The following is a 57,671-nucleotide window of genomic DNA, read 5'->3' as shown; positions in this document are numbered from 1 at the left end:
GCTCCTTCGAAAGGCAACAGCCAGATATGGGAGTTCGTCGCCGTCATGGGCGAAAAAAAACGGGCCATGGACGAAATGCTGTTCAATCTGCTGAAGACGGATTTCATCCCTTCCATGACCCTCGGCGATGCCGCAACGCCGGCGGAATCCGAGGCGATGCGGAAAGCAGGCGCGCGAAGCAGCCGCAACAGGGAAGAGATCGTGAAAATCCTCGCTCCATACGGGCAAACCTTCGAAGCCTTCATGCTGGAGGGAACGTTCACTTTTTTCAAGGCGCCGGTCGCTATACTCGTTTTCGTGGATGAAGTTTTTTCGAAAGATCTTCCGCATATCCTGAGCGTTGGTGCCGCGGTCCAGAACGTGCTCCTTGCGGCCACGGAGAAGAAGTTCGGAACTTGCTGGATAGGCGGCGTATGGAGATACACGAAGGAAATCCGGGACCTGCTCGGAATTCCGGGGAACAAGAAGCTGCTTTCGTCGATCGCCCTGGGATACGTGGACCCGTACAATCCCATGAGCAGGTACAAATCGTCGCGTGACGACATCGGCGAGTTCGTCCGATGGATCGGCTTCGACAAGGGTTAGGGAGGCAACGGATTGTCCCTGACGGTGGCTCTCAAGGCGGCCTACGGACTGGTCATGGCTGCCGACAGCCGGGTAACGGAAGGTTATACGCTGGAAGGACCGAAGGTCCAGGACAATTCCGTGAAATTTATCCGCCTTGATCGCGATTGGGGAGTCCAGACGTACGGTAATTCGAACATCGGATCCGCTGGAATCGGCGCCCTCCGGGACCGGATCGAGGCGAACGCGTCGCTGGCGGCGTCGCAGGAGGGGCTTCTGGAGGAATGCAGGGCGGTTTTCAAACGGGAAAGCGAAAAATGGAGCAGGGAGAACCCGGGTAATCACAGGCAAGACAAGGACGTCGGATTCGTTCTCGCAGGATACGGCAAGGGATCGGCCGAGCCCGTCATAGTCAATTTCCAAAGCCCGGGCTTCCTTGATGAGAACATGCGGCATGGCTGCCTGTTGGCGGGTCAATGGCACATCGCGCGGTTTTTTCTCCAAAGGCTCTATATAAGGGATGCCCGGCTGGAAAAGATGAAAGAGCTGGCTGTTTTGCTGCTCAACGCTACGATGAAGTCGGAAAAGACCGTGGGAGGAGCGATCCGTTTGGCGGAAATAACCCCCGAGGAAGGTTTTCGCTGGGCAACGGACGAAGATGTGGAGGCTCTCAGGAAGAACTCCGAACGGCTGGAAGGGGAATTCCACGAACTTCTCCACGCTTCGCTTGACGGCTATCCGGATGCGCCTGCGGAGGATGGACTCCGGAAAGGCCCATCGTGACGAATCGCCATCATGAAATGAAAGATCGTTTGAGCGTGGAAATAGGGCGGTTGCGGGAAGAAATGGTGGAGATCGCCCGGTCGATCCATGAAAATCCCGAAATCGGCTACAAGGAGTACGAGTCTTCGAAGAAGCTCGTCGATCTCCTGGTGCGGAACGGATTCGATGTCACGCGTGGAATCGCGGGTATGGAGACCGCTTTCATCGCATGCTATCCGGAACATTCGGCGGGTCCCACGGTGGCTTTTATCGCGGAATATGACGCGCTTTCCGGTCTTGGACACGGGTGCGCGCACAATCTCATCGGTACGGCAGGCGCGGGAGCGGCCGTCGGATTGAGCAAGGTGTTCGGTGAACTGCGGGGACGGATCGCCGTAGTCGGGTGTCCGGCGGAAGAAGCCGGGGTCGACGGTGCGGGCGGGAAGGTGAAACTGGTGGAAAGCGGATGCTTCGACGGGATCGACGCGGCTATATGTTTTCACCCGATGCCACTTACCACGGTGGGTGGGGAAACAACCGCCCTGATAGGCCTCGAGTTCGAATTCCTTGGGAAGGCGGTCCATGCGGCGGGGAATCCATGGGACGGCATCAACGCCCTGGATGGCGTCCTTCAGACCTTCAACGCCGTCAACGCCTTGAGGCAGCACGTCAGGGACGACATACGGATCCACGGGATCGTGACACATGGAGGAGATGCTCCGAATATCGTCCCGGAACGCGCAGCCGCCCGCTTTTTCATACGTTCCTCCAACAGCGAGGCGTTGAAGGACACCGTTGATAAGGTGAAGAGATGCGCGCAGGGCGCGGCCATGGCAACGGGCGCCACATTGAATATAAATGTCTTCAACAACCTTTACGAATCGATGAGAAGCAACGCCACGATTGCGGAAGCCGTATCCCGGAACCTGGAGAGGGCCGGCCTCCGCATCGAAGGCAGGAAAAAGGGGAGGGGGTCGACCGATTTCGGAAACGTGTCGAGGGTCGTGCCTTCATGCGAGCTTGCCGTGCGCCTTGGGGACAGGATTTTTCCCCACACGCGGGAATTTCTGCATGCATCCAATTCCGAGGAAGGTTTCCGGGTCATGATGCTGGGGGCGGAAATCATGGCGCAGACCGCCATGGATCTTTTCGCTGCCCCGGAATTGCTCGAAAAGGCGAAGAAGGAGTTCCGGACGGAGCCGGGTTGAAGATATTCCTGATCGGATGGTTCGGCGCGGGAAACGCCGGAGACGAAGCCATACTGGTTTCGGAATTGCTCTTCCTCCGATCGCGGATCAGGGAACCCGAGTTTCACATCCTTTCCTTCGATCCGGAAAAAACGCGGAAGATCACCGCAGGCATGCCCGAGGTAAAGAAAATTCTGAGAATGGGGTCGAAAAGCAAAGCCGGGAAATCGGATTTTTCCGGGATCAACCGGGCATTCAACGAGGCGGACCTGGTGATTATCGGAGGAGGGGGAATATTCCAGGACATCTACAACCGCTATCCCATACCGTTTTTCGCGGCCATGGCGTTCCTGTCCAGGATCAAGAAGAAACTTCTTGCGCTTTACTGTGTCGGTATCGGGCCGGTCAGGGCAACGTGGAGCGGAAAGCTCTGCCGGTATGCGGCGAACGCGGCCGATTTCGTTTCCGTCAGGGACGAGGAGTCGGAATCCCTTCTTCGCGCGTTCGGCGTGACGAAGGAGATCCTCGTTTCCGCCGACCCCGTTTTCCTTCTGGAGCCGGCCTGGAACGAAAAGACCCTGCAGGCGGTAAAGAATATCGAAGGGAATGCCGATCAGCGTTTCGTCGGTGTTTGCGTACAGGAACTGCTTCCATGGGATGACTCGAACAAGGCGGTCCTGGCGGAGGTCCTGGACGCCGTCGCGCGGGAATCGAACGCCCGCATCGTGATGCTTCCCATGGGAGCGTACAGGGACGGCTGGACGGGCAGGAGCGGAGACAAGGATACGGTCGATGTCGCCGCGTCGAAAAGGCTTGCCGCGCGGATGGAAAGCCGCGTATCCATCCTGCCGATGGATCTGAGCCCGCCGGAATTGCTCGGCGTGATCAGGAAGATGGACCTGGTGATAAGCATGAGGCTGCACGGCGTGATCATGGGGCTTGCCGCCGCCGTTCCGGTCATTGCAATGACCTACGAGGAAGAGACGAAGATCAGGAACCTCATGTACCGGGTGGGGAGGGAGAAGTACCTTTTCGACGTCCGAAGGCTTGACAGGAATGCGCTTGTCGGGGCCGCGAGCGACCTGCTTTCCGAATCCCCGGGCCGGCGGGATATTCTTTCGGAGAAGCTCGCCTTGATGAAATCACAGGCCGAAAAGTGCAACGAGAGGATGATAGAAACGTTCCTGGAAAAGGGGCTTGCCTGTTGAAGGGCACGCCGTATACAGGGAGCCCTGCCCCCGCCCCGCATCTCCGCCCGCATGCCGCGGCCGGGCTCGTTTTCGCCCTGTCGTTCCTTTTCTATCTTGCGACGCTCGCCCCCACGGTCATATGGGGCGACAGCGCCGAGTTTGCGATTCATGCGAAAAGGTTGCATCTCGATATTTCCGCCGATTCCCATCCCCTGTTCGTCATTCTCGGGCGGTTGTTCTCTTTTCTTCCGTTCGAGCCGGCGTACAGCCTGAACCTGCTCACGGCCGTCACGGCGTCGCTTGCCGTTTCCATGGTGTATCTCGTCGTTTTCGAATTGACGGGGTCGGTTGCGGCTTCGATCGCCGGGGCTTCGTCCCTTGCCGTTTCGCACGCATTCTGGCTCCACGCGGTGATAACGGAAGTCTACGATTTGAATGCATTTTTCATAACCGCCATCGTGCTGGTCCTGCTGAAATGGAGGAGGATGCCGGAAAAGCATTCCCTGCTGTACGCCGCGGCGTTCCTTTTCGGGCTCGGGTTGGCCAACCATTTGATCATGGCGCTTTCGATAGTCGGTTTTTTCGTTTTCATCGCGCTTACGGACCGCAGGGTCCTTCTCTCGATCAGGACCGCGGGTTTCACGATCCTTTCCTTCCTCATCGGTAATGCCCTGATGATCCATCTCCTCATCGGAAAATTGATCGCCGGAAGGCAGGCCGCCGCCGTGGCGAATGCCGCGGCCGGAGGGGCGCACAAGAAGGCGATGTTCACGGTATCCTTGAAGGTGTTCCACGACTTTCTCATGTATCTTGCCTACCTTTTCTACCAGTTCCCGCTGGCGGGAATCGCGCTTGGCGCGTTCGGCATCACCGCCGTGTTCAGGAAAAATCGTGACGCCGGACTGCTGTTGTCCCTCCTGATCCTGATCAACATGGCGTTTTTTCTGACCTTCGGACCGGGAGCGGCGCGCACCACCAAGTACACGTTCTACATCCCGGACTACGCGGTGTTTTCCATCTTCATCGGCTGCGGATTTGCCGCGTTGGCGGATTATTTCCGCAGGAAGGGATATCCCGGCAAGCCGGTCTGCGCCGTAATGTTGTTCCTGATCGTTGCGTTGCCGATATTCCTTTACAGCGTGGCGCCATACGCTTCAAAAAAGCTGTCAGTCGATCTTCTGCACGCAAGGAGCATCCCCTACAGGGACAACGAGGAATTTTTCCTTTACCCGGGGAAAAGGGGATACACCGGCGCGGTGCGATACGCGGATGAAGCGCTGAAAACGGCCGGTCCCGGCGCGATCATCATCGCGGATCACACCCTCTTCACGGTGTTGCGGTACTGCCAGGAAATAAGAGGGATGGGAAACGACGTCAAGGTGCTGCCTTCCGGATCGTTCGCGAAAAGAACCCCCGAAACGACGGTGGCCGGTAATTACGGGACCAGGGATATCTACCTTGCATCGATGGAAAAATATTATTACCGGGTAAGGGAACTTCGCGACGAGTACGATTTCGTTCCCGTGGGCGTTCTTTTCAAAGTCGTGAAGAAACCGGGCAAGGCCTGAAGGGAGCTTTGTCCGCTGCGGACTTGCCGTATGGTGATCGACTCCATAATCAAGCTGAAGAAGTTGAGGGAAAACGTCGGGCTCGGAATGCCCCAACTCCAGGAAATCCAGCGGCGAAAGCTCAATGCCCTGATCCGCCATGCCTGCGAAAACGTGCCGTACTACAGGAATCTGTTTCGCGAAGCGGGCATCAAGCCCGATGACGTGCAATCCGTCGAGGACCTCGCGAGAGTTCCCATCACCGAAAAGAAAGTTATGCGGTCGCTTGACAGGAAGGAAGTCCTGGCGGCGAACGTCGATCCGAAGCGTTGCCTGGCGGTCTTCACGAGCGGATCGACCGGCATGCCGACCCATATTTACCTGACCCGGGAAGATTACGAGTGCATCGACCTCGTATACCTTCGCTCATTTCTCGAAAACGGGCTTTCGTTCCTTCACAAGCGGGCCTTCATCCTCGACCCCCACAGTTTCGACACGAGGAGGCGATGGTACCAGTCTCTCGGCCTGGCGAGGTCGGTGAATATTTCCTGCTTCCTCGAACCCGAGGAGCAGATGCGGATGCTTGCGGATGCGCGTCCCGATTTCATACACGGTTATCCGTCCAGCCTCGGGCAAGTAGCACGGCTTGTCGCCGAAAGAGGGCCGAGAAACGGAATACGCCCTGCCGTCGTTTCGACGGCCGCAGAGGTCCTTCATGCGAAGGACAGGAAGAGAATCGCCGCCGCTTTCGGCGTGATGCCGTTCGACCGTTACGCCGCGAGGGAATGCGGAAATATCGCCTGGGAATGCGAAAAGCACAATGGATACCACATAAACGTGGACACGCTGGTGGTTGAATTCGTCAAGGACAACCGGCATGTGATGCCGGGCCAGAGGGGAGATGTCGTGATCACCAACCTTCATTCTTATGCGATGCCGTTCATCCGGTACCGGATCGGGGATCTCGGAGTCCCGTCGGACAAGACCTGCGGGTGCGGCCGGGCGCTTCCGCTTATGGAGATAATCGAAGGAAGGGACGAGGATTTCATCGTGCTCAAGGGGGGGAGGAGAATCTCACCGATGATGGTCACCGGAACTTTGGACCACATACCAGGCATCCGGCAATTCCGGGTGATACAGGAAAACGCCGATTCCGTGGTGGCATGGATTTCTGCGGGGAAAGGCTTCAAGCCCGATACGGCGGTTCGAGTGGAGGAAAAACTCAAGGAAATACTCGGTAACGGAATCGGGATCGTCTGCAGGGAGGTGGACGATATACCGAGAGAGCCTTCGGGGAAAGTCCGCGCCGTGATCTCGAGGCTGTCATGAGCGGAACGGGGACGGGTCTTTTCGGAAAAATGTCGGGGATGCTTCAACATTACCGGACAAGCACGGCGATTCTGAGGAAAGTGCTGAAAAGCCCCATGTCGTTCGATCGAAGCATGGAGATCATAAGGGAGGGAGTCGAAAAGCGCGAGAAGAATTTCCTCTCCATGCTGGAGAAATGCGTTTTCCGCAATCCGCGGAGTCCATACAAGGCATTGCTGGATCATGCGGGGTATTCGTTCGGCGATATCGAGTCTATGGTAGGGGAAAAGGGCCTGGAAGAGACCTTGAAGAAGCTGCACTCCGACGGCGTTTACCTCACGATCCAGGAATACAAGGGGAGGATCCCCGCAGTCAGGGGAAACCGGACGTTCCGATTCAAGGAAACGGATTTCAACAACGCGTCTCTCTCTTCCGGCCTTGATACCCAGACGGGCGGTACGACGGGCCGAAGCACGAAAGTGAAAGTGCCCCTGGAATACATATTGCAGAACACCGTTTACGGCATCCACGCGTCAAGGCTTTACGATATCCCCGGCAGGAAAGCGATCGTCTGGCTGCCCATTCTGCCTGCCCTGGAAGGCTTTTTCTTCAACTTGAGGTTCGGCGTCGCCGGGAATACCCCCGTCAAGTGGTATTCACAGGTGGACGGACGGAACATGAAGCCTTCAATGGAAGACAGGCTGAAGACGGCGACGACGATCCGGATGTCCCGGCTTTACGGAATACGGCTTCCCAAGCCTGAATTCGTGGATATCGGCTCCACGCACACGATAGCGCAGTGGATGGACGGAAACCTGAAAGGCGGTCCGGGCTATGCCGTCGTAACCTACGCAAGCTCCGCTTTCCGCCTGGTGATGGAGGCGAAAAAGCGGGGGTTGAACCTGGGAAAAACCGTCTTCTGGCTCATGGGGGAGCCGCTGACCGAAAAGAAGCGGGATCTCATCGAAAGCTACGGATGCCGCGCGTACACCTTGTACGGTTGCAACGAGCTGATGCTGATCGGACACGCCTGCCTGAATTCGGGAGAGGTGGACGACATACATGTGTGCAGGGACAAGTTGGCCGTGATCCAGCACGCCAGGGACGTGGAGCACTCCAACGTCAAGGTCGACGCATTCCTGTTCACTACCCTGATGGAGATCAGCTCGAAGATCTTCATTAACACGGAAATAGGAGATTACGGGGTCCTTCATCGGAAACCGTGCGGGTGCCCGTTCGAGGAACTCGGTTACGTGGAACATATCCACACGATAAGGAGTTTCGAAAAGCTTACGGCGGAAGGTATGACGTTCACAGGCAGCAACCTGGTGTACCTGGTGGAAGAACTGCTTCCGAAGAAGTTCGGAGGCGATCTGACGAATTACCAGTTCCTGGAAGCGGAGGACGCATCCGGGTTCACACGCCTGTATATCCTTGTCAGCCCGGAAATCGCCGATTTCGACGAAAAGGCCCTGCGGGAAACGATCTTCGAAGGGCTGTTCCACGGCCACGACCCGGAATACGTGGGAGCGAGAGTCATGAAGGATGTCTGGACGAGGACCAACACCATCCAGGTAAGGCGGGTGAACCCGATCGCCACGCGAAGAGGGAAAGTCATGCCGCTGTTCATCTGCAAGGAGAAGGAAATCGCAGGCACAGGCCTGCTGTCGTGATGGTGGCCGGGTGGACACGGCAAATCGCGATTCAGCGTTGCGCGGGTCACGGAGTTGCAGGGAAATTCATTTGACGGTGGAAAAATCATGAACGTTCTGTTGGTTCAACCGGCGGCAACGGACCGGGGGTTCATCCATCTCGGGCTGGGCTTCATCGCCGCGTCCCTCGAGGAACGCGGACACAAGGTCGGTATCGTGGACCTGGGACTCGAAGGGGAGTCGAGGAAGGACATCGCCCGGCTCGTGAGGAAGGCGGCCCCGGATGCCGTCGGCATCACGGCGCTGACGCCCACATACCCCGGGGCGCTTTCCGTCGCGGATATCGTCAAGGAACTGTTTCCGAAGTGCCCGGTGGTGTTCGGCGGGACGCACTCCTCCGTGCTGACGGACGAGGTGCTCGGGAACTCCACGGTGGATTTCGTGATCCGGGGCGAAGGCGAAACCGCCATGCCGGATCTCCTGGAAACACTGGTGTCGGGAGGAGAGATCGGAGATGTGGCAGGTGTCTCTTACCGGCGCGATGGAAAGGTTCGACACAATGCGCCGCGTCCCCTGATCCAGGACCTGGACACCCTGCCGCCGATCCCCTGGCATCTCTTCGACATGGACCGTTACACGGGCATCCTGCACGGGAAAAGGGCGGTGGGCATATCCGCCGCCCGCGGATGCCCGTACAATTGCGTTTTCTGTTACCGGGGGCCTGCCGCGGGAAAAACAATACGCGTCTGGAGCCCCGAAAGGGTCGTCCGCGAGATACGGCGCGCCAGGGAGATGATCGGCGTAAACTCCTTCCATTTCTGGAACGATGTGTTCACCTACGACAAGAGGTGGGTTGAGTCTTTTTGCGGGCTTCTCTCCGTCGAAAACATCAAGATCGAATGGGATTGCCAGACACGCGCGGACCTGATCAACGAGGACGTCCTGGGACGCATGAAGGATGCGGGATGCACCGCCGTCATGCTCGGGGTGGAAAGCGGGAGCAACGAGGTTCTCGAAAACATGGAGAAGGGGTTGACGAAGGACAAGATCCGGGAAGGGTTTCGTCTTCTCCACAAGGTGGGATTCGAAACCACCGCGACGTTCACGCTCGGGCTTCCCTGGGATACGCGGGAGACGATACCGGAAACCATCGAATTCGCGAAGGAGATCAACCCGAATTTTGCCATGTTCTACGTGGCGGTCCCGTTTCCCGGATCCCCGTTGTGGAGTATTTGCCGGGAAAAGGGGATATCGCTGTCGCAGGATTGGGCGAACTACAGGATCCTTCCGTTCGAATTCGACATCCGGAACATGGTTCCCGTGTTCGACACCGCGAAGCTGAGCGTGGAGGAACTGGGGAGGTTCCTGAAGACCGCGCAGATCGAATTCCAGCTGGGAAGGCTCAAAAAAGGGCAGGTCCTGAGAGGCCTGAAGAACATCAAGGATATCTTTTCGCTGCTTTTCATGCGCAGCCGTTCGATCAGGAAGCTGGCGGGAATGTTCTGGAGAGTCTTTGTGGACCTGTTCCTGTTCCTTAAGCAGAAGTTGTTTCCCGGAATCCGAAAGGCATCCTGAAATCGCGGCGGGGAATGTGAAACTTCTCCTCGGGCGCGATGCGGAGTTTTACGCCTGTACCGGAGAGGGGCATGTGCTCAAGGGAAAGGCCTGGGAGACCGCAATGCGCCGCACGATCAAATATTTCGATTCCCACCTGAAATGAAAGGCCGGAGAAGCCCTTGAGAATACTTTTTGCCATAAAAGACCTCGCATCCACCGACATGCTGGGAATCATGTACCTGTCATCGATGGTGAAACAGGACGGCCATGAAGTGGGGATCGTGGACCTGGAGTACGGCAAGTTCAAGGACAGGATAGAGGATTTCAAGCCGGCCATCGTCGGCTACAGCATCGCGACGCACAACCGGCATGCGTACCTGGAGCTGAACCGCCGCATAAAGAAAAATTTCGATGTCCTGTCGGTGTTCGGAGGTCCTCATCCCACGTATTTCCCGGATATCGTCAATGAAGATGGTGTCGACGCGATCTGCGTGGGCGAAGGGGAGCATGCCTTCCGAGAATTCGTGAACGCCCACGAGCGCGGCGACGATATATCGAAGATCGAAAACTGGCATGTGAAACGAAACGGAACGGTCCTGAAAAACCCCGTCCGACGGCTGATAGAAGACCTCGACTCGATCCCGTTTCCGGACAGGGATCTGTTCGACATCCCCGGGAGGGAACGCAGGAACACCCAGAGCTTCATTTCTTCAAGGGGTTGCGCTTTCGCATGCAGTTTCTGTTTCAACGAATCGCTGAACAGGCTCTATCACCACAAGGGAAGGGTGGTTAGGGTAAGAACCGTCGGAAACCTGCTGGACGAGATAAGAGAAGTCATGCAACGTTATCCTGTCGATTTCGTGAACTTCCTGGACAATGTCTTTGTTTGGACGGAAGAGTGGGGAGAGAATTTCGCAGACAGGTATTCCGCGGAAATCGGAGTCCCGTTTTTCTGCTGCGTCCAGCCGAGGCACCTTACCGAGAAGATGATAGTGGACCTGAAGCGCGCAGGCTGCCTGAGCGTCGGCATGGGAGTCGAAGCGGCCGACGACTACATTCTCGACAAGATACTGAACAAGAAAGTGTCGAGGGAGAAGATCCTCAACGTTGCGAGGATGGTCAAGCGGCACGGGATCAGGCTCAACACATACAACATGCTCGGTCTGCCGGCGAGCACGCTCGAGAAGGAAATCGAAACGCTGAAACTCAACATCGATATCCGGCCGGATTTCGCCGGGAGCACGATCTACGATCCGATGCCCGGAACGGCGCTTGCCGAAAAGGCAAGGGAGATGGGACTCCTGGAAAACAGGACCGAAACGACGATGGACGGCACCCACTCCGTTCTTGCTTTCCAGGACAGGGAAGACACGAGAAAGCGGGAAAATCTCGCCAGGCTCTTTCCGCTGGCGGTGGAATTTCCCCTGATGTTGCCGGTCGTGAGATACCTGATGAAGCTTCCCCTAACCGGACTCTACAACTATTTCTATCGCATGCTGGAAGGATACTGCAGCTATTTCAGGCTATTCCCGAGGAAGATGAACTGGCGGGTCTTCCTCAAGAACATCTACTATCACCTGCATCACGACCGGGCTTGAGCGGGCCGGCGAAATAAAATCATAGAAGCATCGGAGACGTTATTGAAGTTCCGCGCCGAAATGCGCATTCGGGGAATAGTTCAGGGAGTAGGTTTTCGACCGTTCGTCTACAACCTAGCGATGGAGCACGGTCTGTTCGGCTACGTCCTCAACAACTCGTCGGGGGTGTTGATCGACGTCGAAGGCGGAAAGCCGCTCGTCGACGAGTTCATCCTGCGTGTCAGGACCCGTCCTCCACCCCTGGCGGTCATTTTCGACATGCAGGTGCGCGAGTTGGAGCCGGCCGGCTACGAAGAATTCACCATCAAGGCGAGCGACGGGGATGAAGAGAAGTTCGTTCCCATATCGCCGGAGATCGCCACCTGTCCGGACTGCCTGGAGGAAATCTTCGATCCTTCCGACCGCAGGCATCGCTATCCGTTCACGAACTGCACGAATTGCGGGCCGAGGTTCACGATAGTGAAGGACATACCCTACGACCGGAAATTCACGACCATGGACCCGTTCGAAATGTGCCCGCAATGCCGCGCCGAATACGAAAATCCCATGGACAGGCGGTTTCACGCGCAGCCGAACGCCTGCCCGGCGTGCGGCCCCCGGCTTTCCCTGTTTCACAGGAACGGCGCCCCGGTCCGGGTTCCCGATGTACTTGCGGAGTCCTGCAGGCTCCTCAAGGAAGGCGCCATCCTGGCGGTGAAGGGATTGGGAGGGTATCACCTGGCTTGCGATGCGCTGAACGAGGAGGCGGTGACCCTGCTTCGGTCGCGGAAATACAGGGAGTACAAGCCGTTCGCCGTAATGGTGAGGGACGTCGATGCCGCAAGGCGGATCTGCGAGGTAGGCGAGGAGGAAGAGAAGCTGTTGACCGGCATTCAGCGTCCCATCGTGCTCCTTCGCAAGAGGCCGGATTGCCCGACCGCGGGTAACGTGTCGCCGAACCAGAAGTTCCACGGGTTGATGCTGCCGTACACTCCGCTTCACCATCTCCTTGTAAGGGAATCGGGCCTCGTATTGGTTATGACCAGCGGAAACCTGAGCTCGGAACCCATTGTGTACAAGGACGACGACAGCATGGAGGTGTTGAAGGGGATCGCCGATTATTATCTGCTTCATGACCGGGAAATCCACATCCGCACGGACGATTCCGTCTGCCGCGTATGGCGCGGCCAGGGCACGATGCTGCGAAGATCCCGCGGATACGTCCCTTTCCCGCTGCTGATGCCCTTTTCCTTCAGGGAAAGGATCCTTTCCTGCGGCGCCGAGCTGAAGAACGCGTTCTCGCTTACCCGTGGAAACTTCGTATTCATGAGCCACCACATCGGCGACCTGGAAAACCTGGAAACCTTCACTTCCTTCGAAGAGGGGATAAGGCACTTCAAGAGGATCTTCAACATCGAGCCGACCGCCGTGGCCTACGATCTTCATCCCGAATACCTTTCGACCAAGTACGCCCATTCCCTCGACGGCATCCGGAAGATCGGTGTGCAGCACCACCATGCACACATCGTAAGCTGCATGGGAGACAACGGAATCGGCGGTGAAATCATCGGAGTTTCATTCGACGGAACGGGTTACGGGACGGACGGAAAGATATGGGGCGGGGAGTTCCTTGTCTGCGACGAAAAGGGTTTCCGAAGGGCGGCGCATTTCGAATATTTCCCCCTGCCTGGAGGCGAGAAGGCCATAAAACAGCCCTGGAGAATCGCCGCTGCGCTGCTCGACGGCATATACGGGGACGGCATGTTCGACCTCGGTATCGATTTCGTGAAGGATATCGACCGGGGGAAGTGGGCCGTCATCAGGAAGATGATCGAGAGGGGGCTGAACTCGCCGTTGACGTCTTCCGCCGGGCGCCTGTTCGATGCGGTCTCGGCGCTGCTGGGCATAAGAAAGGAAATCCATTACGAGGGCCAGGCGGCGATCGAACTGGAAATGGCGGCGCTGGAAGACGCGGGATCCTATCCGTTTCGCCTGCGGGGGGAGGGGGATGGATATGCGATCGTGCTGGAACCGCTTATCCGGGAGATGATCGCCGATCTGCAAAAAGGAACGGCCTGCGGCATACTCTCAGCCAGGTTCCACAATACGATGACGGAGATCGTGTTGCACGTCTGCCGGAAAATCCGGGAAGAGAGCGGTCTGGACAGGGTGGCGTTGAGCGGCGGGGTGTTCCAGAACACACTGCTGCTGGAGCGTGCCCACGACCTTCTTCGGAAAGATGGGTTGAGCGTCTTTATCCATCACAGGGTTCCGCCCAACGACGGCGGAATAGCACTCGGACAATCCATCATCGCCGAAGCCTTGATCGCGGCGGGGCAATGAATTCAGGAACCATAGATTGCAGCATCGGGATCATGGCATACAACGAAGAGGCGAACATCGGCCGTCTCCTGGAAGCGGTTCTCGGCCAGAATCTCTCGGTCTGCCGCCTCGGGGAAATCTACGTGGTTTCCAGCGGGTGCACCGACCGAACGGAGGATATAGTAAGGGATTTCATGAAAAAGGACGAAAGGATCAGGCTTCTTGTCCAGAAGGAAAGGAAAGGGAAGGCTTCGGCCATCAACCTGTTCCTTTCCCACGCAAGAGGGGATGTACTGTTCGTGGAAAGCGGCGATACCGTGCCGGAGCCCGACACCCTTGAGAAACTCGCCAGGCCTTTCCTCGATGACGGTGTGGGAATGACCGGAGGCCGCCCAGTGCCGGTCAATGGAAGGGACGATTTCATCGGTTACGCGGTTCATCTTCTCTGGAACCTCCACCACAGGATCGCGCTCCGGCACCCGAAGCTCGGCGAACTGGTCGCTTTCAGGAACGTGGTCGGGGAAATCCCGGTAAACACCGCGGTGGACGAGGCGAGCATGGAGGCGATCGTCAGGGAGGCGGGATTGAGACTCGAGTATGTCGGAGACGCGCGGGTTTTGAACAAGGGGCCCGAAAACGTCGGCGATTTCCTGAAACAGCGCCGCAGGATCGCCATCGGGCACCTTCACCTTAAGAATAAGCAGGGATATTCCGTATCCACCACCTCGCTGAAAAATACCCTTGCCGCCCTGGCCGCGGAGACGGAATGGGGAGTGAGGACGGTGGCCTGGACCCTCGGCGCCGTGTTGCTCGAGGCTTACGCAAGGGCATCGGGAAGCTTCGACTTCTTCATCAGGAAAAGAAATCCGTTCGTATGGGACATCGCCGAATCCACGAAAAACGTATCGGGTTCCTGACATGAAAAAGATCAAGCTGAAGTTCCTCCGTTATCACTGCCTCGACCGGCACCATTGCTCGGTGCAGTACCGCCAGATGCTCGACGGTTTGATACGCCGATTCGAGGAAGCCAACCCGTGGATCGAAGTCGAATCCACGGTGATGAGGAACTGGTACCAGCTGATGTACACGCTGAACCGGGATCTTCCGGATCCGGAGGGGCCCGATGTCTTTCACACCTGCGGCGGAGGGGAACTCGAGGATCTCGTGGGGAAGGGGCTTGTTCACGATCTTTCGACGGAGCTTGAAGGCGGCTGGAAGGAAACCTTCGCTCCGGCATCCCTTCATCCGTTGAAAGTGGAAGGGAAGACATATGCCGCCCCCGTCGAACAGGGGTGCATCTTCGTCTGGTACGACAGGAACATTTTCGATAGGTTCGGATTCTCCATCCCGCGATCCGTCGACCAATTGATATCCATCTGCCGTGAGCTGAGCGGGGCCGGGCTCGTTCCGTTTGCAGTGGGGAACAAGGAGCGGTGGCCCGGCGCATTTTTCTTTTCCCATCTCTTTCACCGCATCGGCGGGGATGATGTCTTCGTTTCCGATTTCACGAGGTCGCCCCGTTACGCCGAAATCAGGGAATGCTTCCTCGCGGCGGCGGGGAAGGTCCTGGAGTTCGCCGGTGCAGGCGCGTTCCACGAGTCGTGCGGACAGACGAACTACGAGGAGATGCGCCGGCTGTTCTTCCAGGGAAAAGCCGCGATGCAGCTGAACGGAAACCGGCTCCTTTCCTATTTTCACGTTGAAAACCCCGGCGCCCTGGAACGGATGGGAATCTTCCCGTTCCCGCAGGTGAACGGCGGAACGGGCGGGCTATCCACGATCTTCGGCGGGTCGCTCGCGACTTACGCGGTGTCGGAGCGGTCGCGTTACAAAAAGGAAGCGGTGGAATTACTGAAATCCCTCACCGACGCGCAGGCGGCGAGAGACGTGATTTTCGACATGGGTGACATACCCGCCATGAGGCACATTCCCTATGAAAAATATCCCTCGGTGATACACGGAGACATGGCGAAGAGCCTCGGGGCGGCCGAAAAGCTCCAGGTGCACTACTTCAAGTCCCTTCCCCCCAAGCCGGCCGGCGTCTACCTGAACCTGGTGGCGAAACTCCTGACGAAAACGATCACCCCCGTCGAATCCTTCGAAACCCTGGAAAATGCGCTGGCCGCGTCGTCGAATGCCGGGAAAAACGAAATATAAAAGGAAAAGGCGAAACCGATGAAACACGACAAGATTCAGCTCGCCCACGGGGGCGGGGGAAGGTTAAGCCACGAACTCATCGAAAAGGTTTTTCTGCCGATCATCGGGAACCCGATCCTGAACGTGCTGAACGACCAGGGAATCTTCGAAGTGAACGGATCGAAGTTCGCATTCACGACGGATTCGTACGTCATCACGCCGATCTTTTTCCCCGGAGGGGATATAGGCGATCTGGCCGTATACGGCACGGTCAACGACCTCGCCATGGGCGGCGCGATGCCTCTTTACCTGAGCCTCGGGCTGATCATCGAGGAAGGATTCCCCATGGATGACCTGAAGCGGATCCTCGTATCCGTCAACCGGGCAGCAGAGACGGCGGGAGTTAAGATAATCACCGGTGACACGAAGGTGGTGAACAAGGGGAGTGTGGACGGGATCTTTGTCAACACCGCGGGAGTGGGGATCGTGAAAAACTCGCTGAACGTGTCGGGAATGAACCTGGAAGCGGGCGACAAGGTCCTCGTCAGCGGCTACATAGGCGACCACGGCATCGCCATCATGTCCGTGCGTGAGGGTCTTATATTCAAGAAACCGGTGCAAAGCGATACCGCGCCGCTGCACAAGCTCGTGGACGACATCCTGGAGACGAACGCGGAGGTGCACGCCATGAGGGATCCGACCCGCGGAGGCGTGGCGTCGACGCTGAACGAATTCGCCGAAAAATCCGGCGTCGGGATACTGATCGAGGAAGAAACGCTGCCGGTGCGCGATGAAGTCCGGGAAGCCTGCGAAATCCTCGGCCTCGATCCTCTCTATGTGGCGAACGAGGGAAAAATGATCGCCGTCGTAAGGGGAAGCGATGCCGGCTCCGTACTCGATGCAATGCTTAAGAATCCACACGGAACGAATGCGCGGATCATCGGGGAAGTAACCGATTCCCACAAGGGGAAAGTGATCCTGAAAACGAAGCTCGGCACGGCCAGGGTCGTCGACATGTTCACGGGAGAGCAGTTGCCGCGGATCTGCTGAAAAACCCGTTGCTGAATCTCCTTGCAAAAGTCCCGTTCTTTAAACTCGCCCGCCGGCTCGGCCGCCCACGGATGCTTCCGGCCAGTCTTACGGTCAGCCTTACCTACCGGTGCAATTCGCGCTGCATGACATGCAGGGTCTACGAGAGGGAAAGCCGGGAGCTGACGCTCGACGAGTACGGAAAGATCTTCCGGTCCATCGGGCGGGCCCCGCACTGGATCACGTTCAGCGGCGGGGAGCCGTTCCTGCGGGAGGATATCGACTCCGTCTGCATCGAGGCCTACCGCCACTGCAGGCCGAAGATCATAAATATTCCAACGAATGGATTGTTGACGGATCGCATCGTCGGGAAAGTCGGTCGTATCGTGGAAGCCTGCCCGGACGCCGCGGTCATCGTGAACCTTTCCATCGATGCCGTCGGCGAAAGGCATGACGAGATCCGCGGCTCGAAGGGTTCGTACAGGAAAGCAATCGATACGTACCACGGGCTTCGTTCGTTGGGACATGGCGAAAACCTGGTTCTGGGCTTCCACACCGTTATATCGCGATACAACGCGCGCGATATTCCGGAAATTTACTCGGAGCTGAAAAAACTCGGGCCGGACTCCTACATCACGGAAATCGCCGAAGAGAGAACGGAGCTTCTTACCGTCGGCGAAAGAATATCACCCTTGCATGCAGATTACGAAAGGGCCGTGGATTTCATCGCCGAAGACATGAAGAATTGGGAAATGAAGGGGATATCGAAAGTGACCCGGGCCTTCCGGAAGCGCTATTACCACATGGTCAAAAAGATCCTCCTGGAAAACAGGATCCAGATCCCGTGTTACGCGGGAGTGGCCTCGTGCCAGCTGGCGCCGGACGGAGACGTCTGGGCGTGCTGTATCCGATCGGAAGTCATGGGAAACCTGCGGGAATCGGATTACGACTTCCCGAAGATATGGTTTTCCGCTGAAGCGGCCCGGATACGGAAGGAAATCAAGGACCGGGATTGTTTCTGTCCTCTCGCCAACGCGAGTTATACGAACATGCTCTTTTCCTTCCGGACCGTCGCAAAGGTGGGGGTCGAATCCCTTTTCGGCGGATGAGAGCGCTGGTGACCGGCGGGACCGGGTTCATCGGGAGCCATTTGGTCGACCGTCTCGTGAAGGACGGCCATTCCGTGGTCGTCCCCGTGAGAAAGAGCAGTGATCGGAAATACCTTTCTTCCGAAGGGGCGGATATCAGGGAAGCAGATCTTCTTGATGGTGCCGCTACCGGCGCCTTGATGAAGAACGTGGATATCGTTTTCCACCTGGCGGCGATCCGGGGAAGCGGATGGACCCACGACGACACGCAGATTCGCCGCGTTAACGTGGAGTTGACCAGGAACCTTCTCGATCGGTCCGCAAGGGGGAATGTAAGCCGTTTCATCTACATAAGCTCCGTAAGCGTGTTCGGGCACCCCTACGGGGGGCCGGTCGCCGAAGACTCGCCCTGTTTCCCCGCCACGCGATACGGAAAAACGAAATACGATTCGGAAGCGCTCGTCACGGAATTCCACCGCAACCGAAATGTGCCGGGGATCGTCATCCGTCCGGTGATAACGTACGGACCGAGGGATACGTGGGGTATGATCCCCAAGCTCGTGAGGTTGATCGATTCCGGCAGGTACCTGACGGTGGGAAGCGGCGAGAACAGGGTCCATCTTCTTTACATCGACGACCTGATCGAAGGAATCATGCGGTCCGTCGACAGTCCCGCGGCACCAGGCAGTACGTACGTGTTTTCCGGGATGGAGCCCGTCACCGTCAACCGGCTCGTGGATCTGATCTCGTCGGCGCTCGGGAAAAGGGTCCCGCCATTTCATGTCCCGTTGAAAGCGGTCCGGATCGCCGGGCATCTCCTGGAAACCGCGCATCGAGTTCTCGGGCTCGACAGGGAGCCGTTCCTGACGCCGGACAAGATCGACATCATGTGCAGGGACAGGTTTTTCAGCCATGAAAGGGCCAGGGATGAACTCGGATTCGATCCGAGGACCGATTGCGGGACGGGGATAGGCATCACCGTCAAGTGGTTGAACGCGGCATGAACGGAAAAAGGGAGCGCCTTACGGGGCCGGGAGAATCCGCATGAAGCCGATGATAGTCATGCCGACGTACAACGAGGGGGACAATATCGAACGGATGGCCCGCGCCATTCTCCCCATGAAAGAGAACTTCCATCTCCTGATCGTCGACGACAATTCCCCTGACGGCACAGGAGAAATCGCCGACAGGCTGGCGAAGGAAAACGACAGGGTCCACGTGATCCATCGACCGGGAAAGATGGGATTGGGGACCGCCTATATCGACGGGTTCAGGTATGCGCTGGACACGGGTATGGATTATATCCTCGAGATGGATGCCGATTTTTCCCATGATCCGAAATATCTCCCGGCGATGCTCGAGGCGATGAAGGATGCGGACCTGGTGATCGGGAGCCGGTATTGCGATGGAGTCAGGGTGGACGGATGGCGGTTCAGGCGGTTGCTGATGAGCAAGTTCGCAAATATGTTCGCTTCGTACGTCGTCATCATACCGGTGTGGGACTTCACGGCCGGTTTCAAATGCTACCGGCGGGAGGTGCTGGAGAAGATCGATCTGGACAAGATACGGTCCGACGGATACGCGTTCCAGATCGAGATGAAAACCTACGCTTACCGGCTTGGCTTCAGGATCAAGGAACTGCCGGTGATCTTCTACGGAAGGGCATCGGGAGACTCGAAGCTATCGAAGGGGATCGCGTGGGAGGCCTTCTGGACCGTCTTGCGGCTTCGTTCCCCCATAGTGGAAATCGTGAAACACCTGAAGTTCCTTTTCAGGGATTACACCGAATTCGTCAAAAGCGGCGCCGGCCCCCAGAGGGATTGAAAGGGCAGCCCGTCGGGAATAGTCAGTTGCAGACCGTTATCCTGACGCCTGCCGACCCAGTGTGATCCGAAAGATCGTCGATATTGACGGTGATGAGATGTTCGCCGTTTTCCAGTTCGGATAAGTCGAGACGGATGTGGAACTCCTTCGTTCCCGGATCCGCCTTATCCGTCCGGAATAACTTGCCGTCCATGTAATATCTCGCCTCGAAGCCGTTTTCCCTTCCGAAATCGACCGATTCGGCCGCCAACGACGTCCATATATCTAATGTTCCCTTGAGAGGTCGATCTGGAGCCGGGTCGGTCCTCACGGAAAGCATGGGGTCGCGGCACCCGCTTTCTTCATGATCGCGATGGCGAAGTCCGTTATCCTTGTCCTTCGATTCGAAGAGGACAAGGATTTGCCTGTTGTCCACGATGTTTCCCGAGGAATCCCGCCCGTCCCAGAGGATCGAATATTTTCCGAACTCCTGCCTGGTCCAGTCCTGCAGCGTGCGTATCAGCATGTCGGCGCGGTTCCTGTGGACGATCCTGATCCGGATGCAGCCGGCCTTGTTCAGGCGGTAGGAAATGGCGGCCGGTTTTCCAAGGGCCGGGTCGAATGTCGTGGCCTCGTAAGTGGAACGGTTCATAATCGACACCGGGAACGGCTCGTAACCCGGGTCGGGCGTATTGATGTCGATCTTGAATTTTTCCCTGTCCATTTTTCGCATGTCCGTCCGTAATTTGATTTTATAAAAAGAGGGCGAGGTGATTATATCACCCCGCCCTCAGCTGCCTCGAAGAAATTCCCGGCTGCCGACCGTGCGGTCTACACCTTCCTGACGACTACCTTCCGGTTTACGAAGTAATCGGCTCCGTGGGCGTTCACCCCGTACGTTATGGTGAAAACCCTGTCTTCTTCCCGCTCGTTTCTCCGCCTGATGACGATCTTCTTCGATTCGTCTTCGATGCGGATGTCATCGGGATCGTTCTCCGGCTGATTACTTACCACCCCCGCCAGGAACGCCTTGTGCGAAGGTCCCGAGACCTTCACGTTCGGCGATACTTCGATCCACTCGTTGTTAGCCGGCAGTACGTTGCTTCCCATTATTCGGTCGCGGTTTCGGACTCGGAGCTGTTTTCCTCGACCTCAGGATGAAGCTCGATCTCGATGCAGGGCGACTTCGCCGTCCCGCAGCAGTTCTCCACCACCGTCGGATGAAGCTCGATCTCGATGCAGGGCGACTTCGCCGTCCCGCAGCAGTTCTCCGCCACCGTCGGATGAAGCTCGATCTCGATGCAAGGCGACTTTGCGGTTCCACAGCACATTGTGTATTTCCTCCTTGGAGTATTGTTGTTTTTGTCTTTTTAAGCTTATTTCCTGAACTTCTTGCGGCCCCACCCGGCAAGGCCTACCAGGCCGGAACCGAGGAGGAACATCGTTCCCGGTTCGGGAACAGGCACGATCGATTCAACTGACACGACCTTGTCGTTGAAATCGCCATCGGCTCCCGCTCTCGGAAGGTCCTCGAAAGCGAGGATCCACGTGTTGCTGGCAGCCTGCTGATAGGCCAACATCTGCGCATAGCCGCCGTTCAGCTGGTCGATGGAAAAGAAAGTGCCGCCCTGTCCCGAAATGTAGAACCCGAATCCGTTGATCGGAATGCCCGAGAACGCCCCTGCTGCAACTCCGCTGCCGCCGAAGATAACGCCACTGCTTGAGGTAAGCCACTGAACGAGCGCGAAATCCGTCGGGGTTGCGCTTCCCAGGAAGATCGCCCGGGTATTGATCGGCCCGTTAGTGTCCTTCCCGCTCCAAAGCCCGAACTCGTTCGAATTGCCCGCGAACTGGAACCGGAGCAACGGGGCGATGACTCCGGGAGCCGGATTCTGCAGCCCCCAATACCCTGCGTTCTTCTGATCCGAGTACGCGTTGATGGACCCGGGCGAGCCCGTGATCGTGTCGAGAATCGTCTGGAGCGAAGTTTCTGCAGACGAACCGACGGGCTGAGGCCGGGTGTTGGAGTACACGATCGGAGCAGCCAAAGCGCTGGTTGCGACCAACATGACAACCAGGAATACCGGTATTACTAACTTCCTCATCTTTTTTCCCCTCCCTTCTATGGTTTGGTGTGTCCACAATCACAAGTGAACATTTCACGACATATAGTCTTCAAGACGCATGCCATACTCGAGAAATATATATAACATCATGATAATGAAGAGCAATTGATGATGGATGGCAGGGGTGAGGGAGCAGGGGTGTGAAAATATTTCTTGTTCTTTGTCATATAATTCCATAATTTGTACTCAAGGGGTACATATTCCAATTCATGGATGGGTGGTTACGAGTAGGAAGTCCGTATGGAAACGTGTCGATTATCGAAATACGGCCTGTTTATTATTACAGGCAGTTTATAGAGAATAAATTAATGATATCAATTGGTTGTGTGCCAATGAGATGCGCCGGGCAGCACGGTGTCGCTACATTGGGTTACCATGGAGCATTGCGGTGAACTGCGATGACCCGGAAAGGCTTTATACCGCTTCGATGGCGAAGCGGTCGTTACGCGCGGTACGGTTGGCGTCCCGGTCGGGATGCGCGCAAGGCGGCAATAACGGAGGAACAAAAAACCGAGTAAATTAAACACTCTGTGAGACGCCGATTTCGCGCGCTACCAAACTGCCCCTAATGATAGGGAAAATATTTGCATCTCTTGCGTTTTGTGAGGAATATTTTACGCATATCGCCTGCCGATTTCTTGATCGACTTGTTCGTGATCACTTGCAGCGCATTTGGAATACCTCGTAATATTGATAACTTATGCGAAATATCTCCCGTGTGGAATAATAGTTATCCCTCTGGCACAATAACTGCGGGACGATACACCGATAAGAAAAGTAAAGGAACAGTCTCGAAAATCCGATGCTCACTCTTGCAGGAACCGCAGGAATGGTAAATTTGCCAAACGCTCGAAATTACGATGAAGGGCTCGGTACGGTGTACGAAAGATTCATGTTGAACGATTTTTTCGATTCGATAACTTGTTCCACTAATATCAGAAATGTGTTGGAAGTCCCGATCTACGGCATGACGGGTTTGACCGGAATAAACAGCGTTCATTTTGCGGAAAAAGGATGCAACGTCACCTTAGTCGGCACGAACGACACTCATGTCGAAGAAGCGGCCTGCCTTTGGAAGGAGCTGCCATATGCCGATAAGTATAAGATAATAAAGCACGTAGATATGTCGAGGTTGCCCTTCGAAGACGGCAGTTTCGACCTGGTATGGAATTTCGCCGCGTTGTGGCACGTCAGGCAAGCGAAATCGCTTCTTTCGGAAATCGCCAGGGTCGCATCGGGCATGGTTCTTATTTTCATGCCGAACAGGCGACAGGCGGGTTATCTTTTGAGGAAGCATTTTTTCGACAGGGATTTCTTCGGCAGGGTAGATGAAAAATGGGCCGACATGGGATTGATACGTTCCCTGATGGCGTCCCTTGGCCTGGAAATGAAGGCGCAAGGAGTCCTCGATGTCCCGCCATGGCCCGATACCTGCTTTCCGATCGGTCCTTACATCAGAAAAATCTTCGGGAGCGGGGAGGGGCAAGCGGATCGTTGGACGTGGGATATCATGCGGTATTACAATGGACGCGATGAAGGCATGAAGCGAAAAATCGACAAGTTCGCGTTTCTTGAAAGAATGGCGATTCCCTGGTGGGTGAAGAGCGTGTGGGCGCACCACAGATTCGCGATATTTTCAAAATATTAGCCAAAGGAGACGGATAAGTGGAAGAGCACAACCATCATCATCACGACCATGACCACCCGGAAGGACACGGAGGCCACAAGCCCGTAAAGCTCAGTTTCAAGGATTTCAAAATGGAGAGGGCGTTCGCCTTCGATCCGGCGAAAGGCGAAGTCGGGGTCATCACATACACCATCGACGAGCCTGCAAGGATCAGCATTAAGGTGATCAAGGCGAAGACCCGGGAGCTTTATCTGAAAACCATCGTGAACTGGGAAACACGCGAGGCGGGGACGCACACGGAGACATGGGACGGCAGGGACTACGAAGGGAAAATCATCGACCTTTCGGAGGCGATCATAATGATGGAGGGAGAACCCCTCAAGACCTATGCCCCCGGCCGGTATTCCGTGGAGGGCCTGTCGGACGAGGAAATAGTCCACGGACATCCGCATGGCCACTCGCATAACCTTTACAAGGATGGAACGAATGTAGTTCCGGAACTGACGGTCACTTCCGTCAAACAAGGCGATGTGCTGTCGGGGGTGGTGACGATAGAATCCGAACTGGCGGATCTTTCCAAATTGGGTTACGGCGAAGAAGTCGGGTACGGCGTCAGGTATTATCTCGATCACACCCTCGTCGAAGAGGAATTCTACGACAAGAAATGCGAGGGGAAGTTCTCCTACAAAATGGACACCACCGCATACCCGGACGGCGTATATACCCTGTACGTCGGGATGTGCGATCATCATCAGCATGCCACTTCGACCGGGTGCAGGATCAGGATAAAAAATTCGGTCTGAGGAAGGGCCTCATCCCGGGCCGGCGGCAAGGCGAACCGGCACGCGCGGAGAATCGCTTTTGTTTCGAGAGTGTCCGGGCACGGAGGGGAGCGTCCGGCTCCCCGCATCCTTTCATCTTTTTCCGACGATCATTGTCCGTGGAACCTCATTCCATTATATTTAAATATAAGGATTTTTCATCAGACGATGGAGAACCCACTTGGAAAAGATGATATTGTCCAGCTTCCGTGCGGGGATCGTAGCCATGTACATGGACGGCACGATCGCGTACATCAACCCCATCGGGAAGAAAATCCTTGAAGGAAGCCCCCTGAAACCCGGTGAAAGCATCCATGACCGGGCAGGGGAAAATTCCTTCTTTCGTGTGCTAAGCGAATCGATAGCGATGAACTACCTGCCGACGAGGCTCGAAGTCGATTTGCCGGGAAAGGACGGGGAGCGCCAATTCCTGGGCTTCACCCTGTCGGAGCTTAAGGAAGGGAAGAAAAAGATAGGAATTTGCGCCTTCTTCAAGGACCTGACCCACGTAGAGATGGCGGAGGAAAACGAGAACCTTAAGCAGAGGCTGCTCCTTCTGGGACAGATGGCGGCGGGACTCGCCCACGAGATACGAAACCCGATCGCGAGCATCGGCGTCCATTGCGGAATCCTGCGCTCCCATATTTCGGGGGACGAAAAACTCAAGTCCTCCGTGGGAATGATTTCGCAGGAAATAGGAAGGGTGGAATACATAATCCGCGAGTGCCTGAATTTCGTGCGGCCCGCCGAACTCAGTATCCGTACGATCGTGGTCGACAGGATCGTCGAGCAGGTGGTGCAAAGGATCCAGGCGATCCACCCCGGCATGGAATTCCGCATCGACAAGCCGAAGGATAAACGGCCCGCCGTGGAAGCCGACGAGGGATTGCTGGAACAGGCGATTGCCAATATATTGATAAATGCGGCGGAAGCGTGCAACGGAAAGGGAAAGGTAGATATCACGATAAGGACGGCCCGCTATTTCAGCGACCGTGTCGACTTGAACCGCCGGATCGAAACGATCCTTCCCGCATCCAAGGAGATCGAAAAGGAGTTCGTGCGCATCAGCATAAACGACGACGGGCCCGGGATACCTCTCGAGATCCAGGATCGGATCTTCGTGCCTTTTTTTACGACGAAAAAAACAGGGACCGGGATCGGCCTGCCTATGGCGCAGAAAATCGTTCACGTCCACGGAGGAATTCTGGATCTTCGAAGCATTCCGGGAAAGGGAACCGAATTCATCTTAAAGATTCCGGCGAGGCAGAAGAGTGGCGGATAAGATACTGATCGTAGAGGACAACGATTCCCTCAGGGCCGGGATCAAGGTTTCTTTCGAGGAAGCGGGGTATGCCGTTCACGAGGCTTCCTCGGGCATGGAAGCGGTGAGGAAACTGGAGACCGAATCCTATCATGTCGTCGTCAGCGACATAAAGCTCGGGGATCTGACAGGGGTCGACATCCTCAAGAAAGCCAAGGAGGTAAGCTCGGAAACGGAAGTGATCCTCATGACCGCTTATGCGACGGTGGAAACGGCGGTGCAGGCCCTCAGGCTCGGGGCGTTCGATTACATACAGAAGCCGTTCGAGATCGACCACCTGATCCATTGCGTGAAAACCGCCCGCAAGATGGGGAGCATGAAGGGTGAGCTGGACTTTTTCCAGAAGTCCGCCTACCGGAGCGCGATGGAGGACGATGCGCTGGTTGCGGAGAGCCGCGGCATGAAAGAGATCCTGAACGTGATCAGGAAGGTCGCACCGACCACCGCCACCATATTGGTAACAGGCGAAACCGGAACCGGCAAGGAGCTTCTCGCGACGCTCATCCACTTCGGCAGTCCGCGTGCGAAATGCGCGCTCGTGAAAGTGAACTGCGCCGCGCTGCATGAGAACCTGCTGGAAAGCGAGCTGTTCGGCCATGAAAAGGGAGCGTTCACCGGCGCGGAAAGGCTGCGGATCGGCCGATTCGAGCAGGCTGACAAGGGAACCATATTCCTCGACGAGATCGGGGACATGAGCTCCACCACACAGGCGAAGGTGTTGCGGGTGCTTCAGGAGCAGGAATTCGAACGGTTGGGAAGCAGCGGAAAAAGCATAAAGGTGGACGTGAGGGTTGTTGCCGCCACCAACAAGGACATGCGCACGGAAGTAAAAGAAGGCCGTTTCCGCCAGGACCTGTTCTTCAGGCTGAACGTTGTGAACCTTCACGTGCCGCCTTTGCGGGAGCGGGCAGAGGATATCCTGCCCCTCGCGAGATTTTTCCTGAACCGTTACGCGGTCGAATTCAAAAAGAAGGTCACCACGTTTTCCCCCGCGGCGATCGGGAAGTTGCGATCGTATAACTGGCCCGGCAACGTTCGGGAGTTGCAGAACGCGATCGAGCGCGCCGTTCTCTTATGCGAATACGAAATGATCGAGCCGTCCAGCCTGACGATGGAAGGACGGCCGGATGAAGACGTGTTGTCGCCGGGAGATGTGCTGAACCTGGAGAAACTTGAAAGAGCTGCGATAATGAAGGCTCTCCATTCTTCAGGAGGGATTCAGAAGGAGGCAGCAAGGCTTCTCGGGATCAGCGCAAGGGTCCTGAATTACAAGATACAGAGTCTCGGGATAGACTGGAAAACCTACAGGATGCACGTTCCCTGAAAGAGGGTCGCGAAAATCAGTGTGTCGTCGCCAGCGGCTCTCCGTTGCCGCCCGACTGGATCTCTTCGATGAAGGCGCAGCAAATAGAGGGGTCGAAGAGGGTTTCCATGTTGGTTTTGAGGAGTTGAATCGCCTCCTGGCTGCGGAGTCCGCCCCTGTGCGGGCGCTCCGATGTGATCGAATCGTAGAATTCGGCCACGGACAGGATCCTTGAAGCGGGAGAGATTTCCTCCCCCCGCAATCCGTAGGGATAGCCGGACCCGTCGAAAAACTCGTGGTGCTCCAGGATGACCCTGCGGATTTCCTCCAGCCCCGGAATTCCTTCCAGAAGTTTCGCTCCGAGAAAAGGATGTTTCCTGATGATCTGGAGCTCCCGGTCGTTCAATCTCTTTCTCTTCGAAAGGATTATCCCGGGAATTCCGACGATGCCGATGTCGTGGAGGGAAGCGGCGGTTTCAAGGGCGGACAGATCGTCCTGACCGAGCTGGAGCCTCCTGCCGACGCGCATGCAAAGATCGCGGACGCGCCCGCTGTGCCCGAGGAGGAACGGATAGCGTATCTCGAGCGCGCTGGACAGGGATTGGAGGATCGACGTCGAGAACGACTTGACGTTTTCCCGGAACTCGATTCCCTGGTAGAGGACGCGGGCGATCTCGTTCGATATCGGTTCGAAGGCGGCAAGATCGTCCTTCGTGAACGCCTGCTTGTCCATCCTGTTCGTCAGGTGGAGCGCCCCGAGAAGGCGTCCTTCATGAACCAGCGGAATGGACAGGAACGATTCCGTCCGGTAACCGTTCTTCTGTAACCTTTTTGACATCGGCATGTCAGCCTGCCCGGTAACGACGAGAGGAACCTTGTGCGTCAAGACCCACGATGTGACGGGTCCGGGAACTATCGCCGCCCCGGGCGTGACCTGGTTTTCGCCGTTGTTGAATCCGATAGCCGCCCTCAGGGTGAAGTCCCCCTTCGTGTCGGTGACGACGATGGATCCCCGCCCGGCGGACAGGCCCTGCATGGCCGTGAAGAGAAGGATCTCCAGGAATTTGTCCATGTCGACGACGGATCGCGCGGCGTCGAATATCTTCTGGAGAGGGATATCGTTCGGCGACGGTTTTGCCGAAAGAAGGTCGGCTATTTCGTGGAATACGCAAACCTTGCTTCCGCCCTGGCTCTTCGCCACGTAGAGCGCGCGGTCGGCCTTTCGAAGAAGGTCCTCCTTGTCGAACGAGTCCGACGGGAACGTGGCCACCCCCGCGCATGCCGTGAGACGCTCCGAACGTATGTTGTCCATTCCGGGAAGAAGGTGTTTACCGATCCTTTCTATGATCCTGTGAGCGAGGTCACGCCCTCCGTCTGCGCTGCTTTCGAACAGGATGATGGCGAATTCGTCCCCACCGAAGCGGGCGACGGTGTCCACTTCCCTGACCGAATCGTGCAATATGGACGCGATCTCCTGAAGGGCGACGTCTCCCGCCGCATGATGGAACCGATCATTGTAGGATTTGAAGCCGTCGAGATCGAGCATGAGAAGGGCGATCGGCTTTCCGTTCCTTCGCGAACGCAGGATTTCCTTCTCGATCTGGTTGTCGAAATACCGCCGGTTGTAAAGATGGGTCAGCGGATCGAGAAACGAGTAGAATGAAAGCGTCTTTACCGCCTCGCACTGGAGAAGAAGGTTCTCCGCCTGGATCGCGAGAATCCAGAGCAGTTTTATCTGGACAGGCGACAGGGAATGGTTTTTTTTGTTTCCGAAGATCAGCGAGCCGACGAATTCCCGTTCCCTGTGTAGAGGAAACGCGACGAGCGACGAACAATTCCACGATTTGCAGACAGGCAGGAAATGTTGATGGATCTTCGAATCTATATGGATGACCTTTTCGGAATGGCGGGTCAGATCCGCGGGGGTCAGGAACGTGTGATCGTCCCCAAGGAAAGACGGTACGCCCCTCGTTGCGACCGCTTCGAATGTATTGGTGTAGGACGACCATGAAAGATAGGTGCAGCTGTCGACGTCGGATATCTCTTCAGCGATATCGAACAGGGATTGGAAGGTGCCCTCCAGGTCGCGGGACGTTCCCAGGAGATAACTGCTCTTGAGAAGGATATTAATAGGGCCCGACAGGGAAGCGATTTCGCCCGGCGTAATTTCGAGGGGATGGTCGAATAAACATCGGGGAAAATTCTTGTAATCGGTCGTATTCACAGTCACCTCGACGATGCTGGCGTGTAAGTTTGCAATTATCAGGCCTATCTCCCGGGAGATTATTCATTAATAAATCCTCGGAATATCCGATGAATATAAATATATTGGGTTCCTAATCGGATGCGGTGTGAAAAGTATTAGCCAATTTATCCAATCGTTTTCATATCTGTGGAGTAAGGCCGAAGGAAGGATTCCTGTTTTTTCCCATTTCGTTCGATGATATTCTTGGCACGCACAGATGCTTTCATTTGGCAGGCGTAATGGTATTTGCAACGTAACGGTGATGAAAAATGGTTCATGGAGGGTAGGATGATCGTGCGTATGGGCAAAGCTATCGTCGTATCGTTACTGGCAGCGATTCTGTTCGGATGCTCCAGCACCCCCGAGGAACTTGCCGCGAAGCATACGCGGCGCGGGGACGAATTCCTGCAGGAAGAAAAATACAGGGAAGCCGTCATAGAGTACAAAAACGCGGTCAAGGCGGACCCGAAAAACGTGAAGCTCCGCATCAAGCTGGCCAAGGCCGCCATAGAGGGTAGGGATATCCGAACCGCCTTCCAGGAATATCAGAAGGTCGTGGAAATGGATCCCGAAAATTACGAGGCCAAGGAGAAACTGGGGGAGATTTACGTCGCCGCAGGAGAAAAGACGGAGGCTGCGCACATCGCGGATAACCTCGTGAAGAGCCGCCCCAAGGAACCCGGCGGATACATCATCAAGGCAGGGCTGGAGGTACGGGAGGGCAGGATCGAAGAGGGCATATCGTTTCTGAAGAAGGCGGTGGAACTGGATCCGAAGAAGGTCGGCCCGATTCTCACGATCGGCAATCTCTACCTGTTGAAGAGGGACCGCAAGAGCGCCAAGGAATGGTATGACAAGGCGCTTTCGGCCGACGCGAACTCGCACGAGGTCCATGTAGCCCGCGGGAATTACTTCTTCTCGGTCGGAGAAAGGGATGAAGGAGAGAAGGAATACCGGAAGGCGATCGAGCTCGGCAAAGAGAAGGAAAAACTGCGCATCGTCCTGGCGGAGCGGTATCTCTTCCAGGGGCGGCTGGAGGAATCGGAGAGGGAACTGAACGCGGTGATCAAGGAATTCAATTCCCAGGGCGCACGGAAGGTCCTTGCGGAAATCAAGATGGAAACGGGGAAATTCGAAGACGCGAAACCCATCGTGGCCGCGATATTGAAGGAAGACGAAAAGGATCTCGACGGTAAATACCTTAAAGGAAGGATCGCACTGTCGGAAAAGCGATTCGAAGAAGCGAAGGCCCTGTTCGGATTCGTGGTCAAGAAGGATGCGGGAATGGTCAAGGCAAGGTTGTACAACGGGCTGACGGAGATTGCCCAAGGGTATCTGGAGACCGGAAAAAAAGAAGTGATGGCCGCGGTCCGGCTCGATCCTTCGAACATTCGAGCCCGTTTGGTGCTCGGGGACCTTTACCTGAAATCGAATGCGCCGCAGTCCGCCGAACAGGAAGCGGTGGAGGTCCTTCGCAGGGATCCTTCGAACGTGCAGGCCGCGATCATTTACGGCGATTCGCACCTCCTTCGCAAGAACTGGGCGAAGGCGGAGCAGGTTTACAAGGCCTTGATGACGCAGTTGCCGAAAAGCCCGGTCGGGTACCTGAAGATGGGGATTTCGAAAAAATCCCAGAACAAGGCATCGGAGGCGGCTTCGCTATTCGCGCAGGCGGTCGAAAGGAACCCGCAGGACCTTGGTGCGGTGAGCGAATATGTCTTCGCACTGGCGTCCGCAAAGCAAGCCGACAAGGCGAGGAAGATCGTTTCCGAATACCTCGCGAAGGAGCCGAAAAATCCCATCCTGTGGGAGATGTCGGGACGATTGCATCTCGGGACGAACAATGCCGCGGAAGCAGAGAAGGCTTATCTGAAGGCCATCGAGGTGGCACCGGAATATCTTCAGCCGTATTACGAGCTCGGGGTAATGTACGCCTACCAGAAGAAGCTTCCCGAAGCGGAGGCGAAATTAAGGAAGGTCCTGGAGAAAAACGACAAGAACACGGGCGCCCACATGCTTCTGGGCATGGTGCAGAACACCATGGGAAAAACCGAGGATGCGAACAAGCACTACAGGCGTGTCCTGGAGCTCGCTCCGAACAACGCGCTTGCCGCAAACAACCTCGCATCGAACCTGGCGGACCATGGTGGAAACCTCGACGAGGCCCTGAAATTCGCCCAGATCGCAAGGGAAGCCGCGCCGGAGGACCCGAACGTGAGCGATACGCTCGGGTGGATCTATTATCGAAAGGGACTGATCGATACGGCCTTTCCCCTGGTCTTCGAAGCATCGAAGAAACTCGAGAAGAATGCCGTCGTACGATATCACTACGGAATGTTGCTGTCGAAGAAAGGAAAGACGAAGGAGGCGGCGGCCGAATTGAAGAAAGCCCTTGCGATCGACGAAAAATTCAACGGGGCGGAGGAAGCGAAGAAAACGTTGGCATCCATGAAATAACGGGGCCGATGTTCCTGCGCATGCAGGAGTGTGCGCGACGGCATCATCCTCGATAAAAAGGGAATAGGGCGTCCGGGGTAACCGGGCGCCCTATTTTTTTAAGGGTACGTGTCGATCGATTACTTGCGGAACCTGTTCCTCCCCCATCCGGCAAGACCGACAAGGCCGGAGCCGAGCAGCAGCATCGTTCCGGGCTCAGGTACGGGCGTTGTTGTTTGGGTGTCCGGGACAGGGATCCAGGGAGTGAAAGTGGGCGATGACGGCACCGGATCGGTCCCGAATCCGGCATTCCACGCGGTGACCCAATTGCCTCCGCCTTGCCCGCCCGACTTTCCGTCCTTAGCGTAGAAATCACCCCACATGGGCGCGCGGGTGCTGTAGAAATCGAGGGTCACGGGGCCTTCACCGGCGTCTTCCAGAACCTTTATCCCGAAAATATTTCCCGGCATGTTCGGGTTTGAATTGCCGTCTTCGGGTGTATACGTATTAAGGTAGTCCGCCGGTACAGAAATGCCGCTGAGATCGCTGAGTGTGAAATTCGGGCTGACCTCGAGGATGAAATGACTCAATCCCTTGGGAAGGGCCGCGCCGCTGCCGTTGCTGATAGTGTAGGTATAATGGTAGGGGAAATTCGGGTTTTCTCCCACGGTTATAACCCATGAAATCTTGAACCCGCCGTTGTTGTACTGCTCGGTGCCCGTAACGCCGGAAGCGGTAGGCGAGACGCGGGACCCGGTGTAATTCCCGGCGCCGACAAGAACCGCGTCCGCCCCGGCGATCGCAGGCGCTAACACTAATGAAAGGATTAAAAGGAGGTAGATTGAAATTTTGGGAAAGTTTTTGGAAATCATGTGCTCCTCCTGTGTCGACGGCATAGTGAACCATCTTTATTAAAAGCAATTATCATGCCCCGACGGTGGGATGATGTAACATATTGATATATAATAGTAAATGTCTTGAGGGGTTTTTTATGGGAGTATTTGTTTTCCAATAGCATGTAATTTTGTTCTTAGCTTGGAAAAATAAGGATATTCCGATGTCCGGCGAACGAAAAGATCATACGCGACGGTTTGGTGGGCAATATGGGCTGGAGCGTGACGGCATGGACGATGTGGTGTATGGTGACGGGATGGTCGGAAACAAGAACGGTTCAACCGTAAATACGCTCGAAAATACGCTCGAAATCGTTGCGGTCTCGGGCGGCCCGGATTCCATATACCTTGCGCATACCCTTAAGAATTCCCTCACACCGATGCTGATTGCGCATTACAACCATCGCGCAAGGGGGAAGGAATCAGACGAGGATGAAAGGTTCGTAAGGGCTATGGCGGATCGCCTGGGCGTTCCTTTCGAGGTGCGGCGGGCACGGATGAGGCGCACCGTGGGTATCAGGAAGCAAAAGAAATCCGATGAGAAATCGAAGGGGTTCGAAGCGCGCGCGAGGGAAGAAAGATATCTGTTCCTGAAGGGTCTGGCGGAAAAGTTCGGAACGGCGAAAATCATCGTCGCGCATACCGCCGACGACCAGGTAGAGACCGTCCTGATGCGCATCCTGGAAGGAGCCGGGATTTCCGGGCTTAAGGGTATCCCTGAAAGGACCTCCGACGGCATTGAGCGGCCCATTCTGGACAAGTGGCGGGAAGAGATCCGGAAATATCTTCGCAAGCGCGGTATCCCCTTCCGCGTCGACCGGTCGAACTTCGACACCCGGTTCGAAAGGAACTGGGTCAGGCATGTGCTGATCCCCCTTCTCGAAAAACGATACGGGAAATCGGTGAAGAAACGCATCTTCGCGCTGGGAGAGCGATTGCGGGAGATCGACGGGTACATGGATACGGAGGCGCGCAACTGGATAAGGAAAAACGTGCTCGGCGGTAAAGCGGGCAAGGCGCATTCGGAAAACGGAAGATTTCAGTCTTCGCTGAGCAAGCGCATTGTCGGGTCCGGGCTTCGCTTCGGCAGGGAAGGGTTCCGGAAGCTTCCGTCGGCCCTCAGGAAGAAGATCCTTCAGACCGTCTGCTTCGACCGCATCGGGATTTCCCCCAACGAGCGATTGTTGGAGTCGATGGACCGGCTGGTTCTCGACGGAGGACCGTCCGCGCGGATCAACATCGGAAAAGGGGCCGTTATACGGTGCCGGTACGGCCAGGCGCTCATCGAGGCGCCGATCGAATGCGTTTCGAAGGCGAAACTGTACGCGCTGAAATTGCCCGGGCCGGGAAAATACGAATTGAACGGATGCATGGAATTTTTATGGAAGGAGAGGGGTGGGATCACGGTATCCGGCCTGAAGCGGCTTTCGGAAGGCGAACAGGCAGTTGCGTTCGATGCCGATGCGATCGAGGCTCCGCTCGAGGTCCGCCCGCTCAGGCAGGGCGATCGGTTGATTCCGTTCGGTATGAACGAGGAAAAGAAAGCCAAGGAGATCCTGATCGACAGGAAGGTTCCAGCTGACGAACGCTGGGGCCGCCCGATCGTCTGCGGCGCCGATGGCCGTATACTCTGGATCCCCGGCGTCGTCCGTTCCGCACATGGACCGGTGACGGTAAATACTCGCCGATCCGCGGTTCTCCGGCTTGAATTCAAGGATATTACAGGCAATAATCGAATGATGACGAAATAACGACGGGAGAACGACACCTTGAACCAGTTCTATCGGAACCTTGCGCTGTGGATGCTCATCGCCCTGGCGATGGTTTTCCTTTTCAACACTTTCAAGACGCAGAAGGTGGAGCAGGAGGAGATATCCTTCACGGACCTTAACGCCGCGGTGGAAGCGGGCAAGGTCAAGGAAGTCACTATCAAGGGGCAGGAGATCACGGGGAAATACACCGATACGTCGGGCAAGGATAAGAAGACGTTCCACACCTACGCGCCTGAAGACCCGGACCTGGTCAAGTCGCTTCGTGCGAAAAACGTCAAGATTACCGCGAAACCGCTCGACGACAACCCCTGGTACATGTCGCTGCTTGTCTCCTGGCTGCCGATGCTGCTCCTGATCGGGGTGTGGATCTTCTTCATGCGGCAGATGCAGGCAGGCGGCGGAAAAGCCATGTCGTTCGGCAAAAGCCGGGCAAAGTTGCTGACCGAGACGACGCACAAATACACGTTCGCCGACGTAGCCGGTATAGAGGAGGCGAAAGAGGAATTGCAGGAAATCATCGCCTTCCTGAAAGACCCGAAAAAGTTCACGCGCCTTGGCGGCAGGATACCCAAGGGAGTCCTGCTCGTCGGTCCTCCCGGGACCGGGAAGACGCTGCTTGCAAGGGCGATCGCCGGAGAGGCGGGGGTTCCCTTTTTCTCGATCAGCGGTTCCGACTTCGTTGAAATGTTCGTCGGCGTCGGCGCCGCCCGCGTGCGCGACCTGTTCATCCAGGGGAAGAAGTCGGCCCCCTGCATCGTCTTCATCGACGAAATAGACGCGGTGGGCAGGCACCGCGGCGCGGGCCTCGGAGGCGGACACGACGAACGGGAACAGACGCTGAATCAGCTGCTCGTCGAAATGGACGGATTCGAATCGAACGAGGGGTTGATCCTTATCGCCGCCACGAATCGGCCGGATGTTCTCGACCCGGCGTTGCTGCGGCCCGGGCGGTTCGACCGGCAGGTGGTCGTTCCCAAGCCGGATGTGAAGGGAAGGGAACAGATCCTTACGGTCCACACAAGGAAGATCCCCTTGAGCGAAAACGTGAATCTCGAAGTTCTTGCGAAGGGAACACCCGGGTTCACGGGGGCCGACCTGGCCAATCTCTGCAACGAAGCCGCTCTGCATGCGGCAAGCGTCGGTCTGGGGAAAGTGGACATGAACTGCTTCGAGATGGCCAAGGACAAGGTGATGATGGGCCGGGAGCGCCGGTCGATGATCATCAGCGACGAGGAGAAGAAATCCACGGCTTACCACGAAGCCGGCCACGCGGTCGTGGCGACACTCATACCGGGGGCGGATCCGATCCACAAAGTCAGCATAATCCCGCGAGGGATGGCGCTGGGCGTCACGCAGCAGCTCCCGATCGACGAACGGCACACCTATTCGAAGGATTACCTGAAGAACAACATAACGATCCTTATGGGCGGCCGGGTTGCCGAGGAACTCGTTCGCGGAGAGCTTACGACCGGGGCGGGGAACGACCTCGAGAGATCGACGCTGCTTGCGAGAAAGATGGTATGCGAATGGGGTATGAGCGAGCGGCTGGGGCCTGTCACCTTCGGCCAGAAGCAGGACCTCGTGTTTCTCGGCAGGGACATGACTAGGCATCAGGATTACAGCGAAGCCACGGCGCGGGACATCGACCAGGAGATCAAGGACATCCTCACCTCCTGCTACGAGCGCGCGCGGAAAATATTGAAGAACAACATCCACGTACTGCACCAGGTGTCGAAGACGCTCCTCGAAAAGGAGGTCATCGACGGCGCCGAGATCAAGCGGATAATTGAGGAACTGGTTCCCGTTCCTTCGGACGAGGCGCCTGCTCCGCCGGCAGGGTCACCCGCCTGAGCGGAAAGGTCCTTCCGTGATCCGTGTGCTGCACGCGGAGGACCCGGAAGAGGCGCGCCGCCGATTGGCATTCCTTGAAGTATCTTCCACGGACGCGGCGCGAATCGTATCGGAGCTGCGGCCGTTTCTTTTTTGCGTGCCGGACGGCGATTCCGCACATGTCCTGTTGTCGTTGCTTTCCCTCCGGGGAATCCCGGCGGCATGGGGGGCCAGGGGGCTTCTTTTTTCCGTATCTTCCGCGGAACAGGTCGGGCGGTGGATGGAAGAACAGCCGGAATGCCGGGATGCCTTGATCCCGCTGCGCGAGGCGATCGGACGGTTTCAGGCGCGGAATTTTATCGTGGATTGCAGGGGGCGGAAACTCGAGTTGGGAGCGATTCCGAGAATCATGGGGATACTCAACGTAACGCCGGATTCCTTCTCGGACGGCGGGAAGTTTCTCGCAACGGAAGCTGCGGCGGCTCATGGGATCGCAATGGCGGAGAGCGGCGCCGATATAGTGGACGTAGGGGGGGAATCGACAAGGCCAGGGTCGTCGCCGGTGCCAGTCGAAGAGGAAATCGCACGCGTGGTTCCCGTGATCCGTGAGATATCCCGCAGGACGGATGCGATGATATCCGTCGATACGACCAAGTGCGCCGTAGCGAGAGAGGCGGTCGCGGCCGGGGCCTGCATCATCAACGACACGAGCGCGTTCGCGGACGATCCCGACATGGCTTCGTTCGCGGCGGATTCCGGGTGCGCCGCCGTTCTGATGCACCGTCGAGGGACCCCGGCCACGATGCAGGTTGCGCCGTTCTACCGGTCGCTGTTCGACGAACTGCTGGATGAGATTTCGGAGAAGGTGGATGCGGCGGAAAAAACCGGGGTCTCGCGCGACCGGATCCTGATCGACCCGGGCATCGGGTTCGGGAAGCGTACTGAGGACAATCTCGCACTCCACAGGCACCTTGCGGACCTGCGCAACATCGGCAGGCCTATCGTATTCGGCGCTTCGAGAAAGTCGTTCATCGGGAGGATCACGGGGAAGGATCCTGCCGAACGGGCATTCGGCGCGGCGGCATCGGTCGCGGTTTCCGTTTTGCGTGGCGCGGACATTCTGCGTGTGCACGATGTGTCCGATATGAAGGACGTAATCCGCGTAGCTCAAGCCATAAGGGAGGGGGCCGAATGTTAGGGTTCCTTCCGGCGGTCCGTATAGCGGATATCCTCGACATCCTGGTCGTCGCCTTCATCATTTACTGGATACTGCTTTTCGTGCGCGGGACCCGAGCCGTGCAGATGCTTTACGGGCTGCTCATACTGATGGCTCTTTTCATCCTTTCCCGGAAAATGGGAATGGTCACCTTCCAGTGGCTTGTGGGGAACTTCCTCGGGGGGCTCATCATAATACTCGTGGTGATCTTTCAGAGCGAGATCCGGCGGGGGCTGGCCAAGGTAGGGCAGGCGAAGATCTTCGGGCGGACGCCGGAGTCTCCGAAGCCGGCGTTCCTGGATGAATTGGTCCTTTGCGCCTTTCGCCTCGCGGATGCGCGTCTCGGCGCGATCCTCCTGATCGAGCGGGAAATGGGGCTTCAGGAATATGTCGATCATGGGAAGCAGCTGGACGCGCTCTTCTCACATGAACTGATGGCGTCGATCCTGGCGAAGACATCTCCGGTGCACGACGGCGCGATCGTTCTTCGTGCGGACCGCGTTGCGGCGGCCGGTGTGATTCTTCCCATTCCGGCGGAATCTTCGGTGGCAGGGACCATGGGGACGCGGCACAGGGCTGCCTGGGGGGTCTCGGCGGAGACCGATGCCGTATCCGTGGTCATCTCGGAAGAAACGGGGAATGTGACCGTTTTCCATGATCGCCGTATGGAGAGTGCCTCGGGAGCCATGGAACTGCGGGAAGTCCTTGGCAGGCTTTTCGGAGGAGAAGCGACGGCCGCAAGAATTCCGGGCAGCGGTTCGGGCGGGATCGGGAATGATCAGATCGCCTGACTTTCTCAAATTCATGCGCGGTTTCGCAAGCCATAACCTGTGGCTTAAAGCCGTCGCGCTGTTGCTGGCCGTTGTCCTGTGGTGGTTCGTTGCCGGGGAAAGCAAGGTGCAGGTAGGGTTCGCCGTTCCGCTCGAAATACGCAACATCCCCCGGGGGATGACGATCATGAACAAGGTGGAACGGCAGGTGGAAGTCAGGCTGGCGGGGCCGCCGTCGCTTCTGGGGGGGGTGAAGCAGGCCGATGTCTCCGCGTCGATAGATCTTTGCGATGCACGGTTCGGCAGGCAGGTGGTGCGCATAGAGGAGCAATCGATCCGCGTGCCGCCGGGAGTGAAGGTGCAGAGGATCTATCCAAACGCAGTGGATGTGTGGCTGGAAAGACTGGAAAGAAGGCGGATTCCCGTGATCGCCAGGATCAACGGGGGATCGGGGACGCGGAGGAAGGTCGCGAAGGTTCAGATCGTCCCCGCATCTCTCGAGGTGGAAGCGCTACCGGAGGAATTCTCGCGCCTGAAGAACCTGACTGTGAACGTGACCGTTCCCGATGAAAACAGGGAAGCGTATACCGCGAATGCGCGGGTGGATTTGCGGGATGGGCATGCTAAAATCCTCGGGAATCCGGAAGTAATGGTTACGGTCCAATTCCGTAGATAGGAGGCGAAAATCTTTGCGGAGGAAATTGTTCGGAACCGACGGAGTCAGAGGGGTCGCCAATACCGACCCGATGACCGTGGAAAACGCGCTGGCTTTGGGTCAGGCCGTCGCGCACGTCTTCCGGAACAGCGGGGGGGGGAAGCACAAGGTCGTGATAGGGAAGGATACCCGGCTTTCGGGCTACATGTTCGAAACGGCGCTCTCGGCGGGGATTTGCGCGATGGGAGGCGATGTTCTTCTGGTCGGTCCGCTGCCGACTCCAGGGATTGCGTTCCTGACCCATTCCATGAGGGCAGACGCCGGAGTGGTGATCTCGGCCTCCCACAATCCGTACCAGGACAACGGCATAAAGTTCTTCGGGCGGGACGGCTTCAAACTGGCAGACGAAACGGAAGCCAAAATAGAGATGCTGATGATGGGCGAACATCTGAAGGAAGCGCGCCCTCCGTCTCCGCAGATCGGCCGCGCGGTCCGGATCGACGACGCCACCGGAAGATACATCGTCTATCTGAAGAACACCTTTCCCGCGCACCTTTCGCTCGACGGATTGCGCATTGTGGTCGATTGCGCGAACGGCGCGGCTTACAAAATCGCTCCCCTGGTATTCCAGGAATTGGGAGCGGAGGTCATAGCCATCGGGGTAAGCCCGAACGGACTCAACATTAACGACAAATGCGGTTCCCTTTTCCCGGAGGTGGTATCGGCGAAGGTGCGGGAGCAGCGCGCGGACCTCGGCATATCGCTGGACGGAGACGCCGACCGCGTGATCGTGGTCGATCACAACGGGGACGTCCTGGACGGCGACCGGATCATGGCGGTCTGCGCGGAAGAAATGGCGCGGAAGAGGAAGCTTAAGAAAAACACGATAGTCGCCACCGTCATGAGCAACATCGGTCTCGAAATATTCCTGAAGGAGCGGAAAGTCCGGATGATGCGGGCGCCCGTGGGCGACCGGTACGTCGTCGAGATGATGCGGGCCGGAGGATACAATTTCGGAGGGGAGCAGTCGGGGCACCTCGTTTTCCTCGATCACGCGCGGACGGGAGACGGCGTGCTGGCCGCGCTTCAACTGCTGGCCGTGATGGTGGAAACAGGCAAGAAGATCGCCGATCTCGGAAAAACGCTCGTCACGTTCCCCCAAATCCTTGTAAACGTCAAATTGAAGCACCGCGTCCCCCTTGAAAGCATGCGCGGGTTCCAGAGGGCCAAGGCGGAGTTCGAAAAAAAATTGGGGAGCAAGGGACGGATCGTCGTACGATACAGCGGCACCGAGCCCGTCCTGCGGATCATGGCGGAAGGCGAGAGCCAGTCGGAAATCGATCGCATCGTCAAGGCCCTCGCGGAAAAAGCCCGCTCCGAATTCCACTAACCTCCAAACGTGGAGTTACAAACGGGGACGTTCCGCATTGAAAAGACAAAAACAGGGACGTTCTTAAAAAGTCGATGCTTTTAGAATGACTGTAGGGGCAATTCATTTTTATTATTCATGTAATACGTTCCGGGATGTAAAGAGACGCGTGACCTGGGTTTTGAAGAACGCCCCTGTTTTTGAGGAGAGGGATGATTGAAAAGGCGCCTGGGAGTCAACATAGATCACGTCGCGACGCTGAGGCAGGCGAGGGGAGGGATTGCGCCGGAGCCGGTGGTGGCCGCGGGGATTGCGGAGCTGAACGGAGCGGACGGGATCACGGTCCACCTGCGCGAGGACCGCAGGCATATCCAGGACCGGGACCTGGAACTTCTTATGCAAACAGTCCAATCCCGTGTCAACCTGGAAATGGCCGCCACAGAGGAAATGATCGGGATCGCGACCAAGCTCCGTCCATATTCGGCTACCCTCGTACCGGAAAAGCGCCAGGAATTGACGACGGAAGGCGGGTTGAACGTGCTGGGGCAGCGGGAATCGTTGCTGAAAGCAGTGTCCCGGTTGCGCGAAGCCGGGATCCTGGTAAGTCTGTTTATTGATCCGGATCTTTCGCAAATCCGGGCAACGAAACAAGTCGGAGCGGACGCCTTTGAGATACATACCGGTACTTACTGCGAGGCATTCAATACAGGAAGATCGTCAGGAGTTTTTAAGAACGTCCCTGTTTTTGAGATGGAGCAGATAAAGGTGGCGGCGGCGCACGGGAGGAACATCGGGTTGAAGGTGTTCGCGGGGCACGGGCTCGACGTTCGCAATATTGTGCCGATCCTGGAGCTGCCGGAGATCGAGGAGTTCAACATCGGTCACAGTATCATCGCGAGGGCGGTGTTCGTCGGACTCGGCGCGGCGGTGCGGGAGATGGCGGATCTGATCCACGGGGCCTCCTGAAGGAAATGATCATCGGCATCGGCGTCGATATAGTCGACATCGAAAGGGTGAGCCGCCTGCTGAAAAAGTACGGGGAAAGGTTCGTCAGGAGGGTGTTCACGGAAGCTGAGGCTGAATACGCCGATCGCGGCCCCCGGCGCGCGGAAAGGCTCGCAGGCAGATTCGCGGTCAAGGAAGCGGTTATGAAAGCCTTCGGCACGGGCCGATCCCAGGGGATCCTGTGGAGGGATGTCGAGACAGTCCGCGGAAGAATGGGCAAACCGGAAGTGATACTTCATGGAAAAGCATTTAATTATCTTAAAATACTAAATGGAAAAAACCTGCATGTATCGATCACACACGACGGCGGAAAGGCAGTCGCATTCGTGATCGTTGAGGGAATGGGAGAACCGGGATGAAAGTAGCATCCGCGAGCCAGATGGCCGAGTTGGACCGCTTGACGACGCAGAAATACGGGATCCCCACGCTCCTGCTGATGGAAAACGCGGGGCGGTCGTGCGCGGAGCGGATCTTCCAGATTCTCGAAGACAAGGTCGGCGCTGCCGAGGAAGCCTCCGTGGCTGTGGTCTGCGGACGCGGCAATAACGGCGGCGACGGGATGGTGATCGCCAGGCACCTGCACAACCGCGGGGTATATGTGGAGGTGTTCCTGCTGTCCGAAGAAGACCGCTTGAGCCACGACGCCCGGGTCCAGTATGAAATCCTGGGAAAGCTGGACGTCGAGAGGAGAGTTATCCGCGACGTGGAGGGAGTGGAGGACCTTCGGATCTACCTGGAAGAGGTGCACCTGTGTGTTGATGCCCTGCTGGGCACGGGACTATCTTCGCCTCTCGAAGGGATAGTCCGGGAGGTAGTGGAAGTCATCAACTTGTCGATGGCACCGGTTTACGCGGTGGACATTCCCAGCGGGATCGACGCCACTACCGGCCGGATCCTCGGCGAAGCGGTACGCGCCGACTACACGGGATCGCTTGCCTTGCTTAAACTGGGGCACGTCCTGCTTCCCGGATCGCTTCACTGCGGAGAAACCGACGTCTTCGACATCGGCATCCCTTCCAAGGCCGTCTTCGACGCGCAGATAAAGACCGAGGCGCTGGACGAGCGGGTTGTGAAGAGCGTGCTCTCTATCCGCCCGCCGGGATTCCACAAGGGCGACGCGGGCAGGGTTTTCATAATAGGGGGATATCCGGGCCTGACCGGCGCCCCCTGCCTGGCAGGGAAAGGCGCGCTTCGGATGGGGGCAGGCCTGATTACCGTAGTCGTGCCCGAGTCCCTTCGCCCGACCGTGGAATCGAAACTTATGGAAGTGATGTCGATAGGGATCCCGGACGGCGGCTCGGGGTGCTTCCGAAAGGAGATGGTCCCCGCGATATTGGAAAGGATCGTAAGGGCGGACGTGGTGGTCGTGGGGCCGGGGTTGGGGGCGTATCCCGGCGTTGGGGAATTCGTCGCCGAGTTGTTCCCGCGTATCCGCGTCCCCTTCATTGTCGACGCCGACGGATTGAACGCGTTATCCGGACAGGTGGAAGTGCTTAAAAAGTCGGTGGCGCATTGCACACTCACGCCGCACCCGGGGGAAATGTCCCGCCTGACGCGCGAGCCGATCGAAGCCATCGAAGCTTCGCGAATCGGGTCGGCGCAGCATCTGGCAGAGGAACAGAACGTGACCGTGATCCTGAAAGGCGCCAGGACCGTTATCGCCACCCCGAAGGGGGATGTCTTCATCAACACGACCGGAAATCCGTACATGGCCTCCGGCGGGATGGGAGACGCGCTTTCGGGAATGCTTGCCGCGCTCGCTTCGCAGGGTCTTTCTCCAACCGACGCCGCGTGCGCGGGGGTGTTCCTCCACGGAATGTCGGCCGACCTGCTGGTGAGGAAGCACCCGATGTCCGCTGTCTCGGCGACCGACGTCATCGAGAACATCCGCGAAGCCCTCCAGCACATCCTTGGAGAGCGTCTCCCGGAAGAAAATTCCTGAATCGTTCGACCGCCGGGATATCCCCGTTGGAAAAGTTAAGGAACGTCCCCGTTTATAAGTAAAAACCAGGGAAGGTCCCCGTTTTCAGGTGCGAGATGAGGGTAGAACTGCACTCGGCGTCGGCAGAGGAAACGATGGAAATCGCGCGGACGCTGGGCGCGTCGCTTCGGGCGGGGGACGTGGTGGCGCTATACGGGGAACTGGGCGCCGGGAAGACGGTCTTCTGCAAGGGGATAGGCGAGGCGTTGGGGATCGCTCCGGAGAGGATAGTTTCGCCGAGCTTCACCATCGTCACGGAACACAGCGGCACGCTCACTCTGTACCACATGGACGCCTACCGTTTGTCCGGGGAGCGGGAGGCGGAAGAGATCGGGCTGGACGAAATATTATATGGAAGCGGCGTATGCGTCGTGGAGTGGGCGGAAAATATCGCCTCCCTCTTGCCAAATCGTTGTATACATGTAAAATTCTTCATTTCGGATGAATCCGGTCGAACGCTGGCCGTCACCGCGGAGGACCCGCGGATTCCGCGGGAGCTCGCCGCGCGCCGTTAACCCGTATTTCTCACCATGGTTCGTCGCGAGGCGGTGGAGACGGGTATGGCTACAAGGCGTCGCGACGGAGGGCGACGCAGGCGTAGTTTATACTACGTCGAGGAGACCGAACGAGCGCAACGCAGTAGACATGCCCGTATCCGCCGCCGCAGCAGAAGCGTGGTGAGAAATGCGGGTTTACGCCATCTTCCAGGAGGGTGACCCAAGATATGGCACTCATTGTCCAGAAGTACGGAGGCACCTCGGTCGGCACCATAGAGAAGATAAAGAACGTGGCCAGGCGCGTCGCGCGTACGAAGGACCAGGGGCACGACGTCGTCGTGGTGGTTTCGGCCATGTCGGGGGAGACGAACCGGCTGCTCGGGCTGGCGCACCAGCTCTCGGAGCTGCCAAACGAGCGGGAGCTGGACGTTGTCGCATCCACGGGCGAGCAGGTCACCATCGGCCTGCTGGCGATCGCGCTCTCCGAAATGGGGTACAAGGCCAGGTCGTTCTGCGGGTTCCAGATCCCCGTCCTCACCGATTCGGCTTACGTCAAGGCGCGGATAAAGAAGATAGAAGGCGACACGATCAACGCGGCGCTGAAAAACGGCGAGATCGCGGTCGTGGCGGGGTTCCAGGGGATCGACGACTCGGGTGCGATTACGACGCTTGGGCGAGGCGGGTCCGACACGAGCGCGGTTGCCGTGGCTGCGGCGCTCAAGGCCGACGTCTGCGAAATCTACACGGACGTCGACGGGGTGTACACCACCGATCCCAACATCTGCGCCGACGCGAAGAAGCTCGAAAAAATCTCCTTCGAAGAAATGCTGGAGCTCGCGAGCCTGGGGGCGAAGGTCCTCCAGATACGATCGGTGGAGTTCGGGATGAAATACGGCGTGCGTATCCACGTACGCTCCTCGTTCAACGATAATCCGGGAACGATAGTAACCAGGGAGGAGGAAATCATGGAGACGGCAGTCGTATCCGGCGTGGCGTACAGCAAGAGCGAGGCGAAGATCACCATCGTGAAGGTGCCCGACAAGCCCGGGATCGCCGCAAAGATCTTCAGGCCGCTGTCGGATGCAAATATCGTGGTCGACGTGATCGTGCAGAACGTTTCCGTCACGGGGTACACGGACCTCACATTCACCGTCGGGCGCTCCGACTACAAGAAGGCGATGCTTATCACCGAGAAGACGGCGAAAGAAGTCAAGGCGGAGAAGGTCGTGGGCGACGACAAGATCGCAAAGGTTTCCATCGTCGGAATGGCCATGCGGTCACATTCCGGGGTGGCCACAAAAGTCTTCGACACGCTTGCCGCCGAAGGGATCAATATCCTCGGCATCACCACTTCGGAGATAAAGATCTCCTGCCTGATCGAGGAGAAGTACACCGAACTTGCGGTTCGGGTGTTGCACAAGGCGTTCGACCTCGGGAAGCCGGTTGAAGCGTAAGCCGGCGCAGTCGGTATAACGAGACTCGGAAGGGAAAGCGGGCAGGCGCGATGAAGAAGATCTACCTGTACGACACGACGCTTCGGGATGGGACGCAGTCGGAGGAAATCTCCCTGTCCGTGATCGACAAGATTGCGATCACGGAGAAGCTGGACGACTTCGGCATCGATTTCATCGAGGGAGGGTACCCCGGCTCCAACCCGAAGGACAAGGAGTTCTTCGAGTACGCCAAGCGGCTCCCGCTGAAGAACGCGAAGCTCTGCGCGTTCGGCATGACGCGGCGGGTCGGGAAGAGAGCGGAGGAAGACTCCAACATGAAGGCCCTCGTCGCCGCCGAGACGCCTGTCATAACCGTCGTCGGAAAATCGTGGGACTTCCACGTCACCGAGGCGCTTCGCACGACCCTCGATGAAAACCTCAAGGCCGTCAGGGAGACCGTCGAGTTCCTGAAGAAACACGCGGAGCAGGTCTTCTTCGACGCCGAGCACTTCTTCGACGGGTACCAGCGAAATCAGAAATACGCGCTCAAGGCCATCGCCGCCGCGGAAGACGGCGGGGCGGACTGGATCGTCCTGTGCGACACGAACGGCGGGTCGCTCCCCTCGGACGTCGGGAGGATAGTACGCGAAGTCCGGAAAACGACCCACGTTCCGCTCGGAATCCATACCCATAACGACTCGGAGATGGCCGTTGCCACGACGCTCGCCGCAGTCGAAGGGGGCGCAAACCAGGTCCAGGGAACGATCAACGGCTACGGGGAGCGGTGCGGAAATGCGAATCTTTGCTCGATAATCCCGTGCCTGCAATTGAAGATGGGGAAAGAGGCGTTGCCGGAAGGGCAGTTAAAGAAACTGACCGCGCTTTCGCGCTACATCGCGGAAATCGCCAACGTCGGCGCGCGCCTCCACCAGCCTTTCACGGGGAACGCAGCCTTTGCTCACAAGGGCGGCATGCACGTGTCCGCGATACGGCGGCACCCCGGTACGTATGAGCACATAGAGCCCGAGGTCGTGGGAAACCGGCGCCGCGTCCTCATTTCCGACCTTTCGGGAAGAAGCAACATCCTCTCGAAAGTCCAGGAAAAGGGATTGAGATTCAAGGCGGGGGATCCCGCGGCGGAGCAGGTCCTCGAGCAGATCAAGGAACTGGAGCACAAGGGATACCAGTTCGAGGGCGCCGAGGCTTCGTTCGAACTGCTGGTCCTGAAAGCCATGGGGCAGCATGAGCAGTTCTTCGAATTGAAGGGCTTCCGCGTAATAGACGAGAAGCGTTCGGAGAAGCAGCACCCCATAGCCGAAGCCACCATCATGGTAGATGTGGACGGAAGGGTGGAGCACACAGCGGCGATGGGGAACGGCCCCGTGAACGCGATGGACAACGCGCTACGCAAGGCGCTGGAAAAGTTCTACCCGGAGCTTTCCGAGATGAAACTGCTCGATTACAAAGTCCGGGTTATAAACGCCGGCGGGACCGGTTCCTCGGTACGGGTTTTGATTCAATCCGGAGACAAGGATGCGGTGTGGGGCACGGTGGGGGTTTCGCACAACATCATCGAGGCCTCGTGGCAGGCGCTGGTGGACAGCATCCGGTACAAGCTCTGGAGGTCGCGGCGTGGAAAACTCAAAGGGGAAGGAGACTGACGGAAAGCGGGCCTGCCTTCTCGTATCCCTGATTCTTCTTGTCTGGAATATCGGCGCCTTCGGGCGCCATTTTCTTTCCGGAAATCCATCGTTGAAACCGGTTCCATGGGAAACCGTCGGAAACCGCACGGCAACGCCCATGTCGAATCCGGCGGCCGATTGCGCCGTTTACGGCATGCCGGGAAAGCCGACTGCAAGGCAGAGACTGCTGCTCGGTCGAAAAATAGACATCAACAGGGCGGATGTGCGCGAAATATCGGACCTGCCGGGAATTTCCGAAAGCGTCGCGAGGGCCGTGGTGGAGACAAGGAATTCGATCGGGGGGTTTCGTAAGCCGGAAGACCTGTTGCTGGCCAGGGGGATAAAGGAGAAACGCCTGAAAAAAATCCTTCCATTTCTTGCGCGTTTCCCCAATAATTGACATAATTGGTCAGCTAAATCCTCTCCGTTGATGCTGGCCGTCGCATCATAATCATTGAGCGCCGGCAGCATAACAGGAGAGGCAAATAAAAAGATGATCCGAAAATTTCAGATCGCATTTTTATCGCCGAGCGGCCGCAGCATGGCAGGAGAGTTTCAACCGCCGGCTGAAGGGAGGGGATATGTTCGAGGGGATACGCAATGACATCAAGGTGATCTTCGAACGCGACCCGGCGGCGCAGAGCGTCCTGGAGATCTTCCTGTGTTATCCCGGTTTCCACGCCATGCGTTTCCATCACGTCGGGCACTGGCTGTGGACGCACAACTTCCGCCTGCTGGCCCGATTCGTATCGCATATATCGAGATGCCTGACCGGGATCGAGATCCACCCGGGCGCGACGATCGGAGAAGGGTTCTTCATCGACCACGGGATGGGCGTGGTGATCGGTGAAACGGCCGAGATCGGAAGGAACGTGACCATGTATCACGGCGTGACCCTCGGCGGCACGAGCTGGAACAAGGGGAAAAGGCACCCGACGCTCGAAGACAACGTAATAATCGGGGCGGGAGCCGCCATCCTTGGCGCCATACGGATCGGGGAAAACTCCAAGATCGGTTCGGGTTCCGTGGTAAACCGGGAAGTCCCCCCCAATTCGACGGTTGTCGGTATCCCGGGCAGGATCGTGTACCGGGAGGGGAACGTCTACAGCGATCCTACGGGAGTCGCGGGAACGCCGGACCCCGAAGGAAAGGCCATCAAGTGCCTTACCGAACAGGTCATGGCGCTGGAAAAACAGATGGAGGAATTGAAAAACCGGCTGGATAAATCGGAAGAGATCGCTCCCCAGGTGGAGTCGATCCGTTGAAAATCACAACGCGCGGCCGTTACGCGGTAATGGCGCTTGTAAGCCTCGCCGCCGCTTCCCGCGGGAATCCGGTATCCCTCAAGGACATCGCCCGCCAGGAAGATATTCCGGAGCCGTATCTCCAGCAGCTTTTCTCACGCCTTAGAAGGCAAAACCTCGTTAAGAGCATCAGGGGCCCCGGGGGAGGATTCCTGCTCGCGCGTCATCCCTCACGTATTACCATCGGGGAAATCATACGGACGGCGGAGGGGCGTAACGGAGAGCTCCGCATAGGCTGCCGCAGGTCCGGTCGTAAATGCGGAAGGATAGAGCGCTGCAAGACGCAGGGCATGTGGGATGCCCTGGAGTCCCGGATGGAGGAATTCCTGGACTCCATATCCATAGAGGATCTTTTCAGGGAAACCCCGGAAGAGATCCACAGGGAGGTCAGGGCGTGAGGAAGGTCTACCTCGACCATAACGCTACGACTCCGGTCCACCCGGAAGTAAAGGACGCGGTGGCCCCGTTTCTTGCCGGGTTTTTCGGAAACCCGTCAAGCATCCACTGGGCGGGACGGGACGTCAGGAAGGCGGTGGAGGACGCCCGCCAGGAAACGGCGGCGTTCTTCGGTTGCCAGCCGCTGGAGATAGTTTTCACGGGATCCGGCACGGAAGGCGACAACCTGGCGATAAAGGGGATCGCGTTCCGGAAGGGTAACGCGGGGAAGAACATCGTCACTTCAGCGGTGGAGCACCCGGCCGTCATAAACACGTGCAAGTTTCTCGAAACACAGGGTTTCAGGGTGACCTACGTTCCCGTGAACCGGCAGGGTATCGTGGAGCCTGATGCCGTACGCGCCGCGATCGCGAAGGATACGGTTCTCGTTTCGATTATGTATGCGAACAACGAAACCGGATGCATCATGCCCATAGCGGAGATAGGCGAAATCGCCCGCGAGGCCGGGGTGCCCATGCACACCGACGCGGTGCAGGCGGCGGGAAAGATAAATTTCGACTGGAAGGAACTGCCGGTCGACATGCTCACCTTCTCCGGCCACAAGATAAACGGACTCAAGGGCGCAGGCGGACTTATCGTGCGAAAGGGGATGGAGCTGACGCCGGTCCTGCACGGGGGGCACCAGGAGCGCGGGCGGCGCGGCGGCACCGAAAACGTCGTGGGAATCGTTGCGATGGGAAAGGCGTTTTCGCAGTTGCGCGTGAACATGGAGGAGGAAGTCGGGGAAATACGCAGGCTGCGCGACCGTTTCGAGAAGACGATATTCGAGCGCATTCCGGACCTTGTGCTGAACGGACATCCCACGGATCGGCTGCCGAACACCGTCAATATTTCATTCCGGTTCGTGGAGGGGGAGGCGCTCCTCCTGAACCTGGACATGATGGGAGTCGCCTGCTCGTCCGGATCGGCCTGCACCTCCGGCTCGCTCGAGGCCTCTCCGATCCTGATGGCGATGGGGGGAGATCCGGTGGACGCCCAGGGAGCGCTGAGGTTCAGCTTCGGCATGGGGAACGACGACGCGGACGTGGAATACGCGGTGGACTCGATAGAGGCGGTCGTCGAGAAACTGAGGGCCATGTCGCCCCTCTTCACGCGGGCGGCGAAGATCCGATGAAGCGGCGCATACTCGCGGCCATGAGCGGCGGCGTGGACTCTTCCGTCGCGGCATTCCTGCTTCAGCGGGAAGGGTTCGAGGTGATCGGCGTCTCCATGGATCTCTACGATTTCTCCGAAGTCTCGAAGAACCGCGCCGGCACGTGCTGTTCGCTGGACGACCTTTACGACGCGAGAAGGGTATGCGACCGGATGGGGATTCCCTATTACGTCCTGAATTTAAGGGAAGAATTCCGCCGGGAGGTCATCGATCCGTTCGTAAAGGAATATTCCAGCGGCCGGACGCCCAACCCGTGCATACTCTGCAACGAGCACCTCAAATTCCGCGCTCTCCTGCGGAAGGCCGACGAACTGGGGGCCGAGGGGGTCGCCACCGGACACTACGCCGTAATCCGGAAGGAGGGCGGCGGCAAGTGCCGGCTTTTCGCGGCGCCCGACGCGTCGAAGGACCAATCCTATTTTCTGTTCCCGCTGGACCACAAGAGGCTCGAAAGGATCCGCTTCCCCGTCGGGGGCATGATGAAATCCGAGGTCCGGCGCATCGCTCAAGGAGCGGGGCTTTCCGTGTCGGAAAAGAAGGAAAGCCAGGACATCTGCTTCGTGACCGACGATACATATCCCGAATTCCTGAGCAGGAAAGGGATAGAGGAGAAGGAAGGACACTTCATCGACCGGGACGGGAACATCCTGGGCGCACACAGGGGGATACTCCGGTATACGGTCGGCCAGCGCAAGGGGCTCGGGATCGCCGCGAAGGAGCCGCTCTACGTGGTCGCCATAGACGCCGAAAAAAACGAAGTGATCCTGGGGAACGAAGGTGAGATCCTTTCCGGTGGAGCGTCCGTCGCTTGCGGCACCTTCGTTGCAGGCGAACCTCCGGCGCGGCAATTCCGCGCGAATGTGAAAATCCGTTTCCGGCACCATGGAATCCCGGCCACTGTCGCATGCCATGGCGAAAAGATCGAGGTCCGCTTCGACGCCCCGCAGCGCAGCGTTACGCCCGGGCAGGCGCTTGTCATTTACGAAGGGAACGAGGTGCTGGGCGGCGGCTGGATCGAATGCGCCGTCGTGTAAAGGTTCTTACCGTCGGGTGCAAGGCGAATTTCGCCGACTCCGCCTCCATCGCCCGTGAGGCGGTTTCCGCAGGGTTCGACGTCGTGCCCCCCACGGAACCCGCCGACGTCGTGATCGTCAACAGCTGCACGGTTACCCACAGGGCGGACAGGGACAGCCGTGCGCTGGTCCGGCGGGCGAGGCGGGACCACCCGGATGCATCGATCGTCATGACCGGCTGCTACGCGGAGAGCGCCCCTGAAGCGAAGGCATCGATCCCGGAAGCCGACCACTGGATAGGCGCCGGAAACCCGGGCGCCCTCAAATCCCTGCTTGAAGAAATATCCGGGGAATGCCGCCTGAATGAACCGGGTGGAGATTATGCGGCGGGGAAACCCCGGCTCTCGGAATTCGCGGCGGACCTTCTCCTTGGACACCGGCGAACTTTCCTCAAAATCCAGGACGGATGCGATTTCGCATGCGCCTACTGCATCGTTCCGCTCGTTCGCGGAGGAAACCGCTCCCTTCCGGAAAACGAGATCGTCGAAAAAGCTGCGGCGGCCGAGCGGGACGGCGCGCGGGAGCTCGTGCTGACCGGAATCCACATCGGGCTGTACGGCGCCGACCGGGGCGAGCGGGACGGGCTCGCGGACCTCGTGCGGCTCCTTCTGCGGGAAACCTCGCTTGCCCGCCTCCGGTTGAGTTCCGTCGAGCCGATGGAAGTGACGGATTCGTTGATATCGGCTATCGCCGGGAGTCCGAGGATCTGCCGCCATCTTCACATACCGCTGCAAAGCGGATGCGACAGGATCCTATCGCGGATGCGCAGGCCTTACGACGCAAGCCGGTTCTCCGAAACAGCCGCCCGCGCCGCCGGGATTCTGCCCGGCGTCCGGATAGGGGCCGACGTGATCGCCGGCTTCCCCGGGGAGACGAGGGAAGATTTCGATGAGACGGTTCGATTCCTGTCCGGGGTTCCGGTAAACTACCTGCACGTCTTCCCCTACTCGCAGCGCGCGGGCACGGAAAGCGCAAAATGGAAGGATGACGTATCGCCTCGGGAGAAGAAGGAGCGGGTTGCCGAACTCCTGAGGGTGGATGCGGAGAAACGTGCCGGCTTTCTGAAGGCGCAGGCGGGAAAAGAACTGGAGGTCCTTGCGGAAACGGCCCATCCCGGACGCGGGGAGCTTTCCGGCTATTCGGGCAATTACCTGGAGGTGGCATTCCCGGGAGATCGAAGCGGGATCGGAGGATTGTTCCGTGTCAGGGCGGGGCGCATTCGAGGAAAATGCCTTATCGGGGAACGAATGGACATGACAAGCGACCCCTTGCATCCCATGCAGGCACGCAGCGGGAAAGTTTTAAGGCGAGGGCCGGAATGACTGACATGGAACTGCGGATCGGGTACCGGTTTTCATCTCCCGTTTACCTGGAGCAGGCGCTGCGCCACGCTTCTCTCGGCGGCGGTAACGGCGAAAAGTCCTACCAGCGGCTGGAATTCCTCGGCGACGCCGTCCTGAACCTGTGCGTTGCACAGGAGATGTTCCGGAGGATGCCCGATGCGGGAGAAGGTGAACTGTCCAAGGCCCGCGCCGCATTGATAAACAACCGGAGCCTCGTCCGCGTAGGGGAACGCATCGGGGTGCCCGAGTCGCTGCGGACCGATCCTTCCCTGCGCGAGAAAGGCGGGGGGGTGACCCGGAAGATGGTGGCCGATGCGGTCGAAGCGATCGCCGGCGCGATCTTCCTGGACGGCGGGTTCGAAAAGGCATGCGAGTTCATCCTCACGCACTTCGTGGAAGACCGGGCGCATGAAGCGGTCGCCGGATTCGACGCCAAGAGCCGCCTCCAGGAGTGGTGCCAGAAACGGCACGTATCGCTTCCCCGGTACCGGCTTCTCGAAGTTTCGGGCCCCCCCCATTCGCACGTCTTCTCGGTGGCGGCGCGCCTTGCGGACGGGACGGAAGCCAAGGGGAGCGGTTCTACCAAGAAAGAGGCGGAAATGGAGGCGGCTTCGAAGCTGCTGCTTATAATAGAGCCCGAGGCGGCGCGGGAATGACCGGCCGGAAGAAATCTGGGTTCGTAGCGCTTATAGGACGGCCTAACGTCGGGAAATCCACGCTGTTGAACCGCATCCTCGGGGCCAAGATAGCCATTGTCAGCAGAAAGCCCCAGACGACAAGAGACCGGATCGCCGGGATACTGACGGGGGATCGCGGCCAGATCGTATTTCTGGACGGTCCGGGGATCCACCGCCCGCGCAAGGCACTTAACGCATACATGGTGCGGACGGCTCAGCGGATCGCGGAAGAAGCCGACATCGCGGTGCACGTGGTCGATGACCGGCAATCGGTAGGAGGGGAGGAGGAGTCCCTGGTCCGCGGCATCGTCTCCAACGTCTGCGTCCCCCGTTTTCTTGCGTTGAACAAGGCGGACCGCATGCGGGGGGACGAGGGGAGCCGCCGCCTGGATTCATTGATGGCCGGAGGGATGTACAAGGAAGGATTCCTCGTCTCGGCGGTTACGGGAAAAGGTGTGGCGGAATTTCTCGACTGCCTGTATTCCGATCTTCCCGAGGGACCCGCCTACTATCCGGAAGAGGACCTGACCGACCTTCCGATGCGTTTCATCGCAAAGGAGATCGTGCGCGAGAAACTCTTCGAGTCGCTTTCGGAGGAACTTCCGTACAGCGTGGCGGTGACGATAGAGGAATACAAGGAGGATACCGACCAGCGCCTGGTGCGCATACGCGGGGAGATCTGCGTGGAACGGGATTCCCAGAAGGGGATAATCATCGGACGCGGCGGAAGGATGCTCAAGAAAATCGGCACGGAGGCGCGCCTGGAACTGGAGAAAGAAACCGGGGAGCGGGTATACTTGGAACTGTTCGTGAAGGTGGAAAGGGACTGGAGCAGGAACGAAACCATGCTCAGGCGGCTGGGGTATGTCTAAGACGGGTTTCACCGTTTCGCTGGTCGGGCGGCCGAACGTCGGAAAATCGACGCTGTTCAACCGGATCTCCGGGAAGCGGCGGGCGATCACTTTCGGACAGCCGGGCGTAACGCGAGACCGGGTATCCCTTCCCGTCGAGTGGGACGGCCGGCGTTTCCAGTTGATAGACACCGGCGGCTACCTGCCGGCGGGCAAGGAAGAGGACGACCTCCTCTCCAAGGTGCGGAGCCAGGTCCTGCGGGCGATCTACGAATCGGACGCCGTCATCTTCATGGTGGACGCCCGCGACGGCCTCCTGCCGCTGGACAAGGAGATCGTGCAGATGCTCCGGGAAAGGGAGAAGCGCTTCTTCCTTGCCGCCAACAAGGTCGACGCGCGCGCGGGCGCCGAAGGAGTCGACCAGTTCCACGAATTGGCACCGGACCGGATATACCCCGTCTCCGCGGAACACGGCAGGGGTGTGGAAGAACTCCTTCGGGACATCATCGCGCTTATCCCCGAATCCGGCGAGGCGGAAGCGGCGGCGCAGGACGACGCCGTTTCCCGTGTCGCGGTGGTGGGCCGTCCGAACGTCGGAAAGTCCACGCTGATCAACACCCTTGTGGGTTACGAGCGGGTCATCGCCTCCGAGGTGCCGGGGACGACCCGCGACTCGGTCGACGTCCTTGTGAAATACGACGGTGAACGATACCTGTTCATCGACACGGCGGGAATCCGGGCGAAGCGGAAAACGGAAAACGTTCTCGAGAAGTTTTCGGTGCTCAAAAGCCTCGACTCGCTGAAACGATGCGACGTCGCAGTCCTCATGATGGACGGCCCCGAGGGCCTGACCCACCAGGACCAGCAGATTCTCCGATATATCCTCAACGAAGAGCGCGCCGTGGTGATCGCCGCGAACAAGGCCGACAGGTGGAAAGGCGAGGAGGAACGCCGCGCGGAAATGCGGAAGATCCACGAAGGGCTCGGGTACGCCGCATTCGCCTCGGTGGTCCCGTCCGCGGCGCTGACCGGAAAAGGGTTCCCGCTTCTGTTCAAAAAGATCGAGGAGGCGTTCGGGTCCTTCCGGCACCGCGTTCCCACCGCCGTCCTCAACCGGATGGCGGAGGCTTTCGTTTACACCGTCCCCATCCCCTCGAAGGAGGGGAGAAACCGGGCGTTCTACATGACCCAGATCGGAGTGATGCCTCCGTCGTTCGCGGTTTTCGTGAAGGACAAGAGCGGCATCCCGGAGTCGTTCACCCGCTACCTTCAGAACAAGATCCGCGACAACTTCGGCTTCAACGGGTCACCCCTCCGCATTGTGTACCGGGAGCGATGATTCCTTCCGGCCGGCAGGCCCTGCGGGCCGTCACGGAGGGCGCCGCCCACTTCATCCGGAGCCACGGTTTCGTCTATAGCGCCGCGATCGCCTTCAACCTGCTCCTGGCTTCGATTCCGGTTCTTTTTCTGGCGTTCTCCGCCGCCTCGCTGCTGATCGGCCGCGACGACCTGCCGTTTTCGGTGCTCGCTTCCATATTGAAAGATACATTTCCCTACGGAGCGCAGGTACTTGTGCCGAATTTGAGGAAGCTGTTCGCATCGGGCGCCACGTTCGGCTACCTCGGGACGCTGTTGCTTCTCGTGACCTCGTATTCGGCTACCGACGCGGTTCACACCTCGCTCGCCGTGATGATGGGGAGTCCCAGGGACAAAAGGATCTGGCGAACCGCGGCATATCACGTGGCGCTTGTCCTGGTGCTGACCGTCTTCGCATCCGCGGCCATCGTCATCCCCCCATTCTGGAAAGGGCTCTCGCTCCTGACGCGGGGTTTGTCGGCCGGATGGGACACCGCGTTTCACCTGCTCCTTGGCGGGATAGCCGACGCCGTGCTCGCGGGAATCCTTTTCACGGCCGGAGTCTTGAGCTACATGTATCTTTCCCCACGGAGGATCAAACTGGAAAACGCCATGGCAGGAAGCCTTGCGTTCCTCCTGTTTCTCTACGGAATACGGTTCGGATTTACCTTTTATGTCAAGAAATTCAGCAAGTTGAATATAATTTACGGTTCCCTGTTCAGCATCGTTTGCTTTATAATCGTGGCATACCTGTTTTCTGCCGCATATCTCTTCTGCGCCAGCATTATCGGAACACTTGAGAAAACCACAGGCAACGATGAACCTTCTGTCGGCGATTGACATAGGGACGAACACGATACGGATGCTCGTGGCTTCGAGGGGGCCCGGGTCGTTGCGGCCGGTGGAGCGGATGCGGCGGATCACCGGCATGGGAAAGGAGCTGCGGGACACCGGCAATATCGGGAAAAAGGAATTCGCGGAATCCATATCCGCGCTCCGGGAATTGCGGCGAAGGATGGACGCGCTCGGCGTGGTACATTACCGGGCATGCGGAACCGCAGCGCTTCGGGAAGCGGCGAACCGGGACGCTTTTCTCGCTGCCGCCGCCGCCGCGGGGGTGACGGTGGAAATAATCACCGCCGACGAGGAAGCGATGCGGACCTGGGACGGGATAAGCGGACGCATCCGTGACGCGGGCAAAACCGTCGTAATGGATATCGGCGGGGGAAGCACGGAGTTCATCGCGGGGCCCGGCAAGGGCCGTTCGGTCAGCTTGCCGATAGGCGTGGTCGTGGCATGCAGCCTGTTTCGGATTTCCGATCCTCCGGAAAACTGGCAGATCCGAAACATGCGGCTCTTTTTCTCGGAACGGATCAGGGCGGGCACCGCATCGTGGGAGAGACGGCGATTCCGCAGGCTGGTAGGCACCGCCGGGACCTTCACGACCCTCGCGGCGCTTGAGCAGCGGATGAAAGTGTACAGGCCGGAAAATATCGACGGATTCTCCATGTCCGTCGAAAGGCTGCGATACTGGGAGGATCGGCTGGGCCGCATGAGGGAAAAGGACCGCCTCCGCCTTCCGGGAATGGAGAAGGGACGCGAAAAATACATCGTGCCGGGGGTCTGCCAGGCGGTCTCCGCCATGGAGAGATTCGGCATAGGGAAACTCACGGTCAGCGACGCGGGCCTGCTGGAGGGCATCCTCCTGGGTCTCGGCGCCGGAAAAGGAGAGAAGGGATGAGTGTCGGCGGCGATTATTTCGAGGGGAACGGGTTGAGGGAAGGGTTGACGTTCGACGACGTCCTTCTGCTCCCGGGCGAATCGAGAATCCTTCCTAAAGACGTGGACGTATCGGTGGCGTTGACCCCCGAAATCCGGCTGAACATTCCGCTGCTGACCGCGGCTATGGACACGGTCACGGAAGCCGACACGGCTATCGCCGTTGCGCGCGAGGGAGGGATCGGAATCATACACAGGAACAACACGGCGGAGGAGCAGGCGGCGGAAGTCGACCGTGTGAAGAAGTCGGAAAGCGGGATGATCATCGATCCCATCACGGTGGACCCGGACCAGAAAGTTTCCGAGGCCCTCGATGTGATGAAGAAGTACCGGATATCCGGGCTGCCGGTGACCCGGAACGGCAAGCTCGTCGGCATACTCACCAACCGCGACCTCCGGTTCGAAACGAACTTCGATCAGCCTATTTCGAACGTGATGACGAAGGAAGACCTGATAACGGTCCCCGTCGGCACCACGCTGGAGCAGGCCAAGGATCTGCTTCACAAGAACCGGATCGAGAAGCTGCTTGTCGTCGACGAAAAGAACAACCTGCGCGGACTGATCACGATCAAGGACATCCTGAAAATCAAGAAATACCCGTTCGCATGCAAGGACGGAAAAGGCAGGCTGCGGGTAGGAGCCGCCGTCGGCGTAGGGCCGGGTTGGGAAACAAGGGTGGAGAAACTGCTCAAGGCCGGCGCGGACCTTCTGTGCGTGGACACTGCGCACGGCCATCACCGGGATGTCGCCGATACGGTAAGGGCTCTCCGGAAAGGATATCCCCGTGCGCAGCTGATCGCCGGGAACGTGGCCACGGGGGAAGGCGCGGAAGCGCTCATAAAAGCGGGCGTGGATTGCGTGAAGGTGGGAGTGGGGCCGGGGTCGATCTGCACTACCCGGGTAATCGCCGGGGTCGGGGTACCCCAGGTGACGGCGGTCATGAAATGCGCCGAGGCGGCGGCGAAGAAGGGAATT

The 57,671-nt window shown here is 58.0% G+C and carries 51 protein-coding genes (2 of these 51 running past the window's edge); 45 read left to right on the top strand and 6 right to left on the bottom strand.

Features of this window, described 5'->3' with window-relative positions:
- The 16 genes from HY896_05390 to HY896_05315 all read left to right on the top strand — a co-directional run.
- On the top strand, positions 1 to 585 hold the 3' portion of the coding sequence (locus HY896_05390) for a nitroreductase (GenBank protein ID MBI5575779.1). The gene continues 105 nt to the left of window position 1, outside the view; only the last 585 of its 690 coding nucleotides appear in the window; its start codon lies off the left edge, out of view; the stop codon is at positions 583 to 585.
- A gap of 12 nt (positions 586 to 597) precedes the next feature.
- Positions 598 to 1,347, top strand: a complete 750-nt coding sequence (locus HY896_05385; GenBank protein MBI5575778.1) for a hypothetical protein — start codon at positions 598 to 600, stop codon at positions 1,345 to 1,347.
- Positions 1,344 to 2,534: a M20 family metallopeptidase gene (locus HY896_05380; GenBank protein ID MBI5575777.1), complete on the top strand. Its 1,191-nt coding sequence runs from the start codon at positions 1,344 to 1,346 to the stop codon at positions 2,532 to 2,534. Before HY896_05385 ends, HY896_05380 begins: the two co-directional genes overlap by 4 nt.
- A complete protein-coding gene (locus tag HY896_05375) occupies positions 2,531 to 3,721 on the top strand; it encodes a polysaccharide pyruvyl transferase family protein (protein ID MBI5575776.1) in 1,191 nt (396 codons plus the stop codon). Before HY896_05380 ends, HY896_05375 begins: the two co-directional genes overlap by 4 nt.
- On the top strand, positions 3,718 to 5,271 hold the full coding sequence (locus HY896_05370; GenBank protein ID MBI5575775.1) for a DUF2723 domain-containing protein: 1,554 nt from the start codon (positions 3,718 to 3,720) through the stop codon (positions 5,269 to 5,271). The genes HY896_05375 and HY896_05370 overlap by 4 nt, the downstream gene beginning before the upstream one ends.
- Before the next feature lie 30 nt (positions 5,272 to 5,301).
- Positions 5,302 to 6,579, top strand: a complete 1,278-nt coding sequence (locus tag HY896_05365) for a phenylacetate--CoA ligase family protein (GenBank protein MBI5575774.1) — start codon at positions 5,302 to 5,304, stop codon at positions 6,577 to 6,579.
- A complete protein-coding gene (locus tag HY896_05360) occupies positions 6,576 to 8,231 on the top strand; it encodes a hypothetical protein (GenBank protein ID MBI5575773.1) in 1,656 nt (551 codons plus the stop codon). Before HY896_05365 ends, HY896_05360 begins: the two co-directional genes overlap by 4 nt.
- An 87-nt stretch (positions 8,232 to 8,318) precedes the next feature.
- Positions 8,319 to 9,785, top strand: coding sequence for a radical SAM protein (locus HY896_05355; protein MBI5575772.1), 1,467 nt, complete (start codon positions 8,319 to 8,321; stop codon positions 9,783 to 9,785).
- 161 nt (positions 9,786 to 9,946) lie between these two features.
- Complete coding sequence (locus tag HY896_05350) at positions 9,947 to 11,365, top strand: B12-binding domain-containing radical SAM protein (GenBank protein ID MBI5575771.1); 1,419 nt, start codon at positions 9,947 to 9,949, stop codon at positions 11,363 to 11,365.
- Positions 11,366 to 11,425: 60 nt separating this feature from the next.
- Positions 11,426 to 13,687, top strand: coding sequence for a carbamoyltransferase HypF (hypF, locus tag HY896_05345; protein MBI5575770.1), 2,262 nt, complete (start codon positions 11,426 to 11,428; stop codon positions 13,685 to 13,687).
- A complete protein-coding gene (locus HY896_05340) occupies positions 13,684 to 14,583 on the top strand; it encodes a glycosyltransferase (protein MBI5575769.1) in 900 nt (299 codons plus the stop codon). The genes hypF and HY896_05340 overlap by 4 nt, the downstream gene beginning before the upstream one ends.
- Before the next feature lies 1 nt (position 14,584).
- Positions 14,585 to 15,823 (top strand): extracellular solute-binding protein, encoded by a 1,239-nt coding sequence (locus HY896_05335; protein MBI5575768.1) that lies wholly within the window; start codon positions 14,585 to 14,587, stop codon positions 15,821 to 15,823.
- An 18-nt stretch (positions 15,824 to 15,841) separates the two neighbouring features.
- A complete protein-coding gene (gene hypE / locus HY896_05330) occupies positions 15,842 to 16,852 on the top strand; it encodes a hydrogenase expression/formation protein HypE (protein MBI5575767.1) in 1,011 nt (336 codons plus the stop codon).
- On the top strand, positions 16,849 to 17,940 hold the full coding sequence (locus tag HY896_05325; GenBank protein MBI5575766.1) for a radical SAM protein: 1,092 nt from the start codon (positions 16,849 to 16,851) through the stop codon (positions 17,938 to 17,940). The genes hypE and HY896_05325 overlap by 4 nt, the downstream gene beginning before the upstream one ends.
- Complete coding sequence (locus HY896_05320; protein ID MBI5575765.1) at positions 17,937 to 18,923, top strand: NAD(P)-dependent oxidoreductase; 987 nt, start codon at positions 17,937 to 17,939, stop codon at positions 18,921 to 18,923. Before HY896_05325 ends, HY896_05320 begins: the two co-directional genes overlap by 4 nt.
- A 40-nt stretch (positions 18,924 to 18,963) precedes the next feature.
- Positions 18,964 to 19,743, top strand: a complete 780-nt coding sequence (locus HY896_05315) for a polyprenol monophosphomannose synthase (protein ID MBI5575764.1) — start codon at positions 18,964 to 18,966, stop codon at positions 19,741 to 19,743.
- Positions 19,744 to 19,765: 22 nt separating this feature from the next.
- On the opposite strand, the gene HY896_05310 is transcribed toward HY896_05315, so the two are convergent.
- The 4 genes from HY896_05310 to HY896_05295 form a co-directional block, all read right to left on the bottom strand.
- Positions 19,766 to 20,446, bottom strand: a complete 681-nt coding sequence (locus HY896_05310) for a hypothetical protein (GenBank protein MBI5575763.1) — start codon at positions 20,444 to 20,446, stop codon at positions 19,766 to 19,768.
- Between the two features lie 107 nt (positions 20,447 to 20,553).
- Positions 20,554 to 20,832, bottom strand: a complete 279-nt coding sequence (locus HY896_05305; GenBank protein ID MBI5575762.1) for a hypothetical protein — start codon at positions 20,830 to 20,832, stop codon at positions 20,554 to 20,556.
- Positions 20,832 to 21,053 (bottom strand): hypothetical protein, encoded by a 222-nt coding sequence (locus HY896_05300; GenBank protein MBI5575761.1) that lies wholly within the window; start codon positions 21,051 to 21,053, stop codon positions 20,832 to 20,834. Before HY896_05300 ends, HY896_05305 begins: the two co-directional genes overlap by 1 nt.
- Positions 21,054 to 21,098: 45 nt before the next feature.
- On the bottom strand, positions 21,099 to 21,827 hold the full coding sequence (locus HY896_05295) for a DUF4114 domain-containing protein (GenBank protein ID MBI5575760.1): 729 nt from the start codon (positions 21,825 to 21,827) through the stop codon (positions 21,099 to 21,101).
- 823 nt (positions 21,828 to 22,650) lie between these two features.
- On the opposite strand from HY896_05295, the gene HY896_05290 reads away from it, so the two are divergent.
- The 4 genes from HY896_05290 to HY896_05275 all read left to right on the top strand — a co-directional run bounded on the left by HY896_05290 (position 22,651) and on the right by HY896_05275 (position 26,941).
- Positions 22,651 to 23,496, top strand: a complete 846-nt coding sequence (locus HY896_05290; GenBank protein MBI5575759.1) for a methyltransferase domain-containing protein — start codon at positions 22,651 to 22,653, stop codon at positions 23,494 to 23,496.
- A gap of 17 nt (positions 23,497 to 23,513) precedes the next feature.
- Positions 23,514 to 24,278 carry a hypothetical protein gene (locus HY896_05285; GenBank protein MBI5575758.1) on the top strand — a complete coding sequence of 255 codons (765 nt, stop codon included), beginning with the start codon at positions 23,514 to 23,516 and terminating at the stop codon, positions 24,276 to 24,278.
- Positions 24,279 to 24,477: 199 nt separating this feature from the next.
- On the top strand, positions 24,478 to 25,578 hold the full coding sequence (locus HY896_05280) for a hypothetical protein (protein MBI5575757.1): 1,101 nt from the start codon (positions 24,478 to 24,480) through the stop codon (positions 25,576 to 25,578).
- Entirely contained in the window at positions 25,568 to 26,941 is a 1,374-nt protein-coding gene (locus tag HY896_05275; GenBank protein MBI5575756.1) for a sigma-54-dependent Fis family transcriptional regulator, read from the top strand. The genes HY896_05280 and HY896_05275 overlap by 11 nt, the downstream gene beginning before the upstream one ends.
- Before the next feature lie 16 nt (positions 26,942 to 26,957).
- On the opposite strand, the gene HY896_05270 is transcribed toward HY896_05275, so the two are convergent.
- Positions 26,958 to 29,144, bottom strand: coding sequence for a diguanylate cyclase (locus HY896_05270; protein MBI5575755.1), 2,187 nt, complete (start codon positions 29,142 to 29,144; stop codon positions 26,958 to 26,960).
- Positions 29,145 to 29,453: 309 nt separating this feature from the next.
- Here HY896_05270 and HY896_05265 point away from each other — a divergent pair, with 309 nt between their 5' ends.
- Positions 29,454 to 31,622, top strand: coding sequence for a tetratricopeptide repeat protein (locus HY896_05265; protein ID MBI5575754.1), 2,169 nt, complete (start codon positions 29,454 to 29,456; stop codon positions 31,620 to 31,622).
- Between the two features lie 119 nt (positions 31,623 to 31,741).
- On the opposite strand, the gene HY896_05260 is transcribed toward HY896_05265, so the two are convergent.
- The gene (locus HY896_05260) at positions 31,742 to 32,071 is read right to left on the bottom strand and encodes a PEP-CTERM sorting domain-containing protein (protein ID MBI5575753.1); all 330 of its coding nucleotides are present in this window, start codon (positions 32,069 to 32,071) and stop codon (positions 31,742 to 31,744) included.
- Between the two features lie 653 nt (positions 32,072 to 32,724).
- Here HY896_05260 and tilS point away from each other — a divergent pair.
- The 24 genes from tilS to guaB form a co-directional block, all read left to right on the top strand.
- Positions 32,725 to 34,245 (top strand): tRNA lysidine(34) synthetase TilS, encoded by a 1,521-nt coding sequence (gene tilS, locus HY896_05255; protein MBI5575752.1) that lies wholly within the window; start codon positions 32,725 to 32,727, stop codon positions 34,243 to 34,245.
- A gap of 18 nt (positions 34,246 to 34,263) precedes the next feature.
- Positions 34,264 to 36,117: an ATP-dependent metallopeptidase FtsH/Yme1/Tma family protein gene (locus HY896_05250; protein ID MBI5575751.1), complete on the top strand. Its 1,854-nt coding sequence runs from the start codon at positions 34,264 to 34,266 to the stop codon at positions 36,115 to 36,117.
- 259 nt (positions 36,118 to 36,376) lie between these two features.
- The gene (gene folP, locus HY896_05245) at positions 36,377 to 37,294 is read left to right on the top strand and encodes a dihydropteroate synthase (protein ID MBI5575750.1); all 918 of its coding nucleotides are present in this window, start codon (positions 36,377 to 36,379) and stop codon (positions 37,292 to 37,294) included.
- Complete coding sequence (locus HY896_05240; GenBank protein MBI5575749.1) at positions 37,288 to 38,103, top strand: TIGR00159 family protein; 816 nt, start codon at positions 37,288 to 37,290, stop codon at positions 38,101 to 38,103. The genes folP and HY896_05240 overlap by 7 nt, the downstream gene beginning before the upstream one ends.
- Complete coding sequence (locus HY896_05235) at positions 38,087 to 38,758, top strand: hypothetical protein (protein ID MBI5575748.1); 672 nt, start codon at positions 38,087 to 38,089, stop codon at positions 38,756 to 38,758. The genes HY896_05240 and HY896_05235 overlap by 17 nt, the downstream gene beginning before the upstream one ends.
- 13 nt (positions 38,759 to 38,771) lie before the next feature.
- Positions 38,772 to 40,127 (top strand): phosphoglucosamine mutase, encoded by a 1,356-nt coding sequence (locus tag HY896_05230; GenBank protein ID MBI5575747.1) that lies wholly within the window; start codon positions 38,772 to 38,774, stop codon positions 40,125 to 40,127.
- Positions 40,128 to 40,322: 195 nt separating this feature from the next.
- Positions 40,323 to 41,072: a pyridoxine 5'-phosphate synthase gene (locus HY896_05225; protein MBI5575746.1), complete on the top strand. Its 750-nt coding sequence runs from the start codon at positions 40,323 to 40,325 to the stop codon at positions 41,070 to 41,072.
- 5 nt (positions 41,073 to 41,077) lie between these two features.
- Entirely contained in the window at positions 41,078 to 41,470 is a 393-nt protein-coding gene (gene acpS / locus HY896_05220) for a holo-ACP synthase (GenBank protein MBI5575745.1), read from the top strand.
- Positions 41,467 to 43,053: an NAD(P)H-hydrate dehydratase gene (locus tag HY896_05215; protein ID MBI5575744.1), complete on the top strand. Its 1,587-nt coding sequence runs from the start codon at positions 41,467 to 41,469 to the stop codon at positions 43,051 to 43,053. Before acpS ends, HY896_05215 begins: the two co-directional genes overlap by 4 nt.
- Before the next feature lie 95 nt (positions 43,054 to 43,148).
- A complete protein-coding gene (gene tsaE, locus HY896_05210) occupies positions 43,149 to 43,607 on the top strand; it encodes a tRNA (adenosine(37)-N6)-threonylcarbamoyltransferase complex ATPase subunit type 1 TsaE (GenBank protein ID MBI5575743.1) in 459 nt (152 codons plus the stop codon).
- Positions 43,608 to 43,816: 209 nt separating this feature from the next.
- A complete protein-coding gene (locus HY896_05205) occupies positions 43,817 to 45,043 on the top strand; it encodes an aspartate kinase (protein MBI5575742.1) in 1,227 nt (408 codons plus the stop codon).
- Between the two features lie 50 nt (positions 45,044 to 45,093).
- Complete coding sequence (locus tag HY896_05200) at positions 45,094 to 46,683, top strand: citramalate synthase (protein ID MBI5575741.1); 1,590 nt, start codon at positions 45,094 to 45,096, stop codon at positions 46,681 to 46,683.
- Complete coding sequence (locus HY896_05195; protein ID MBI5575740.1) at positions 46,655 to 47,104, top strand: helix-hairpin-helix domain-containing protein; 450 nt, start codon at positions 46,655 to 46,657, stop codon at positions 47,102 to 47,104. The genes HY896_05200 and HY896_05195 overlap by 29 nt, the downstream gene beginning before the upstream one ends.
- Positions 47,105 to 47,285: 181 nt before the next feature.
- The gene (gene cysE / locus HY896_05190; protein ID MBI5575739.1) at positions 47,286 to 47,969 is read left to right on the top strand and encodes a serine O-acetyltransferase; all 684 of its coding nucleotides are present in this window, start codon (positions 47,286 to 47,288) and stop codon (positions 47,967 to 47,969) included.
- Positions 47,966 to 48,406 carry an RrF2 family transcriptional regulator gene (locus HY896_05185; protein ID MBI5575738.1) on the top strand — a complete coding sequence of 147 codons (441 nt, stop codon included), beginning with the start codon at positions 47,966 to 47,968 and terminating at the stop codon, positions 48,404 to 48,406. The genes cysE and HY896_05185 overlap by 4 nt, the downstream gene beginning before the upstream one ends.
- Positions 48,403 to 49,578 carry a cysteine desulfurase gene (locus HY896_05180; protein ID MBI5575737.1) on the top strand — a complete coding sequence of 392 codons (1,176 nt, stop codon included), beginning with the start codon at positions 48,403 to 48,405 and terminating at the stop codon, positions 49,576 to 49,578. Before HY896_05185 ends, HY896_05180 begins: the two co-directional genes overlap by 4 nt.
- On the top strand, positions 49,575 to 50,651 hold the full coding sequence (gene mnmA / locus HY896_05175) for a tRNA 2-thiouridine(34) synthase MnmA (GenBank protein ID MBI5575736.1): 1,077 nt from the start codon (positions 49,575 to 49,577) through the stop codon (positions 50,649 to 50,651). The genes HY896_05180 and mnmA overlap by 4 nt, the downstream gene beginning before the upstream one ends.
- Positions 50,636 to 52,012, top strand: coding sequence for a tRNA (N(6)-L-threonylcarbamoyladenosine(37)-C(2))-methylthiotransferase MtaB (mtaB, locus tag HY896_05170; GenBank protein MBI5575735.1), 1,377 nt, complete (start codon positions 50,636 to 50,638; stop codon positions 52,010 to 52,012). Before mnmA ends, mtaB begins: the two co-directional genes overlap by 16 nt.
- Entirely contained in the window at positions 52,009 to 52,689 is a 681-nt protein-coding gene (rnc, locus tag HY896_05165; GenBank protein MBI5575734.1) for a ribonuclease III, read from the top strand. The genes mtaB and rnc overlap by 4 nt, the downstream gene beginning before the upstream one ends.
- Positions 52,686 to 53,582 carry a GTPase Era gene (era, locus tag HY896_05160; GenBank protein ID MBI5575733.1) on the top strand — a complete coding sequence of 299 codons (897 nt, stop codon included), beginning with the start codon at positions 52,686 to 52,688 and terminating at the stop codon, positions 53,580 to 53,582. The genes rnc and era overlap by 4 nt, the downstream gene beginning before the upstream one ends.
- Positions 53,575 to 54,900: a ribosome biogenesis GTPase Der gene (gene der / locus HY896_05155; GenBank protein ID MBI5575732.1), complete on the top strand. Its 1,326-nt coding sequence runs from the start codon at positions 53,575 to 53,577 to the stop codon at positions 54,898 to 54,900. The genes era and der overlap by 8 nt, the downstream gene beginning before the upstream one ends.
- Entirely contained in the window at positions 54,897 to 55,757 is an 861-nt protein-coding gene (locus HY896_05150; GenBank protein ID MBI5575731.1) for a YihY/virulence factor BrkB family protein, read from the top strand. Before der ends, HY896_05150 begins: the two co-directional genes overlap by 4 nt.
- Positions 55,735 to 56,658 carry a hypothetical protein gene (locus HY896_05145; GenBank protein ID MBI5575730.1) on the top strand — a complete coding sequence of 308 codons (924 nt, stop codon included), beginning with the start codon at positions 55,735 to 55,737 and terminating at the stop codon, positions 56,656 to 56,658. Before HY896_05150 ends, HY896_05145 begins: the two co-directional genes overlap by 23 nt.
- Positions 56,655 to 57,671, top strand: the 5' portion of a protein-coding gene (guaB, locus tag HY896_05140) for an IMP dehydrogenase (protein MBI5575729.1). 468 nt of this gene lie beyond the right edge of the window; 1,017 of the gene's 1,485 nt are visible here — the first part of the coding sequence; its start codon is at positions 56,655 to 56,657; its stop codon lies off the right edge, out of view. The genes HY896_05145 and guaB overlap by 4 nt, the downstream gene beginning before the upstream one ends.

It is taken from the genome of Deltaproteobacteria bacterium (assembly GCA_016218975.1).
In the GTDB taxonomy this organism is placed as follows: Bacteria; Desulfobacterota; Deferrimicrobia; order Deferrimicrobiales; family Deferrimicrobiaceae; genus JAENIX01.
This window is presented reverse-complemented; position numbering and strand designations above follow the sequence as displayed.

What these genes read in the sequence shown, in the direction of transcription:
- HY896_05365 (MBI5575774.1), top strand. Translation starts at nt 5,302, where the DNA reads ATGGTGATCGACTCCATAATCAAGCTGAAGAAGTTGAGGGAAAACGTC.
- HY896_05360 (MBI5575773.1), top strand. Translation starts at nt 6,576, where the DNA reads ATGAGCGGAACGGGGACGGGTCTTTTCGGAAAAATGTCGGGGATGCTT.
- HY896_05355 (MBI5575772.1), top strand. Translation starts at nt 8,319, where the DNA reads ATGAACGTTCTGTTGGTTCAACCGGCGGCAACGGACCGGGGGTTCATC.
- hypF (MBI5575770.1), top strand. Translation starts at nt 11,426, where the DNA reads ATGCGCATTCGGGGAATAGTTCAGGGAGTAGGTTTTCGACCGTTCGTC.
- HY896_05340 (MBI5575769.1), top strand. Translation starts at nt 13,684, where the DNA reads ATGAATTCAGGAACCATAGATTGCAGCATCGGGATCATGGCATACAAC.
- HY896_05335 (MBI5575768.1), top strand. Translation starts at nt 14,585, where the DNA reads ATGAAAAAGATCAAGCTGAAGTTCCTCCGTTATCACTGCCTCGACCGG.
- hypE (MBI5575767.1), top strand. Translation starts at nt 15,842, where the DNA reads ATGAAACACGACAAGATTCAGCTCGCCCACGGGGGCGGGGGAAGGTTA.
- HY896_05320 (MBI5575765.1), top strand. Translation starts at nt 17,937, where the DNA reads ATGAGAGCGCTGGTGACCGGCGGGACCGGGTTCATCGGGAGCCATTTG.
- HY896_05315 (MBI5575764.1), top strand. Translation starts at nt 18,964, where the DNA reads ATGAAGCCGATGATAGTCATGCCGACGTACAACGAGGGGGACAATATC.
- HY896_05310 (MBI5575763.1), bottom strand. Translation starts at nt 20,446, where the DNA reads ATGGACAGGGAAAAATTCAAGATCGACATCAATACGCCCGACCCGGGT.
- HY896_05305 (MBI5575762.1), bottom strand. Translation starts at nt 20,832, where the DNA reads ATGGGAAGCAACGTACTGCCGGCTAACAACGAGTGGATCGAAGTATCG.
- HY896_05300 (MBI5575761.1), bottom strand. Translation starts at nt 21,053, where the DNA reads ATGTGCTGTGGAACCGCAAAGTCGCCTTGCATCGAGATCGAGCTTCAT.
- HY896_05295 (MBI5575760.1), bottom strand. Translation starts at nt 21,827, where the DNA reads ATGAGGAAGTTAGTAATACCGGTATTCCTGGTTGTCATGTTGGTCGCA.
- HY896_05290 (MBI5575759.1), top strand. Translation starts at nt 22,651, where the DNA reads ATGCTCACTCTTGCAGGAACCGCAGGAATGGTAAATTTGCCAAACGCT.
- HY896_05265 (MBI5575754.1), top strand. Translation starts at nt 29,454, where the DNA reads ATGATCGTGCGTATGGGCAAAGCTATCGTCGTATCGTTACTGGCAGCG.
- HY896_05260 (MBI5575753.1), bottom strand. Translation starts at nt 32,071, where the DNA reads ATGCCGGGAAATATTTTCGGGATAAAGGTTCTGGAAGACGCCGGTGAA.
- tilS (MBI5575752.1), top strand. Translation starts at nt 32,725, where the DNA reads ATGGACGATGTGGTGTATGGTGACGGGATGGTCGGAAACAAGAACGGT.
- folP (MBI5575750.1), top strand. Translation starts at nt 36,377, where the DNA reads ATGGAAGAACAGCCGGAATGCCGGGATGCCTTGATCCCGCTGCGCGAG.
- HY896_05240 (MBI5575749.1), top strand. Translation starts at nt 37,288, where the DNA reads ATGTTAGGGTTCCTTCCGGCGGTCCGTATAGCGGATATCCTCGACATC.
- HY896_05235 (MBI5575748.1), top strand. Translation starts at nt 38,087, where the DNA reads ATGATCAGATCGCCTGACTTTCTCAAATTCATGCGCGGTTTCGCAAGC.
- acpS (MBI5575745.1), top strand. Translation starts at nt 41,078, where the DNA reads ATGATCATCGGCATCGGCGTCGATATAGTCGACATCGAAAGGGTGAGC.
- HY896_05215 (MBI5575744.1), top strand. Translation starts at nt 41,467, where the DNA reads ATGAAAGTAGCATCCGCGAGCCAGATGGCCGAGTTGGACCGCTTGACG.
- tsaE (MBI5575743.1), top strand. Translation starts at nt 43,149, where the DNA reads ATGAGGGTAGAACTGCACTCGGCGTCGGCAGAGGAAACGATGGAAATC.
- HY896_05205 (MBI5575742.1), top strand. Translation starts at nt 43,817, where the DNA reads ATGGCACTCATTGTCCAGAAGTACGGAGGCACCTCGGTCGGCACCATA.
- HY896_05200 (MBI5575741.1), top strand. Translation starts at nt 45,094, where the DNA reads ATGAAGAAGATCTACCTGTACGACACGACGCTTCGGGATGGGACGCAG.
- cysE (MBI5575739.1), top strand. Translation starts at nt 47,286, where the DNA reads ATGTTCGAGGGGATACGCAATGACATCAAGGTGATCTTCGAACGCGAC.
- mnmA (MBI5575736.1), top strand. Translation starts at nt 49,575, where the DNA reads ATGAAGCGGCGCATACTCGCGGCCATGAGCGGCGGCGTGGACTCTTCC.
- mtaB (MBI5575735.1), top strand. Translation starts at nt 50,636, where the DNA reads ATGCGCCGTCGTGTAAAGGTTCTTACCGTCGGGTGCAAGGCGAATTTC.
- rnc (MBI5575734.1), top strand. Translation starts at nt 52,009, where the DNA reads ATGACTGACATGGAACTGCGGATCGGGTACCGGTTTTCATCTCCCGTT.
- era (MBI5575733.1), top strand. Translation starts at nt 52,686, where the DNA reads ATGACCGGCCGGAAGAAATCTGGGTTCGTAGCGCTTATAGGACGGCCT.
- der (MBI5575732.1), top strand. Translation starts at nt 53,575, where the DNA reads ATGTCTAAGACGGGTTTCACCGTTTCGCTGGTCGGGCGGCCGAACGTC.
- HY896_05150 (MBI5575731.1), top strand. Translation starts at nt 54,897, where the DNA reads ATGATTCCTTCCGGCCGGCAGGCCCTGCGGGCCGTCACGGAGGGCGCC.
- HY896_05145 (MBI5575730.1), top strand. Translation starts at nt 55,735, where the DNA reads ATGAACCTTCTGTCGGCGATTGACATAGGGACGAACACGATACGGATG.